The organism is Hyphomicrobium sp., from assembly GCF_035548195.1.
Lineage (GTDB): Bacteria > Pseudomonadota > Alphaproteobacteria > Rhizobiales > Hyphomicrobiaceae > Hyphomicrobium_B.
Map to the genome: position 1 here is coordinate 343,466 of NZ_DASZTY010000017.1, position 57,671 is coordinate 401,136.

General features: G+C 56.6%; 41 protein-coding genes and 1 tRNA gene (1 of these 42 cut by a window edge). 17 read left to right on the top strand and 25 right to left on the bottom strand.

The window, feature by feature from the left end; genetic code table 11:
- Positions 1–59 precede the first annotated feature (59 nt).
- The 3 genes from VHB22_RS06180 (at position 60) to VHB22_RS06190 (ending at position 1,739) form a co-directional block, all read left to right on the top strand.
- The gene (locus tag VHB22_RS06180) at positions 60–365 is read left to right on the top strand and encodes an integration host factor subunit alpha (RefSeq protein ID WP_325456077.1); all 306 of its coding nucleotides are present in this window, start codon (positions 60–62) and stop codon (positions 363–365) included.
- A gap of 76 nt (positions 366–441) precedes the next feature.
- Positions 442–981: a MerR family transcriptional regulator gene (locus tag VHB22_RS06185; RefSeq protein WP_325456078.1), complete on the top strand. Its 540-nt coding sequence runs from the start codon at positions 442–444 to the stop codon at positions 979–981.
- A complete protein-coding gene (locus tag VHB22_RS06190) occupies positions 978–1,739 on the top strand; it encodes a phosphopantetheinyl transferase (protein WP_325456079.1) in 762 nt (253 codons plus the stop codon). Before VHB22_RS06185 ends, VHB22_RS06190 begins: the two co-directional genes overlap by 4 nt.
- 36 nt (positions 1,740–1,775) lie before the next feature.
- Here the strand turns inward: VHB22_RS06190 and VHB22_RS06195 are convergent, their stop codons facing one another.
- Positions 1,776–3,044 (bottom strand): hypothetical protein, encoded by a 1,269-nt coding sequence (locus tag VHB22_RS06195; protein ID WP_325456080.1) that lies wholly within the window; start codon positions 3,042–3,044, stop codon positions 1,776–1,778.
- 12 nt (positions 3,045–3,056) lie between these two features.
- Positions 3,057–4,391: an APC family permease gene (locus VHB22_RS06200; protein WP_414652709.1), complete on the bottom strand. Its 1,335-nt coding sequence runs from the start codon at positions 4,389–4,391 to the stop codon at positions 3,057–3,059.
- Positions 4,392–4,724: 333 nt separating this feature from the next.
- On the opposite strand from VHB22_RS06200, the gene VHB22_RS06205 reads away from it, so the two are divergent.
- Both VHB22_RS06205 and VHB22_RS06210 read left to right on the top strand, forming a co-directional pair.
- On the top strand, positions 4,725–5,744 hold the full coding sequence (locus VHB22_RS06205; RefSeq protein WP_325456082.1) for an alpha/beta hydrolase: 1,020 nt from the start codon (positions 4,725–4,727) through the stop codon (positions 5,742–5,744).
- 167 nt (positions 5,745–5,911) lie between these two features.
- Positions 5,912–5,989: transfer RNA gene (locus tag VHB22_RS06210), tRNA-Pro, on the top strand.
- A 118-nt stretch (positions 5,990–6,107) separates the two neighbouring features.
- Here the strand turns inward: VHB22_RS06210 and VHB22_RS06215 are convergent.
- From VHB22_RS06215 to VHB22_RS06230, 4 genes are all read right to left on the bottom strand, one after another.
- Positions 6,108–6,566, bottom strand: a complete 459-nt coding sequence (locus VHB22_RS06215; protein ID WP_325456083.1) for a cupin domain-containing protein — start codon at positions 6,564–6,566, stop codon at positions 6,108–6,110.
- Positions 6,567–6,696: 130 nt separating this feature from the next.
- Entirely contained in the window at positions 6,697–7,833 is a 1,137-nt protein-coding gene (locus VHB22_RS06220; protein ID WP_325456084.1) for an NAD(P)/FAD-dependent oxidoreductase, read from the bottom strand.
- A 116-nt stretch (positions 7,834–7,949) separates the two neighbouring features.
- On the bottom strand, positions 7,950–9,146 hold the full coding sequence (locus VHB22_RS06225; RefSeq protein WP_325456085.1) for a glycosyltransferase family 2 protein: 1,197 nt from the start codon (positions 9,144–9,146) through the stop codon (positions 7,950–7,952).
- A gap of 2 nt (positions 9,147–9,148) precedes the next feature.
- A complete protein-coding gene (locus VHB22_RS06230) occupies positions 9,149–10,438 on the bottom strand; it encodes a glycosyltransferase family 4 protein (protein ID WP_325456086.1) in 1,290 nt (429 codons plus the stop codon).
- A gap of 683 nt (positions 10,439–11,121) precedes the next feature.
- Between VHB22_RS06230 and VHB22_RS06235 the strand changes: the two genes are divergently transcribed.
- The 7 genes from VHB22_RS06235 to VHB22_RS06265 all read left to right on the top strand — a co-directional run bounded on the left by VHB22_RS06235 (position 11,122) and on the right by VHB22_RS06265 (position 19,824).
- Complete coding sequence (locus VHB22_RS06235; RefSeq protein ID WP_325456087.1) at positions 11,122–13,185, top strand: GumC family protein; 2,064 nt, start codon at positions 11,122–11,124, stop codon at positions 13,183–13,185.
- 470 nt (positions 13,186–13,655) lie between these two features.
- Entirely contained in the window at positions 13,656–14,495 is an 840-nt protein-coding gene (locus tag VHB22_RS06240; RefSeq protein WP_325456088.1) for a sugar phosphate nucleotidyltransferase, read from the top strand.
- The gene (locus VHB22_RS06245; RefSeq protein WP_325456089.1) at positions 14,492–15,145 is read left to right on the top strand and encodes a PIG-L deacetylase family protein; all 654 of its coding nucleotides are present in this window, start codon (positions 14,492–14,494) and stop codon (positions 15,143–15,145) included. Before VHB22_RS06240 ends, VHB22_RS06245 begins: the two co-directional genes overlap by 4 nt.
- 64 nt (positions 15,146–15,209) lie before the next feature.
- Complete coding sequence (locus tag VHB22_RS06250; RefSeq protein WP_325456090.1) at positions 15,210–16,334, top strand: hypothetical protein; 1,125 nt, start codon at positions 15,210–15,212, stop codon at positions 16,332–16,334.
- Positions 16,335–16,341: 7 nt separating this feature from the next.
- Positions 16,342–17,826, top strand: a complete 1,485-nt coding sequence (locus tag VHB22_RS06255; RefSeq protein WP_325456091.1) for a lipopolysaccharide biosynthesis protein — start codon at positions 16,342–16,344, stop codon at positions 17,824–17,826.
- A gap of 3 nt (positions 17,827–17,829) precedes the next feature.
- A complete protein-coding gene (locus VHB22_RS06260; RefSeq protein WP_325456092.1) occupies positions 17,830–18,771 on the top strand; it encodes a glycosyltransferase family 2 protein in 942 nt (313 codons plus the stop codon).
- 12 nt (positions 18,772–18,783) lie between these two features.
- On the top strand, positions 18,784–19,824 hold the full coding sequence (locus VHB22_RS06265) for a glycosyltransferase family 2 protein (protein WP_325456093.1): 1,041 nt from the start codon (positions 18,784–18,786) through the stop codon (positions 19,822–19,824).
- A 98-nt stretch (positions 19,825–19,922) separates the two neighbouring features.
- Here the strand turns inward: VHB22_RS06265 and VHB22_RS06270 are convergent, their stop codons facing one another.
- The 9 genes from VHB22_RS06270 to VHB22_RS06310 form a co-directional block, all read right to left on the bottom strand.
- A complete protein-coding gene (locus VHB22_RS06270) occupies positions 19,923–21,296 on the bottom strand; it encodes an NAD(P)H-dependent oxidoreductase (protein WP_325456094.1) in 1,374 nt (457 codons plus the stop codon).
- On the bottom strand, positions 21,293–21,901 hold the full coding sequence (rfbC, locus tag VHB22_RS06275) for a dTDP-4-dehydrorhamnose 3,5-epimerase (protein ID WP_325456095.1): 609 nt from the start codon (positions 21,899–21,901) through the stop codon (positions 21,293–21,295). Before rfbC ends, VHB22_RS06270 begins: the two co-directional genes overlap by 4 nt.
- 195 nt (positions 21,902–22,096) lie before the next feature.
- The gene (locus tag VHB22_RS06280; RefSeq protein ID WP_325456096.1) at positions 22,097–24,145 is read right to left on the bottom strand and encodes a WD40/YVTN/BNR-like repeat-containing protein; all 2,049 of its coding nucleotides are present in this window, start codon (positions 24,143–24,145) and stop codon (positions 22,097–22,099) included.
- A 310-nt stretch (positions 24,146–24,455) separates the two neighbouring features.
- The gene (locus tag VHB22_RS06285) at positions 24,456–25,973 is read right to left on the bottom strand and encodes a polysaccharide biosynthesis/export family protein (RefSeq protein WP_325456097.1); all 1,518 of its coding nucleotides are present in this window, start codon (positions 25,971–25,973) and stop codon (positions 24,456–24,458) included.
- A 571-nt stretch (positions 25,974–26,544) separates the two neighbouring features.
- Positions 26,545–27,939: an O-antigen ligase family protein gene (locus tag VHB22_RS06290; protein WP_325456098.1), complete on the bottom strand. Its 1,395-nt coding sequence runs from the start codon at positions 27,937–27,939 to the stop codon at positions 26,545–26,547.
- Positions 27,940–27,999: 60 nt separating this feature from the next.
- Positions 28,000–28,491, bottom strand: coding sequence for a response regulator transcription factor (locus VHB22_RS06295; RefSeq protein WP_325456099.1), 492 nt, complete (start codon positions 28,489–28,491; stop codon positions 28,000–28,002).
- Between the two features lie 573 nt (positions 28,492–29,064).
- The gene (locus VHB22_RS06300; RefSeq protein ID WP_325456100.1) at positions 29,065–30,108 is read right to left on the bottom strand and encodes an NAD(P)-dependent oxidoreductase; all 1,044 of its coding nucleotides are present in this window, start codon (positions 30,106–30,108) and stop codon (positions 29,065–29,067) included.
- A 287-nt stretch (positions 30,109–30,395) separates the two neighbouring features.
- A complete protein-coding gene (locus tag VHB22_RS06305; RefSeq protein WP_325456101.1) occupies positions 30,396–31,172 on the bottom strand; it encodes a WecB/TagA/CpsF family glycosyltransferase in 777 nt (258 codons plus the stop codon).
- A gap of 279 nt (positions 31,173–31,451) precedes the next feature.
- Complete coding sequence (locus VHB22_RS06310; protein ID WP_325456102.1) at positions 31,452–32,900, bottom strand: exopolysaccharide biosynthesis polyprenyl glycosylphosphotransferase; 1,449 nt, start codon at positions 32,898–32,900, stop codon at positions 31,452–31,454.
- 1,258 nt (positions 32,901–34,158) lie between these two features.
- Here VHB22_RS06310 and VHB22_RS06315 point away from each other — a divergent pair.
- The 3 genes from VHB22_RS06315 to VHB22_RS06325 are packed head-to-tail and all read left to right on the top strand — an operon-like array spanning position 34,159 to position 38,766.
- Positions 34,159–35,997: a hypothetical protein gene (locus VHB22_RS06315; protein ID WP_325456103.1), complete on the top strand. Its 1,839-nt coding sequence runs from the start codon at positions 34,159–34,161 to the stop codon at positions 35,995–35,997.
- Positions 35,994–37,796 (top strand): type I secretion system permease/ATPase, encoded by a 1,803-nt coding sequence (locus tag VHB22_RS06320; protein ID WP_325456104.1) that lies wholly within the window; start codon positions 35,994–35,996, stop codon positions 37,794–37,796. The genes VHB22_RS06315 and VHB22_RS06320 overlap by 4 nt, the downstream gene beginning before the upstream one ends.
- Positions 37,762–38,766: an HlyD family efflux transporter periplasmic adaptor subunit gene (locus VHB22_RS06325; RefSeq protein WP_325456105.1), complete on the top strand. Its 1,005-nt coding sequence runs from the start codon at positions 37,762–37,764 to the stop codon at positions 38,764–38,766. The genes VHB22_RS06320 and VHB22_RS06325 overlap by 35 nt, the downstream gene beginning before the upstream one ends.
- 29 nt (positions 38,767–38,795) lie before the next feature.
- Here VHB22_RS06325 and otsB read toward each other — a convergent pair whose 3' ends face one another.
- From otsB to VHB22_RS06345, 4 genes are read right to left on the bottom strand one after another with little or no spacing between them, the layout of a single operon-like run.
- The gene (gene otsB, locus VHB22_RS06330; protein ID WP_325456106.1) at positions 38,796–39,611 is read right to left on the bottom strand and encodes a trehalose-phosphatase; all 816 of its coding nucleotides are present in this window, start codon (positions 39,609–39,611) and stop codon (positions 38,796–38,798) included.
- 15 nt (positions 39,612–39,626) lie between these two features.
- Positions 39,627–40,727, bottom strand: a complete 1,101-nt coding sequence (locus tag VHB22_RS06335) for a carbohydrate kinase family protein (RefSeq protein ID WP_325456107.1) — start codon at positions 40,725–40,727, stop codon at positions 39,627–39,629.
- Positions 40,724–41,527, bottom strand: a complete 804-nt coding sequence (locus VHB22_RS06340; RefSeq protein ID WP_325456108.1) for an ROK family protein — start codon at positions 41,525–41,527, stop codon at positions 40,724–40,726. Before VHB22_RS06340 ends, VHB22_RS06335 begins: the two co-directional genes overlap by 4 nt.
- Positions 41,527–43,005 (bottom strand): alpha,alpha-trehalose-phosphate synthase (UDP-forming), encoded by a 1,479-nt coding sequence (locus VHB22_RS06345; RefSeq protein WP_325456109.1) that lies wholly within the window; start codon positions 43,003–43,005, stop codon positions 41,527–41,529. The genes VHB22_RS06340 and VHB22_RS06345 overlap by 1 nt, the downstream gene beginning before the upstream one ends.
- A 323-nt stretch (positions 43,006–43,328) precedes the next feature.
- Here VHB22_RS06345 and VHB22_RS06350 point away from each other — a divergent pair, with 323 nt between their 5' ends.
- Positions 43,329–44,390 carry a sensor histidine kinase gene (locus VHB22_RS06350; protein WP_325456149.1) on the top strand — a complete coding sequence of 354 codons (1,062 nt, stop codon included), beginning with the start codon at positions 43,329–43,331 and terminating at the stop codon, positions 44,388–44,390.
- 10 nt (positions 44,391–44,400) lie between these two features.
- Here the strand turns inward: VHB22_RS06350 and VHB22_RS06355 are convergent, their stop codons facing one another.
- The 5 genes from VHB22_RS06355 to VHB22_RS06375 all read right to left on the bottom strand — a co-directional run bounded on the left by VHB22_RS06355 (position 44,401) and on the right by VHB22_RS06375 (position 55,519).
- The gene (locus VHB22_RS06355; protein WP_325456110.1) at positions 44,401–46,290 is read right to left on the bottom strand and encodes a glycoside hydrolase family 15 protein; all 1,890 of its coding nucleotides are present in this window, start codon (positions 46,288–46,290) and stop codon (positions 44,401–44,403) included.
- A gap of 269 nt (positions 46,291–46,559) precedes the next feature.
- Positions 46,560–48,479 carry a response regulator gene (locus VHB22_RS06360; RefSeq protein WP_325456111.1) on the bottom strand — a complete coding sequence of 640 codons (1,920 nt, stop codon included), beginning with the start codon at positions 48,477–48,479 and terminating at the stop codon, positions 46,560–46,562.
- 12 nt (positions 48,480–48,491) lie between these two features.
- A complete protein-coding gene (locus VHB22_RS06365) occupies positions 48,492–54,125 on the bottom strand; it encodes a HAMP domain-containing protein (RefSeq protein WP_325456150.1) in 5,634 nt (1,877 codons plus the stop codon).
- Positions 54,126–54,728: 603 nt separating this feature from the next.
- The gene (locus VHB22_RS06370) at positions 54,729–55,283 is read right to left on the bottom strand and encodes a sigma-70 family RNA polymerase sigma factor (RefSeq protein ID WP_325456112.1); all 555 of its coding nucleotides are present in this window, start codon (positions 55,281–55,283) and stop codon (positions 54,729–54,731) included.
- Positions 55,280–55,519: a NepR family anti-sigma factor gene (locus VHB22_RS06375; protein WP_325456113.1), complete on the bottom strand. Its 240-nt coding sequence runs from the start codon at positions 55,517–55,519 to the stop codon at positions 55,280–55,282. Before VHB22_RS06375 ends, VHB22_RS06370 begins: the two co-directional genes overlap by 4 nt.
- Positions 55,520–55,750: 231 nt before the next feature.
- On the opposite strand from VHB22_RS06375, the gene VHB22_RS06380 reads away from it, so the two are divergent.
- Positions 55,751–56,554 carry a response regulator gene (locus VHB22_RS06380; RefSeq protein WP_325456114.1) on the top strand — a complete coding sequence of 268 codons (804 nt, stop codon included), beginning with the start codon at positions 55,751–55,753 and terminating at the stop codon, positions 56,552–56,554.
- Between the two features lie 52 nt (positions 56,555–56,606).
- Here the strand turns inward: VHB22_RS06380 and VHB22_RS06385 are convergent, their stop codons facing one another.
- On the bottom strand, positions 56,607–57,671 hold the 3' portion of the coding sequence (locus tag VHB22_RS06385; protein ID WP_325456115.1) for an amylo-alpha-1,6-glucosidase. It continues 1,116 nt past the right edge of the window; only the last 1,065 of its 2,181 coding nucleotides appear in the window; the start codon falls outside the window, past its right edge; the stop codon is at positions 56,607–56,609.

Below are 57,671 nucleotides of genomic sequence, written 5' to 3' on the forward strand. Positions count from 1 at the left end.
CCGCGACCAACTGCCGCTACCATTCTCGGTCGACGTTATGCGGGATGGGAGGAAAAAAGATGGTCGGCAAGACGTTGACGAGGGCAGATCTCGCGGAAGCGGTCGTCGCGAAGGTTGGGTTGCCACGTAACGAGAGCCAGGACCTTGTCGAGCGCGTTCTCGACGAGATTTCCGGCAGCTTGGCAGAGGGAGATGCGGTCAAGCTTTCCTCGTTTGGATCCTTCGGCATCCGGCAGAAGGGCGAGCGTATCGGGCGGAATCCGAAGACTGGAGAGGAAGTCCCCATTACGCCGCGGCGCGTGCTTGTTTTCCGGCCGTCGAACATCATGAAGGATCGCATCAACAAGGGTCACCTGAAGCGCTAACGGCGTCGGTTCGGCACGTTCAGGCAGCGCAGCTTTCAGCCGCTGTAATATTCGGCACATTGGAAAGGTGAGGGCGATGAACAAGTCGGCGGAGGCATTTCGCACGATCGGAGAAGTCGCCGAGGAACTGAATATCCCCAAGCACGTCTTGCGGTTCTGGGAAGGACGTTTTCCGCAGATACGACCGATGAAGCGCGGCGGCGGCCGGCGCTATTACCGGCCCGAAGATATGGAGCTTCTGAGAGGCATTCGCGCGCTACTGCACGCTGAAGGTTACACCATCAGGGGCGTGCAGAAGATTTTGCGCGAGCATGGCGTCGATCAGGTGAAGGCGGCGGCCAAGCGTACACCGCGGACCCAAACAGCCGCAGAGGCGGCTTCGTCAACGAAGCGAAAGCGCGGCCGCAAGCCGCTTGCAAATGCGAACCAGAACACGCTACCGTCGCAGTCGGCACAATCGGCAGTGATTGGCGAGGACGGACGCGATAGTTCGAGCACCTATATCCTCGCGGCCATCCGAGAGTTGCAGATTGCGCGCACGATATTGCTAGGTCAGCCGATCAATCCCGTAAGCGTGGCATCGGAGCCGAAAAAGGCACGCGCGGGCAGGACGTGAACGTCTCGCCGGCGCTAACTCCGAGTGCTGCGCGGATGCCGTTTTCCGATTTTGAAATTGTGCTCGTCGATCTCGTCGCTTCGGCAGGGCTTATTGAAGCGGAAGAGGCGCGCACGCCGCGTCTCGGAGCTGCCGATGTCGTGCGCGCCGCCCGGCTCGGCGACGATCCGCAGGCGCAAGGCCTCTGGCGCGCGGCACGCATTGCGACGCGCATCGTGCTGGAACGCGCGGCCGGAGCGGGCATTCGGGGAATGGATTTTGCAATTGCCGCGGGCGGGCGTCCGTCGCTTGGCGCGGGGTTTCCTTCCTTCAATGTGTCCCACACGGGCGACGTTGCGTTGATCGCCGTGTCTTCTCAATCTTCTCTTGGCGCGGACATCGAGCAGCGGAAGTCTTTGTCGATGACGGCAGACCGGCGCGAGCGCATCGTTCGTGCCGCGGCGGCCATGGGCGGCGCTTCGCCGTTTGATTCCGATGATGACACCGACGTTCTCAGAGCTTGGGTTCGTTTGGAGGCCGTCGCCAAAGCACGTGGTACCGGCATCGGCGTCTTGCTGACAGAAGAAGGTGTGATCGGCGGTGTCGGCGGGCGGAGCGCGCAATCCCAGGTTCCATTGGCCGTTGCGGAACTCGATGTGGGGGCCGATTACGTGGCGGCTGTCGCTTCAACTGTGATGCCGGATCATCCTATCGTCAGACACTTCCCGACGCGCGTGGATGAGTTCGCAGCATTCATGGCAAATCCCCACCAGCGATAGCGTTCGCTCGGATGAGGTGCCGGACGTTCTTTTAGATTACGGCGAGTAGCCGAAGAGCTTGTACGGATAGAACACCGTCTCTTCCTTATGCTGGCGGCGTCGATAGATACGCCCTCGTCTGCGCGGAGCTTCCGACTTGGCTTCCTCGCGGCGAGACCTGTTGGCGTTTCCTTCGGGGCTCGGCGGCGGGAGTTCCATTGCCGTCGCCGTTTCGTCCTTTACGGCAAGAAGCATGTTCGATTCATTCGGCCGCCAGCGGTAGCCGATGCCAAAATCGATCGGGGTGGTTCCTTTGCGGAAAACCTGAGAGAGTTGCGACTGATATTGGCCGCCGAACAATGCAATCGGACCGACATACCGGCCATAGGGCTGGAGCCGCCAGCCGTGTGCGAAGTAGCGGATCGGGATTCCGGAATCGTCTTCGAGAATCGACGCGCTGTGTTTCAGAAGATAATCGCGGACCATCGAGAACTTATCCTGGTGCATCAGGTAGGACGCGCTCTTGATGAAGCTGTCGGGGTGCTGAAACGTGTCGCAGAATTGCGTGAAGCCGCTCGTCTTGATGCCGCCGTCTGAAAGATCGGTGCTGAAATAATAGAGGGTCTTCTTCTTACCAATGTTGTCGGAAAAGACGATCTTTGCGCCTTTGGCGGTGACGTCCGGCACTTTGTTTTCTGCCGGATGGATGGTTCCGTCTTTCTGAAGGTCGATCAACGTAACGTCGTCAATCGTTTTGCCCGAGCGCGCCAGGAAGGCCATCAGAACAGGCAGCGTTCCCTGAAGCTGTCCCCGGCCGAAGTCGAGGCGCATGAATTTGGTTTGGAAGAAGCTGTAGCTTAGTACCGAATTGAGGGACGATCGCAGTTCCCGAAGAGCGCCCGCGAGCTGAGGCCGAGAGAGCCTTGTCAGATCCGGAACCGGGCCGGGAGGTTCAAGGCCCGCCATGATGTAAGTGTCGGCAGACGGGAAGAACGTATCGGCGTAGAGGAAGTCTGGGCCGCTGAAGAAGTAGAACAGCACGGGCTGCGGATTTGTGAAATTCTTCGAGACAAACGCCCGGATCTTTGAGAGCTGGCGCTTTTCAAGGCCGTTCCAGGAGCCGTTGAAGCTTGCGGCGTGCTGTTTCCAGAAGGCATCTTTTGCGTAATTTGCAAGCGGCGAGCCGGCAGATGGCGGCATTCCTGCGAGGAAGCGTGCCGTATCGTCGGCGCTCGCGCTCGGCGCCGCGAATGCGGCGCTGGACGTCCATGACAATGCCGTGACGACGACACTGACAAGCGTTGCGATCAGTCGCGTTTTCAACATTGTCGTACCTGCTCAGATCCTCGCCGCAACCCGGCGCATTTGCGAATATGCATAGATCGCCAAACCTGCGAGCATAATGCCTAGCCCGGCGAGGGACTGCAGAGGCCGCTCGGCGATCAGGTGATACATCATGAACGCCGTGACCCCGAGAAAGATCAGGGGCGTTATCGGGTATCCCCACGTCCGGTACGGTCGTGCAAGGCCGGGTTCGGTCCAGCGTAGAACGATGACACCAAGCACCGCCAGGAACGAGCAGAGCGTCAGGCTGAACTGGATGACATCGAGCACGGCTTCGAAGCTTTGCGTCATCAGCAGCAGGCTGACGATGGCAAGCTGTAGGAGGATCGCCGTGGTCGGCACGCCGTCGGCGGTCGTTTGAGCCAACGGTGAAAGCAGCGGGTGGTCCTTGCCCATGGTCATCGTTACGCGCGGCCCGATCCAGGTCATGGCGCTAATCGAGGACACGAGGCCAATACAGATGAGGGCGCCGACGATACGCCCTCCAAAGTCGCCAAAAATGTGCTTCCCCGCAATCAATGCGACGTCCAGTTGTCCGGCCATTGCCGTGATCGGTGTTGTGTAGAGGAAGACGGCATTCAGGACGACATACAGCGCAATCACGATGACGGTTGCCGCAATGATGGCGCGCGGAAGAGCGACGGAGGGGTCTTGGATCTCACCCGCGATATAGGTCGCGGCGTTCCACCCCGAGTAGGCGTACATAACGAAGACCAAACTGACGGCGAACGGAGCGCTCGCGATGTACCCGATATCTCCGGCCGATGGCGTAAACGAGATCGGCTGCGGGGTACCGTAGGCGAAGCCGGCAACGATCAGTGCGACGATCAACGCCGCTTTGACGACGGTCGAGACGTTCTGAAACGTGGCCGAGTGCTTGACGCCGCTCAAGTGGATGAAGGTGATGATCCAGGCGACCGCGAGCGCAAGCAGCTGCGGTGACGAGCCGGGGACGACACCTTTGAAATAAACACCGAAGGCCATGGCAGCGAGCGCAATCGGTGCGGAAAAGCCGACGGTGGCTGATATCCATCCGGCTAGAAAGCCGAGGGCGGGATGATATATGCGCGAAAGGAAATTGTACTCGCCGCCGGAGCGCGGAAATGCGGCGGATAATTCCGCATAGGATAGCGCCCCGCAAAGCGCCGCAATGCCGCCAACAATCCAGAGCATCAGCACCGGAAATGCCGAGGGGATATCCTTGACTTGAAAGCCGAGGCTGGTGAAGACGCCAATGCCGATCATATCGGCAACGGCAAGGGCGATGGCCGTCATCGTCGACACCGTCCGGACGTCGAGCCGGGGTGCTATTGGAGACGGGACGCTCATGCTGGTCGCGCTTGTCATAAGAGACGCTTAGCCTTGGCCGACTCGCGGACAGTATTGACTCGCACGCCCGCCAACAACGGGAGCGGCGACATGTTCAATTAGAGTGGCGAAAATACATCTGGCGTGAACCGGTTGGCATTCTTTTGCCGGAAGGTCCGAAGATGCGCCAAATATCATTTACGTCTTCCACTCACGATATGGACAATTTTGGACTTTAGTGCGTTAGGCGGAATCAAGGCCAGACGTGAGTCGACTATTATTGGTGACGGTAAATCGGACTCTAACCAGGCCACGCACGCTTAGGACTATCGCAACGAAATTGCGCCCAGGACCATGAAATACGGACGACGGGGATTCCTCGCGGCGGCATTTAGTACAGGTTTGGCTTTAACTTTCGGTATTACGGGCGCTTGGGGTGCTCGCAAGATCGCAAGGCATCGCCAGATTGCGCCGTCGAAGACGCTTGTTCGGTCGCGCAGCGCGCCGCTGAAGTCCGCGCGGACTGCGCTTGTGCCCTTCCAGACGGCTCCCTTTCCCTACCATGGCATGATCCCAGGCACGCATACGCCATTCCTCAACGTCGATGAAAACGGCCGTAAAGGGCACCGGACGGGCTCCGGCCGAGTCTATTGGGAAGATCAGACGTACAACGATAATCGGGTACTGCTGCACATTCCGAAAGGCTTCGATATCCGACGCCCGGCGCTGATGCTCGTCTTCTTTCACGGTCATGGCGCAACTCTCGAACGTGACGTGCTGGATCGGCAGAAAGTTCCGGCGCAGATCTCGGCCTCGAATGCCAACGTCGTGCTCGTCGCTCCGCAACTGGCTGTCGATGCCCGGGATTCGAGCGCAGGGAAATTCTGGCAGCCTGGCGCCTTCGGCAGGTTCATCGGTGAAGCTGGCCAGCAGCTTGCGCGGCTGCAAGGCGATCGCAAGTCGCTTCGGACATTCGCCAGCATGCCGATCATCATCGTTGCGTATAGCGGCGGGTATGTCGCTGCGGCGTCCGCAATCGAGCGCGGCGGATTGAAGAAACGGGTTCGCGGGGTTGTGCTGCTCGACTCTCTCTACGGCGATCTCGACAAATTCGCGAACTGGATCGAGGGCGACCCTTCCGCTTTTTTCGTCAGCGCTTATCTCAATTCGACCCGAAATCAGAATGCACGTCTCGAAGACATTCTCGCGGCCCACGACGTGGATGTCAGCCCAGTGATCAATACCCGTCTAGCTTCCGGCGGTGCGACGGTCCTTCGGGGAGGGAGCGGGCGCCATCGTGATCTCGTGACCCATGCTTGGGTCGATTATCCGATCATAGATATTTTGAAGCGTCTTCCTGAATACCGGCGCTGATGCCCCTGCGGTTACGGAAGGTCATGTCCGGGCAGCCGCGAAGGGCGGCGCCTACAACGGACCTGCCGCCTTGACGCCAGGGAGCCGTTCCTTTACCCAACCCGGACGACCGCGATGGCGGCCGTGGGCCGGCCAAGCGGCCCTGCACGACATCGTCGAATGGCCAACGGAGCGTAGCGCAGCCTGGTTAGCGCACCAGTCTGGGGGACTGGGGGTCGGAGGTTCAAATCCTCTCGCTCCGACCAAATCTTTAAATCAGTGCAAGACTGACGTGGCGGGACGCTTCATCCGGCTGTGCTGCGAACCGCTTCTTAACGCGGGCGGTGTCGTGCCCCATCCGGTAGCGGGTAGCCCGCCTCGATTTCAATCCGTTTCCCGCGGCCGTTTCTCCTTTCTCAGTGACGCGATGGTTTGTTCCGCGAATTGTTCCAGCTCCGGCAAAAGTACGACGCTCTCTTGCTCATTAGGATCGGTGCGCGCGATCACGGCGGAGGCTGGTTTGTCACTCAAATTGATCGGCAGATGAGGGACACCGGCGGGAATATAGACGAGGTCTCCCGCCTGCGAGCGTATTGCATGCTCAAGGCGCTCGCCATAAAGGGTCACCGTTTCGCCATCGAGCACGTAGACGGCTGTTTCATGGCTTTCATGCAGATGCGCTTTGGCCCGCCCGCCGGGCGGAATGGTGAGCAGATGCATACATATGCCCTTCGATCCTACGGTCTCCGCGGCAATGCCGCAGAAATAGGTCAAGCCTTGTTTCCCGTCGTAGGTATCTGCGGCATGAATTACCCGACACGCCAAGCCTGAGGGGCTATTCATCGAATGGGTCCTCTCGATCGGCAACGACGTTCGCAACGTAGATTAGAAGCGGCTGTGAGCCAAATCGGGGCTGGCATGGCAGCCGGATTTTCGCGGCCCGCATTTCAGACGCTTGTGAAAACGGTGGAGTTCAACACTCGCGCGCGAGTGTCACGCAATATTTTGCGATCGCAAGGCACGATGTGAGACCTGGACTCTCGATCCCGTAGAGGGCGACGAGGCCCGGGATACCGTGGTCTTTAGGCCCGTGGATTTCGAAGTCTCGTGCCGGCTCGCCTTGTCGTGAGGTCTTGGGGCGGATGCCGGTATAATCGGGCGTCAATGCGCCATCAGGGAGACTGGGCCAGTATCGGCGGATGGATTGCTCGAATTGGCGAAGGCGAAGCCCATTATCTTCTTCGAAGGCATGGTCGACGCGGTCGATCCATTGCACGTCTGGTCCGAAGCGCACATTGCCTTCGAGGTCGAGAGTCAGGTGCGTGCCAAGTCCGCCCTCGACCGGCACCGGGTAGACGAGGCGTTTGAAAGGTCTTCCGCCGCGCAATGCAAAATAATGGCCTCTGGCGAAATAGAGCGGGGGCGGCGTGTAGGCTGCGGCTCGGGGGAGTCGCGGTCCAAGCTCGCCCATTCCGAGTCCGGCTGCCACGTAGAGATTGCGGGCAGTGACATTTGCAATTTCACAGCCGGTCGACATTTCGATTTCGAAAAGATCGTCTGGGCGGCGCCTGACGTGGCGGACTGCCGTTCCCAAGACAACCGTGCCGCGATGGTCGGTGACGTCCGTTTCCAGCGCCTGCATCAGTCCGTGGCTGTCGATGATGCCGGTTGAGGGAGAGAAGAGCCCTTTGACCGCGGCAATCTCGGGCTCAAGCGCATGGATATCGGCGGCGTCCATAAAGCGGATATCGTCGACGCCGTTGATTTTTGCTTTTTCGGCTATTTTATTGAGCGTCTCGGCTTCTGTCGGTGAGGTCGCGACGACCAGCTTGCCGAGTTTGCGAAACGCGACGTTTCGGTCTTTTGCGTAGGCGTAGAGCCTTTGCCTACCCTCGACACATAATCGCGCTTTGAGAGATTGCGCCGGATAGTAAAGACCGGCGTGGATGACTTCGCTCGATCGCGAGCTGATCTCCTGTCCGATCGCGTTGTTGCGTTCGATGACGTAAGTTTCTTGCCCTGCTATCGCACATTCGGCGGCGATGGCGAGGCCGACAACGCCTCCGCCGATGACGAGCGTTTCGGCGTCGGGTGCGAGGGATGAGGTCATGTCTTTGGAATTCGATCAGAGGGCTGCTGCACGCCGCGTGATTTTAGCGATCGCGCCAGGCGTATGATACGGGTCTGAATCGCGCGGTAACTTGTCGGGGGAATGTTGCCGCGCAGTCAATGACCGCGCTCCGAGCGTATCCATCGCGCACGCTGTCCCACGACATAATCTTTTATCACGACCAGCTGCCGCGCAGCGTGCCGCAAGATATCGGGAATTTCGCGGAGGCGAAGAAGATTGCGTCCAGTTTTTATCCATGCCGCGATCAGCGCCAGGGCGGCGATAACGAGGCTCGTAACGCTCAGCACCAGCGGCCATAAATGTCCGGTAGCAGCGAACCAGCAGAGCGTGGCGAGGTTCAACGTCGCAACGAAAATGAGCAAAAATCCGAGCGGGACGACAGAGGTATCTGCCGCAAGTGCCAGCAGCCGGGGATCTCGGCGGCGAAGGGCCGCCACGACAAGCAGCGGACCAAGCTCGAAAAGGGCCGAGAGCTGTCCGTGAATCCATCGCGACTTCTGTATTTCGCGCCCAGATTCCGTTGGTGCGAATTCGCTCGTGATGACCGCGTCCGGACAAAAAGCCGGAGGCTTTCCCATTAATGCGCATTTGAGGCCTATCACCGTATCCTCAGTGATGTGATCGGTGGCCAGACTGAGTCGGTCGAGAAGATGAATGGGCAGGGCCATTCCGGTTCCCATCAGAAGACAGGGCATTCCCAGTCTATAGTACCCGCGCGGCCGCAGGTCATTCTTAACACTCCATGCAAACGCGCTTATCCGTTGGCGGATATTGGCTTCTTCGGGGAGGGTCATCAAATAGAGACCCTGGATGGGCCGATCTTGCGTGGCGCAGGCATGTGCCAGCGAAGTGATGGCGTCCGGCGCCAATACGCAATCGGCATCGACGAATAAGACAATCTCAGGCGCGTCTGAGGACAGGAGATATTTCACCCCGGCGTCGAGCGCGTAGCCCTTTCCGATCTTGGTCCGATCCGCACGCACGACGACCTCGGCTCCGAGGCCACGTGCTACGTCCGCCGTGTCGTCGGTGCAATTGTCGGCAATGAGGATCATACGATCCGACGGTTTGAGCTGCTCACGGATGGAATTTATCGTTCGCGCGATCCCGGACTGCTCATTATGTGCTGGAATGATTACAGCAACGGGCGGTCTCTCCGTGCCAGAGGGTTTTCGGGTGCGAAGTGGGATACACGAGCAGGCGATCTGCAATCCGAGCGTCGCGACAGGCACGAGGGTCGCGGCGCCTGCGATCAGGAATGCTGCGTTTAGGATCGATAGCAGGGTGTCCATTCTTATGACGCCAAAGACGGTGATAACTTATTGAGTGATTGAGCACGTCGGCAGGAAGCGTGAAACAATGACGCGAGCGCTTCGGATTCGCTGTAAACATTGTGCGATCGCAAGACTTTGTCACGCGCCGCTCGGCCCATGCGCCGTAGCTGTTCCTCGGATGCCGAAAGACACGCGGTTAGTGCTCGGGTCAGGCGTTCGAGGTCGCCTGCAGGAAGGAGCCAGCCCGAAACGCCGTCCTCAACAAGCTCGGGTATGCCGCCAACGTAGGTTGTGATAACGGGGCGCTCGAGTGCCATCGCCTCCATCAGGACGACTGGAATTCCTTCGGCGAAGCTTGGCAACACCAGCGCCCGGGCCTCGGTAATTTCTCGGATGACTCGATCGTTATCGATCCAGCCGGTTATGGTGATGTGATCCTGAAGTCCCAACTCGGAAATGCGCTGCTCCACGTCGCTGCGCATTTCGCCGTCGCCGGCGAATACCAGTTCGGTGGTTCTGCCCTGCGCAATTAATTTTCCGATTGCCTCGACGAGAAGGAGTTGGCCCTTCTGCTCGCAGAGGCGGCCAACGCATACCAAGCGATTTCTTGGGTTCGTTGAAGGAGGTTCGGAGTGAACGAACTTATCGTCAACCCCACAATGAATTACGCGAACCTTGTCCCATTCCGAGTACGGGAGCGATCGCCAAATTTGGCTGCGGCCATACGAGCTTATGGCGCAGACGAATTCGGCTGCTCTGACTTTAACGGCAAGGCCGAGAGTATCGGCTTTGTCAAATTCTTCCGGACCGTGGGCGGTGAAGCTAAACGGAAGTCCGGTGAGGCAGTGGACGAGCATCGCGACCTCTGCGGAATTCGTTCCGAAATGGGCGTGCAGGTGTTCGACTTTGTCGTCGATGGCCCATTTGGCCAGCACGGTGGCTTCGGCAAGGTAGGCCAAGTGCACGAGTTTTCGATTGGTGGAGAGCCGCATCATGCCGAGTGCAGCTTTCGCGGCAGAAAAGAACGCGCGCGGACTGCGGATCAGAGTAGCGAGGAATATGCGGGCTAACGTGTAGACCGGCTGTTTAAGGACATAAACAGTCCGCCGCTGTTCTTCTTTGTCTGCCGAGTCTACGAGGCTTGTGTCGTCCCAACCTCTGATCGCGTATCGCGAGACGGATATTCCGCAGTCTTCTACGGCGCGGATTTCTCTCCTAATGAAAGAATGGCTAACCTTCGGGTATTGATTGACGATATAGCCGACGTTTGACGTAACTGCGGGCCTGATCCTGTGGGAATGATTTTGCATAAGGTCTAAAACCCAATCAGTGCATTCGACTGGATTGGAGACATGGCCCGTCATTACCCGCGATACTCACGATGCCTGCATTTTTCCGCACGGCGCTCCGATGCGCCGGTGCTTTTGGCGCCGCGAGATTGCGGCCCCGACGTCGTAGCAAACGCCATGCCCGGCCCGCTGTCGCGAGATCAGCTAATGCACAAACAGGCAGGCGCGGACGGGAAAGGTTTGGTCAACCTTAACAAATGTCCCGCAATGAACACGTATGTGAGACACCTTTTGTATTTCTGCCTACGTCGTTTGGACTCGCTGACGACCAAGTGGGCTACTCCCATTTGATAAACCGTCGAAATGAGTGCGATTGTCGATAGGATGTAAATTTGTCTCTATGCCTCCAATTATAATTCTGTCGCAAGATGGGACGATATCTTTCGACGGACAAAGACCGCCAACGTATTTTGCAGACAGCAGGATCTCAATTTTTTCGCAGGGTTAGGACTGGGCCCCCGAGACAGGACGGCTATTGTGGCTCGAAGCGCAGCCGGTCCATGGCGGACGCCCAAGAACACGTTCGTTAACGAAGAGCGACGGCGGACGTATCCGGCATTCGCGTTGGCATATTGCATGCAGGTAGCCGGGATAGTCGGTTAATTCGACTGCACGTACGAAGCAAGGCACGCGGAGCGTCTCATATGGGGTTCGAGCGACGGATTATCGAAGCAGATGAGGTTCCGGACGGCCGCGGCTTTGAGCCATATGCTAAATGGGGCGGTAATTTCGATCTGACGTTGCTTTGGGAAATCCTGCGGAGGAATGCACGCGAACTGGCCGGAATAGTCGCCCTTGGTGTCGGACTTATGGGCTTCTACCTGATCGTTGCGCCACGAGCATACACCGCGGCGGGCAGCGTGATCTTGGATTCCAGACAACCCAAGCTATTTAATATCGGTGGCGTGCTCGCGAGCGCTGACTCTGATCAAGATAATATAGACACTCAAATCGAATTGATGCGGTCGCCGCGCATTGCCGAACGTGCAATGGATTTGATGAAGTCGCGCAATATTCCGCTGCCCGTTGCCTCAGCTAATGAAGATTCTAAAAGCGATGCAGACAAAAGAAGCGCAAGCAAAGGCAAGGCGTCGGAGGACCCTGTGCTTCGTTATTCGCCGCGCAGCGTCGAACTGCTTCAACGCAACTTGAAAATAGAGCGCAAGGGGCGAAGCCTACTCGTCGACATTATGTACACCGACACCAGCGCAAAGCGCGCGGCTGGTATCGCCAATGCGTTCATGGATGGCTACATCGCCGACCAGTTGAGTGTGAAGTCGGACGCCACGCACGCTAATAGTCGTTTGCTCAAAGAACGCGTAGATGAGTTGAGGGACGAGCTTCTCGCCGCGGAAAGGAAGATTCAAAAATACAAGGCCGACAAAGATATCGTTGAAATTGGCGATGTCACTTTGACCCAAAAAGAAATTGGGGATCACGAGCAAGAGCTTGCGAAAGCTCGCGCGCGCGCTGCCGAGGCCGAAGCGCGCCTTAGCCAGGTAAACTCGATGGCGAACCAGGTCGAGAGGGACTCCGCGAAGGATCAGGTCAAGCTTCTCGAAAGCGGACTCGATACTCTCAAGCAGAAATTGCAACGGAGTCAGGAGGAGTTTCTCAAACTCAACGAATTGAGGCGCGATGCGGCTGCGTTGAAGACGATTTATTTGACACTTCTCAATCGATACCGCGAAGCGCAGGCGCAAGAAAATGCGGTTTCATCGGATGCGCAAATCGTCAACTATGCGGTGCCGCCAGCCGATGCGAGCTTCCCAAAAAAGAAGCTGATGCTCGCGGCAGCCTTGCTCGGCTCGCTCATTCTGGGAAGTGCGGGCATTCTTTTGCGCGAGTTAGCCCATCCGACGATTTATTCGGCCGCCGACGTCGAACGGGCGTTCGGGCTGCAGCCCGTTGCGGTCATCCCGCTCGTTCCTGAGCTCGAATCCGGTTTGCGGAATCATAAAGGAGAGACGGCTGCCGATCGTTTTTCCCCAAGCAGCGGGTACGATGGAACGTTCGAACGCGCGATCTTCAGTGTTAGAAAATGGATCGGCTCGACGTCCACGTCTAAGAACAACGTCGTCGTCATCGCGTCGGAAGACGACGGCGATGGGCGCAGCACGATCGCCGCTCAACTAGCTGCGGGGGCAGCGCGTGCAGGCAGAAAGGCACTATTAATCGATGCCGATCTTCGAAATCCGGGTCTTACTCGTGCTTTTGGAGATCGTACTGCAAATGGGCTGTGTCAGGTCGCCGGCGGGGATTTCTCGGACATCGTAGTCAGACGAGGTGATGCTCTGCCTGACTTCTGCGCGGCGGGGTCCATTGACACGGGTTCGCCTCTGGACATTCTCAGCTCTCCAGCTGTCGGAAAGTTTATCGAAGCAGCGCGGAGCAAGTACGATCTGACCGTGATTGATACCGCGGCTATGGGTCAGCACGTTGATGCTGGTGCGCTCATTGATATGGCGGACGTCGTGCTGGTCGTCGTCAAATCCGGTCGAACGGCACAATCCGCAGCCGAGGATCTGATGAGGCAAATTTCCACCATCAGTCCTAAGCCCTTTGGGGCGATTTTGAATATGGCGCAGCCTAAAGCGCGAGGGACATTCCGCGCTTCGAAAATTGCTGCGTCCCGCAGCATGTGGTCGGCATTGATGCGCTCGTGGCGATTGGCTGAAAAAAAACCGAAACCCTCGGGTCGTACTTGAGCGTTCGCCCGGGCGTATCGGGATCGAGAATAACGCGATGTCTTATTCGAATACCAAAAGAGATCGAGTCTTTCTAATAATTGACAGAAGGGCTTGGGCACATATTTCCGACGATTGGCGACCACCCGTCTGGTTAACTCTGATACGATCCATACGTCGTATCAACTTGATTCAATGTGTTAGCTTTTGTCGGGGCAGCCGGTTTTGGCGACGCATTCTCTGCTTTTCTCCATCATCCGGTGACGGAGGACGTCCCCATCGAGATGCGGTCGGTGCCGAATGAGTTTCGATGCAGCGAAGTTGGTGCTGCGGCGGCGGTCAAGAATGTTGTCCGCCAATGTGGAAGGCGTGTTCGAAACTTTCCATCGACAGCATTGGGCAATGTTTTGGGGCGGCTGTCGTCCGGCAATATCGTGAGCATGAGAAACTTTGGAATTCAACGAATTGACTCTCGTAACAGGTGATGCGTCATGAAAGTTGTTTTGTTCTGCGGCGGGCTAGGCACGCGCATTCGCGAATATTCCGAAAATATACCGAAGCCAATGATTCCCATCGGACACCAGCCCATCCTTTGGCATGTCATGAACTACTACAGTCAATTCGGGCATCGGGATTTCATTCTGTGTCTTGGCTACAAGGCAAGCGCCGTCAAGGAATTCTTCCTGAACATGAAACCCGAGTTGTTCGAGGACTGTGTAGTTTCCAGGGGCGGTACGAACGTAGAGCTTCTGAGTGAGTGTAATTACGACTGGCGTGTCACACTCATCGATACGGGCGTATGGCGGAATATCGGCCAGCGTCTTTGGTTTGTGCGCGATAAGCTCAAGGACGAAGAGATCTTTCTCGCCAATTACAGCGACGGCCTTGCGGATATCGATCTCAATGCAATGATCGAGGAGTTCAAGAAGTCAAATAAGGTCGGCTGCTTCGTCGCGGTTCGTCCGCCGTTGACGTACCATCTTGCTGACATCGCCGATGACGGACGAGTCAGGGATATTCGCTCGGTGCAAGCGTCGGACATTTGGATCAATGGTGGCTTTTTTATTTTTCGCCGTGAGATCTTCGACTACATGCGCGAAGGGGAGGAACTCGTCGTTGAGCCCTTCCGGCGGTTGCTCGAAGCCGACTTGTTGATGGCTCATAAGCACTCGGGTTTCTGGCGCTCGATGGACACCCTTCGCGACCGCCAAGCTCTTGTCGATATCGTTGAGCAGGGCAATGTGCCTTGGCAGATCGATGCCAGTCATCGTGCGGAGCAGCCTCAGCCCGATTCTGAAAAGCAAAGAGTTTTGAGCGGGCAGGACGCATGAGAGCTCTGACGCTCGGCCAGCCTGGCCAGAAACTTTCTGTTTTATGCTTCGGAGCTCATTCAGACGATATCGAGATCGGGGTGGGCGGCACGATCCTCGGCTGGATTGCAGCGGGTGTGGAAGTCGATGTGCACTGGTGTGTCCTAAGTGCTGTCGGTAAGCGTCGCGAGGAAGCAACCATGGGAGCGGCGAGTGTTCTTAAAGGGTGCGCCGGGCAGCGGATCGAGATCGGCGAGTTTCGTGATGGGCATTTCCCCTATCAGGGCGCCGAGGTGAAGGCCTGGATCGAAGACGTAAAGTCGCGATCGGCGCCCGACGTTGTCTTCACACATCGTCGGGATGACGCCCATCAGGATCACCGCGAAGTCTCTCGCCTGACTTGGAATGCGTTTCGTGATCATCTCGTGCTCGAATACGAAATTCCCAAGTGGGACGGCGATCTATGCCAACCCAATTTGTACGTAGCGATGTCGGAGAAGATCATGAACCGCAAGATCGAGGTGTTGGATGCATGCTTCGGGTCGCAGCGGTCCAAGGATTGGTTCGACGACGAGACGTTTCGCGGGCTTGCCCGCCTCAGAGGAATGGAATGCCGCGCGCCCGAGCGATACGCGGAGGCGTTCGTGGCGAGAAAATTGCAGATCGGGTGATCTACTGTCTGAGTCACATAAATGCGTCCGGTGTTGATGTTACGTCCGAGTAGGGTGTGATCCAATGACTTTCAGTGCGAGCGATTGGGTGGAAGTCAAGTCCAAAGAGGAAATATTGGCGACTCTCGACAAGCGCGGATGCCTTGATGAAATGCCATTCATGCCGGAGATGTTTCGCTACTGCGGACAGCGGTTTCGCGTCTACAAGCGGGCACACAAGACATGTGATCCGATCTTTACGCTGGCCGGCCGCAAGCTAAAAAATACCGTGCATCTCGATGTCCGATGCGACGGCAGCGCGCACGGCGGATGTCAGGCCGGCTGCCTAATCTTCTGGAAGGAAGCGTGGTTGAAGCCCGCAAGTTCCGGCACGGCGATTGTCTACTCTCCGAAGAAGGCAGGCGATGCGGCTGGGGCGGGTCACGGCAAGGGATGCAGCGAGCGCGACGTGATCGCCCAAGCGACCCAAGGTGGCCCGGAGACTGGGCCGGACGCGCGCTACATGTGCCAGATCACGCAATTGCCTAAGGCGACGAAGCCGCTTGCGTGGTGGAACCTCTTTCAATACGTCGAAGACTATACTTCGGGGAACACGCGGTTCGTCGATCTTCCACTGGGCTTGCTCTATGTCGTTTTGGGGCGGCGGCGTGGACGCAGATTTCCGATACTGAGGAAGACGTACAATAAGATCCAGGAGATGGTCGGCGGAATGGCCAGCCCTCACCGCGAGGGAACACTGCCAGATGGAACCGAATATCCTGTTTCTAGGCTCAATCTGAAGGCTGGAGATCTCGTTCGCGTCAAATCGCATGAGGAAATTCTGGCAACGCTCGATAGCCGAAATCTTAACCGGAATCTTTATTTCGACGTTGAACTCGTGCCCTATTGCGGGGGCACGTATCGTGTCAGATCACCGATTGAAAAATTCGTCGACGAGAAGACGGGAAAGATGCGGTCGCTCAAGACGCGCGCCGTCATCCTTGAAAATGTGTGGTGCCGGTCTCTCTACAGTACGCATCGCATGTTCTGTCCGCGCAGCATCTACTCGTGGTGGCGCGAAGTGTGGCTCGAACGCGTGGAAGAACCGGCATTGAAGGATGCCGGAGAAGGCAATGTGGTTGGCGCGACAGGCGCAGTGTGCGACCCTTCCCGAGCACCGGCTGGCCAGGCGCTTCATTGCTCACATTGAGGCGGATGTGGACGGGTTGAAGCAGAAGACTATTCGCGGCGGCGCTGCCAAGCTTGTGGGCCAAGTCGCGAGCATGGCGCTGCGTCTCGGCACACTGATGGTTCTGGCGCGGCTGCTGGAGCCGACTGACTTTGGCATCGTCGCCATGGTTACCGTGGTGACCGGCATATTCGACATCTTTGCAACCGGCGGGTTGTCGACGGCGACCGTGCAAAGGTTCGAAGTCTCGCACGAAGAGATTTCGACGCTCTTCTGGGTCAACATGGCGATCGGTGTCGCACTGGCGTTGCTTTGTCTTGCCGCGGCCCCTCTGCTGGCCAGCTTCTATCATGAACCGAAAACGGCGTACGTCATGATGCTGGTCTCGCCGGCCTTCGTGTTCAATGCCGCGGGGGTGCAGCACCTCGCACTACTTCAGCGCGATCTCAGATATCTTGCGCTTTCGCTGATAGAGTTTATCAGCCAGTTCACCTCGGCCATCATCAGCATCGGGATGGCGCTTTCCGGCTGGGGTTTCCTGGCGCTTGTCGGTGGCGTGGTTGCGGGACCTCTCGTCATGACGATCGGGGCTTGGCTGGCGACCGGTTGGGTCCCGGGGCGGCCGCGTCATGTTCGCAGCGTGGCGTCGTTCGTCCGCTTCGGCGGTGCGGTGACAATAAATAGTCTCGTTGTCTATTTTGCCTACAACGCCGATAAAATGCTTCTCGGCCGTTACTATGGCAGCAATGCACTCGGCCTCTATAGCCGCGCGTATCAGCTCATTAATATTCCGACGCAGACGCTCAACTTCGCGTTCGGCGGAGTGGCGTTTTCAGCCCTTTCCCGTCTGCAGTTCGAAAGGGACCGGTTCAAGAGCTACTTTCTCAAAGGCTACAAGCTGGTCCTTTCCACCACCATGCCAATCACGATATTCTGCGCGGTCTTCGCCGACGACATTATTCTGATTGCGCTTGGGCCGCGCTGGCACGATGCAGCGATGATTTTCCGAGCGCTTTCGCCGACGATCGTGATTTTGGGAATCATCAATCCGCTCGGCTGGGTAATGCAATCCGTCGGGCTGGTGAAAAGGAGCTTGGTGATTGCAATCGTGCTTTCGGCCGTCGTCATCTGCTCGTACCTCGCCGGGCTGCCCTATGGCCCGGTGGGCGTCGCATCGGCATTTTCGGCTGGAATGATGCTTTGGCTCGTGCCGCATGTTGCGTGGTGCATTCACGGCACTGGAATTACAATGCGCGAGATCTTCGCCGCTGCGGCTCGCCCGTTGGCCGCCGGAATTATCGGAGGCGGAGCCGCCGGCGTTGTTCAATACCTCGTTGCAGACTTGGCTCACCCGATCATCAGATTGGCGCTCGGCGGTACTGCGATGATGATCGTGTACGGTGGTGCACTGCTGTTTGTCTTCGGACAGAGGCATTTGTTTGCGGACGTGCTAGGCGGCCTCAGGGGAGCATCTTATCCGCCAGAGCGCATGGCAATAAAGCCGGTTGAGTAGATCATGATCCTTAGCGTCATCATCGCGACGATGAATCGATCTGCCGACCTCGAAAGGGCGCTTCTCTCGCTTGGCTCGCAGGCGCGTCTGCCCGATGAGGTCATCATTGTGGATCAAAGCCGCGATGATGCTACGCGTGTTCTTTGTGAACGTTTCAATGCCGGCGGCGCGCTTATGGGGCGTCTTCGCTATCTGCCCCAGAGTCAGCCGAGCCTCGTTGCGGCCCGTAACAGGGGCGTGTCGTCGGTCAAAGGCGAAATCGTCAGCTTTCTCGACGACGATGTGGTTCTTCTGCCGGACTATTATCAGCGTATTCTGGCGGCTCTTGAGGCCGATGCCCATCTCGGCGCGGTCGGCGGATGTGTACTCAACACGCCCTTCGGTGGTGTCCGGTGGAGGCTCCGGCAGGGGCTTGCTACAGCGTTTCTTCTGAACTTTTGGAATGGAAGAATGACGCCATCCGGTTTCGGTTATCCGATTTATCATCGTGCCATCACGCGGCCGACACGCGTCGACATGCTGCATGGATGCAATATGACCTTTCGGAGTCAGGCGCTTAGGGGGGAGGCGTTTGACACGTGGTTCAGCGGCTATTCGTATCGCGAAGATGCGGAATTCACGTATCGAATCTCGAAGCGCTGGAAAATTTTGATGATTCCGGAGGCGCGGCTCTATCATAACGAGTCAACTTCAAATCGACTTGACCGGCGCGAGCTTCGATCGATGAGAATGCGAAGCTACGAATATGTCTGGCGCAAGCATAAAGGCCCAGGGTCCATCAGCTCGCTGCTTTTCCGTTATTCCGTTTTTGGCTTGCATATGATCGAGCAGATCGAAGCCTATTTTCAGACGCGGAGCGGGCGGACGAGCGGGGAAGCACAGCCCGCCTCGCCAAAGGGCGCGCGCGCAGAAGCGAAGGAAATCTTAGGTTCTGACCAGCGTTAGACGAGGCGAGCAGTGCCCAGTATCGACGTCATAGTGCCGTGCTACCGATACGGCCGCTTTCTGCCCGACAGTCTCGGCAGCATTCTCAGCCAGAACGTCGATAACCTTCGGGTTGCTGTCATCGATAACGCATCGGGCGACGATAGCGTCGAGGTCGCGAAGGCAATCGCTAAGAACGATCCGCGCGTAACGGTCATCGCTCACGATAAGAACATCGGCCAGGTCGGAAACTACAATTCGGGGCTCGACTGGGTCGAGGCCGACTACCTCATTATCTCGGATGCCGACGACATTTTGCCGGCTGGCGCGCTGGAGCGTGGCATCTCGATCATGGAAAGAGATAAGAGCGTCGTGTTTTGTCACGGTACGGAGCTGCAAATCCCATTCGAAGCCGGTAAGATTCCGCCTGAAGCGAGCGAGCCGGGTGAAGACAGCTGGACCGTGGTACCGGGGATCGATTTCATCAGGGATGTGGCGGTCAATTATAAGTTTGTTGGCGCGACGACGGTGATAAGGCGGACGTCAGCGCAGCGCAGCGCCGGCCGCTATGTCGAAGGGCTCAAGTATGCATTCGATTCTAACATGTGGTTTCGGCTCGCGGCGCTCGGCAACGTCGCGGAAACGAAATCCGTGCAGGGCATCAGGCGCATTCATACCTCGCAAATCACTGAGCAATACCGCCGCGATCCGTCGCTCGACTGCATTGAGCGCTATAATAATATGGCGCACTTCTTTTTGCAAAACGAAGGCACGCTGCCGGAAGCAAGAGAGCTGCTCAAGGAAACCGAAAAGGCAATCGCAGTCAGCGCGTTCTGGTTGGGCATGGATCTTGAGCGGCTCGGCGAGGTAGACAAGGCAAATGCTTGCGTCGATGTCAGCATGGCGTTGTCGCGGCGAGCGATCATGCCGCGGATACTGAAGCAGGCGATGCTTGGGCGGATGCCTCTATCGAGCCTCGCCAGGTATCTTTCGTCGGCATCGCGTGAAAGGGGAGCGGAGGCGATCCGAAAGTCGCGCGAAGGGCTGACTTTCCCGATATTGCGGATGCGTTGAAAACCGCGAAGGCCGCGCTTTCGACGATGCATTGAATAAATAAAGGCGGGACGATTGCTCATCCCGCCTGTTTTAAATCAGCTCGCTCGATTTCGCTGTCAGGTTGACGCCAAAGAAACGTCGCGCGATCGCATTTCCCCTGTATTTTGGCTAGTCGCGCGCAAATGCTCGAGCAGCCATGTTTCGCCGCGGAAATTCTTATACTGCTCGGCACGAAGTTGATCGGCCAGTCGGCCTACGGGAAGCACAACGTCGTCGTAAGTCAGAACCTGATCGCGAGGGATATCGCGTTTCAAGCGGCAGCCAGCCACGAGGCCTTCGGGAAGATATCGGCTCGATGACATCTCCTCGGCGTTGGCGGCTTCGCCGTAGGTCATGTACATGCCATAGTCGTCTAGAGTCTCGCCTGCTTTCAGATCACGCTTCGCGACGGCGCAGACCTCGACGACGGGGCCGCCGAGCGGCTTTGCGAGATTGTCCTTAAAGATGACCGCGCGGGCGATGGCTCCCGGCACCTCGAAATGCACGAGATGATAAGGCATGAAGAAGGGATAGAGCGGCCCGTCACCCATCTTATAAAGACTGAGATAGTGTTGCTGTTTCGGGTCCGGATGTTCTGCGAGGCAGTAAATCTTCGTGTGTGGGGTGGCGACGACATAGTCGATTGCGCCGCCGAGGCTCCGCAGCTGATCGATATCGTAAATATCGCCGATCTTCATGACGTCGCCATCGTAGACACGTCCTCGGGACATGCCGCGCGACAGAACCTTGAAGCCGGTTGCATTGGCGACGATGGCCTGCTCAAAGCTGATTTTTGAGCCATCCGCGAAACTCGTGACCATAGCCGGGTTTTGACCCCAACGCTCGGCGAAGCCCTTCTGGGTTGTCGGATTGCGATAAGGATCTTGCAATCCTTTGACGTTGCCCACCAGGCGGGGCGTAAGTCCCAAACCTTTTACCCAGCGATAGAGATTTAGTTGTGCGCCAGGTTCATCGCCGTCGCAGGCCGTCAATATCACACCGTGCTTGTCGGCTTCGGCGTGCAGGATCGGCCCGATCGTCGCATCTAGTTCGGCGTTCATGAGCACGACGTGCGTGCCGTGGCGGAATGCTTCGAGCGCGAGATGTGCGCCAAACTCGACTGACCCTGTGGTGTCGACGATTACGTCGATCAAGTCGCTCCGCGCCAGCAGCATGCCGTCTTCGGTCGCGACGACCTTGCCGTTGGCGAGTGCGCTGTCGAGTTGCGTTTGACTAGCAGTCTGGACGACATCGTCGTGTCCAGCGTAGCGAAGCACGTCGAATGCGCGCTCGATGCGCCGGTTAGAGATTGCGCAGAGCCGCATGCCGGGTGTGCTGTTGACAATCTGGTTGGCGAGACCTTGAGCCATGAAGCCGGCACCAACTATGCCGACACGGATGGGCTCACCAGATTCTTCACGCGCTCTCAAAGCTGTGTCGATGATGATCATGCTGCGCTCGTTTGGCGGCGTTCTTGCCGCGAGTTGGATATATTGCTCGACATTTTCGCTTTCAATTCGGCCTCGATTTCATCGAAACTGCGAAAGGCCATGTCTTTAGGGGAAACAACTGTCGGTTCCAGAGGCCATATTAGCCCCAATCGCGGATCGTCATACTTCAGGCCGCCTTCGGCCGCAGGGGTGTAGAACTCGCCGACTTGATAGCTTGTATCGGTATTGTCTCTGAGCGCCTGATAACCGTGAGCGAAGCGCTCCGGAACATAAAGGGCGAGCATGTTGTCTTCATTGAGCTCGACCGAGAAGTGCTGCAGAAACGTTTTGCTTTCCGGGCGAAGATCCACGATGATGTCGATAATCGCGCCACGCGTACAGCGAACGAGCTTCGTCTCGGCTGCCGGCGGATATTGAAAATGCATTCCGCGGATCGTGCCCTTACGAATGTTGTGGGCGATATTTGCTTGGGCGATCGTCGGCTTCAATCCATGATCTTCAAATTCATTTTGACAAAAAGCACGAGCAAAAAATCCTCTCTCATCCGTACGCCGCTCAAGTTCGAGGACGAATGCGCCTTTGAGTTTGGTCTCAATAAATTTCACGATTATTCCTCCGTTCGCGCGCTACAAAAATCTCAAAGGTTGCGCGCACTTTCCCTATGCTGATTACGCGTATGTTTCACGCCGCAACAAGCGTGTCGCGTTAAGAGAGTTAACCACGCAAGTTGCGACGTTGCCCAGATCTTGATCACTCAAAAAGTTGTTTACTTGCTTTCAAACACAAGCCGTGACGATGGTTTAGTTAGACAGTGCGCCGACGGGGAGTCTGTAGATCCCGCCCCCCGATCGAGACATGTAAATGTAATTCCCGTCGGGACTGAATTTCATTGCCGCAGCACCGCTTCCTGGCGGGAGATCGCCTGTGACGTCTCTCCAGGTGGCTCCGCCGTTCCGGCTTAAATAAATCTGCTCGGGCGCGTTACCTGACCAATTCACCGTGCCGACGGCGAGCGTCTTAGTGTCCACCGGGCTGAGCGCGATGGGTTTGGCGCTCTCTGAACCGAATACCTTTAACGTTTTCCAGGTTGTGCCGTGATCGCGGGAAACAAAGAGCGCCCCGCCGCCCATAGATCCGGAGGCGTAAATTGCACCATCTCTTGCCACGTCAATCTCGAAGATCGCTCGGCTTCCTTGAAACACGATCTTCCAGCTTTTGCCTCCATCGGTGGAACGATAGATTCCTCCCGCATCGCCGACAGCACCCCAATAGATCGTATTCGGATCAGCAAGATCGACGGCGAGACCACTGTATATCCGCAGTGACGGCGGTTGGCCGGGCGACCGTGACCAGGTTTCGCCGGCATCGTGCGAAATGAACAGTCCCCCACCGTCATCGCCATCTATGCCAAGATAGACCGTGCGCTTGTCGTGAGGACTGACGGCTAGGGCGCGCGGGTAGCCTTTGTCCCAGAGGGTATTTTTTCGCGGTGGCCGGGAAGGCAGTCCGGTCCGGATTTTGCGAAACGAACCGCCACCATCGTCGCTCAGGAGGACTTGATTGATGTCCCTGTTCCAAGGAGACGACGTAGCGAGAAGGCGACCTTTATCTAAGCTCATCACTCTCCATACGTGTCCGCTCTCGTCGGATTTATAACTGCTGCTTGGAAAAATAGGAGTGTAGGTTTTTCCGTGGTCGCTGCTCTTCAGTAATCCGTCGTCCATGCTTGCAGCATAGAGCTCGCCGGCCGGTGTGATTGCGAGGTCTGTGCCGACGGTATTTGGTGCGCCGGTAATTACTTCCGAAAAATTTACGCCTTGATCGGTGCTTCGCCAAATGCCCCACCAATCCGTTTGGAAGATCGTATTTGGATCAAACGGATCGATTTTTAGGCTCGTTTTCTTCGAGTCTGAAGCAGCCCATCTGCGTGTGGGGTTGCCGCGATCGTCTGGATTGACTGTCTGTCCAATCACCTGCCAGCTTGCGCCGCTGTCTGCGGAGATAAGAAGTCCGCCGGTCCAGTCCCGGGTGAAAGCTGCGTACGTGATGCTGTCCTTGTCGTCATACGCCACTCTGAAAACTTTGCCAGGATGGCGGCCTATTGCCCGCTGCCATTTCAGCCCCGTGTTGTCCGACGTCCAAAGCTCTCCACCTGCGGCAGCGATATAGCCTGAAGCGGAGCGGGTCATGTCGGTGATGTCGGCGGTGCCGATCTCGGCATTCTTCCAAGAGTGGCCCGCAAAATCGTATCGAAGGATTTCTTTGCTCTTCGCGACTATCAGACCCGAACCGTCTCGCAAGTAGTCGAGCGATACAACTGGCGAAGACGCAGTTGCAGAATGCGGGGCGGAAAGATCGCTCCAAGTTGCGCCGTCATTATCCGAGCAGAACACGTTGCCATCGAATGTGCCGACGCAAACGGAATGGGCCTTCGCCGGATGGGGTGCGATTGCCCGATAGCTTTCGGGCCGGCCGAATTTGATGCGGCCGCCGAGATCGTTTGTCTTATTCCATTTGTCCCCAGAATTTCGGGAGTAATAGAGCCCTGCTGCTGTACCGGCATAAAGCGTACCCGCGGTCACGTGCGATGCGGCGACCTGTGAGACGTTCAGATTTGTAAGCCCGTCAGTGATGAAATGCCACGTGCTTCCCCCGTCTTTGCTGCGCCAAATCCCGGCGACATCAGAAGTCACGTATAACTGGTTGCGTATGAAGGGATCGAATTCCACATTCGGATAGCAGCCGCCGCCGTACCAGCCGGCAAATTTCCAATTCTCGTCGGCGACAGAAGCACTACTCCCAGCGGCCGCGAATATTAAAGCCCATAAGCACGCGGCAGCGAACTTCATGATTGAGCTTTTTGTTCTTGTAAGCTGCATGGCATTGGCGTCCGAACGCGCGCATTGACTTAAAGCCGTGCTGCTATGGTTCCTCTATCCGTCGGTAAGAACGGTGGCCACAGGTTTCAAGTCTTAGGCTGAGTGATGTTGAGTGTCGAGACGTTGCTCATATCTTGGCAAAAACCGCGGTTAAATGCCTGATCTGTCGTCCGCCACAGGCGGGGATGGAGATGCGCTTCCACAAAGGAAGCGCGTGCATGAAAAAAGGCGGCACCATATTCGATGGCGCCGCCCGATAATCGGAATGCCTAGACGCGCCCTAATCTCTCAGATTGAAAGAGCCGAGCCGACTGGAAATCGTTGTTATATGATTGGGGCTGTTGACGACATTGTTGTCGACGTCGAGGTTGTTGCTCTTCTTCTTGGACTGCCCAACCGAAACACGAACAACATCGCCCGGCAGAAGCCTTGTTGACTCATCGCCGCTGATCGACACAAGTCCGCTCCCGCCAACGCTTTTGCGCAGGATCTCATAACGATAATGGGGCGACCCGTCGCGGGACATCGTATCGTCGGTCAGGCCGACCTGATGAATGATCTTCGATGAGCCCTGTATTGTCGTTTCGAGGCTTGCGAGCTGGTCGTCGACGGCCTGTAGCTGTTTATCAATCTCCTGCCGGCGATCGAGAGTAAGAACCGCGAGTTCGCGCTGCAGGCGAGCGACATTTTGCCGGCTACGAGCAATATTTGCGGCCGTCTCCCGCTGATCCCTTTCAACCATCGCGACTAGGATCTCCGAATCCGTCAAGCGCTGTTGTGTCGTCAATCCTGATTTTGCGAGCCTGCGGATGGCTTCCAGCATCGTCTTTCGCGTCGTGAGCTGTTTGCCAATGCTTTCCTGTTCTCTGACATAGGAGTCGACCTCGAGCTTTGCCTGCTTAATCGAGTCCTCAAGCGAGCTTATCTGGTTCTTTCGACTTTCGCGTTGGTTATCGTAATAGCGCTGCTCATCAGCAATGAGCCGCGTTGCTTCGAGAGGTCCCGCTACTTCGACAAGCAGTTGCGGCATATCAATTTGATTGTGGCCTGTCTGGTCCGCGATAAGGCGAGCCTGTCGCGCCACCAGTCGCCGATATTCTATGTCGGAAGCGCGCAATCGCGCCATTTCACGCAAAGCTTCGGTCGGGAGATAGGAAGATCCGCCGGCCAACGAGGTTCCCCCTGCCAGCGCCATAGCCTGGATAACGGTCATATCCCGAATGTAGGGATAGGAGCCCGGCTTGGCCACGAGCCCAGTGACAAATACCGGGCGCCGTTCGATAACATCGACAGTCACATCGGCCTTGCGGTGGGTGGTGTTCTCTACAGCGACGCCGATTTGGCTCTCCAATGTCATCGGGCTTTGGCCGGCAGCATCGAATGCGCCGAGCGTCGGAACGCGGATCTTTCCCATTTCGTTGACACTATACTGGCCGGACAAGTCGACGCGGCCGTATACCGACACTTTTATTCGGTCGCCGATTTCAAGGGAGTATGTCTGATCGACGCCGTTGCTGTCCGCGTCCTGCTGATCGGCGTCCGAGAGGGGAGCGGCGCCCAACGAATCTGTTGTCGCGGTCGACTGTGATTCATGTACCGGAGAGTCTGCGACCGCTGCAGGCCCGATAGGCAAGCCCATACCTATGAGCAGGGCGATCGATGCGATGAGGCCGTGTGCCCTTGGACCTTTGGAGATGATGTTGTCGCTCGAAGCGGCTCCTTGAGAAAAACGCTTCGGCGAATCAGATCGGCCCGCCGATACTCCGCGAGCGGAGTTCTCGTACCTGATTGCGTGCATCTTAGTTCTCCCAAATTGGCATTAGTTGAATGCCGTGTGCCGTATTGCGAACGTGCTTTCATTGCAGTCTGACCGGAGCATCCGCCGTTCATTCCGGATCATCGCATTCCTTTTCGATATACCGATCGGAGCCGCGTTACTCGATAATCGCTTTGTAGCGTTTTCTGCGGCACCAGTCCGATCGTCATTGCGGATCAGTAAATCCGCGTTTGCGTGCGCACCAAGCACATCTAGCGTCCACGGAGCGCGGGCTAAATCACGATGCCCAATTTGATATTGCGAGCCGAACGTCGCAAACAGGCCGACATATCCGTTCGCAACGCGCCGCTTTCTTGCAAATTCCGTGCTCTCATACGTCCGAATAGACACGATAAAAACGCCCGCGAGAACGCTGAAATAGATAACCAAAACCGGCAGCTCGCAGCTGCTTGTAACGGCAGTGATAGTTATGCGCGAGAATGGACTTTGGCGGATGTATTCGCAAGCTGTACGGTATGACAGTTCTTGTTTTCCGGATTAGGTCCGATGGTTACATCGAATACGCCAATAGGCGTAGGTTGCTCCGGTGCTATTATCCACGCGAGCGCCTCGCTTGGTGTGTGAGCATCGCATGCGGTGCGCCGAAGGCGAGAACTTTCGAATTTCTAATTTTCCAGTCGGCCGTCGATATGCGCGTTGGATATCTCAGCGGCCTATGATGGCTGCTGGCCACATGACGCCGATAAGGAAGTTCGTCGTAGACCCTGAGCGAAGCGAGGAGCACGCCCAGCAACATGTAAAGGTACCAATTGAACGCCAGATAATCCAAAACGTTATCCGAGTAGTCGACGGCAAGATAGAAAATGCAGCATGTTATTCCGATCAACACGGTATGACGTTCATACTTGTAGTACGACCAGAAGCTGAAGGAGATCGCGATAAATATGGCGCAAAATAGAATTGGCCCGATAATTCCGACTTCGAACGCAAGTTGAATAAACACGCTATGCGCGAATACGCCGTTGGTTTCGAGCGTAAAGAATTTTGCCGAGTTCTGGATGAAACTTCCGAGTCCGCCGTGGCCGGAAAGGGGACTCTGCCAAATCCAGGTGATTGCATCCTGCCATAGTTCGCGCCGCCACTCGTAGGAATTCAGGATTACGCCGTTGCCGATATACTCGGCAGGCGCGGTAGCGTCGAGCAGTCGCTGGCGTATCTCTGGCGTTGCAATAGCGACAGCCGGCAATGCCAGCAGCACTGGCAGTGCGCGCCAATTGACGAAAAGCGCATACACGAAGATCAGCAGCGTAGCGCCGAACCAGGCGCTGCGTGTTTTGGTATAAAATAAGAAGATGCCCAGCAATGCGCTGTAGCCGATTAATAGCAGGCGCTTGAATGCCGAATCCCGAAAATCGGGGGAGGCGAGGCGGTAGCAGATGATGGCGCCGATGACGAGCAGATAGAACGCGAAGATGTTCGGATGCGTAAACGTCGATTCTAAGCGGAAATCAGGATCGCTTTTTGCGTAGACAAGAATTTGTCCGATGGCCGCGAGGGAAGGGATAAAAGACGAATAGAGAATGATAGCGAGAAACGGCTTGGCGTCTTTGAACGATCGGACGAAGAAAAACGGCAGCATGAATGCGCACTGGTACGAGACGAGCACGAGCAGAAGTCGCGTTGCGCCGAAGAGGTCGGGCGAGGAGAGCGACATTATTGCGCAAAAGGCGAGGAAAGCGATGCCAAATATCTGATTGTGCCAGCTTATTCTGTTCGCGTGCTTTAAAACCAAAAAAAGCGCGATGCCGATTATGAGCAGGTTGAGGCCGGCGCCGAGTGTTATGCCGCGCCCCGAACCTACATTGAATTGCAATTTTTCAAGAAGATTATCGAGCGACGAGCGGAAAAGGAAAATTGCCAGAATTAAATAATAGAGCGCCGCGGGTGGAGCGTCCGGTTGCTGCCTGAGTGATCTCGATCGTGCCATTGGCATTCGGGACTTGAGTTTTTGATGGGCGAACGTCGCAGGATGGAGCGCCCGATGCGTCTAGCGATTAAGTCTACTTGCCAGAAAAGCGACCTCTGTGCGATTTTTGGCATTGAGCTTTTTCATGATATTCCGCACGTGAACTTTCACTGTGCTTTCGCACATGGAGAGTTCGTATGCGATGAGCTTGTTCGACTTCCCTATTCTGAGCTTTTCGATTATCGCGGCCTGCCGCGGCGTGAAGCCCTCCACCGTGAGCTGGTTATTGGCGGTTTTGAACCCGTCTGTCGTTCGCTGGGCGGCAATGATGCTACTTGCCGGTACGAACGTTCCACCTGCAATCACCAACCTGATTGCTTCGACGACGACATCCAGAGGGGTGGTCGACGCGATATAACCGCGTGCACCGCGTTCAAGCGCGCTCACAATGTGTTCAATGTTCTCGTCGTCGGAAAAAACGATGAATGGCGGCGGATCCGATTTTGGAAGTGTCTCAAGTGTGCGAGTAATTTGAGATTCGATCGATAGTCCTGATACAAATAGTAAGACCATCGCGGGTGCGGTCGTCGGGGATATTTTTGCCCAATCACCGATATCGCCGACGGAAATCACATTCAGCCCATATCCCGAAATAAGGGCTTTACTGATGCAATCTCTATTGAGTGCACGCTTTTCGATCAGAACAATAGGGCGACCGCGTCCGGGATGCCGAGTGGCTCTTGGCTCAATAACTGGAGACGGAGAATGCGCCGCCGGCTCAGGAGAAGGGTGTACTATGTCCCCGTGCTCGATAGTCACGATGGTTACTCACACAAATACGATTTACTCAAATTTTACGCCAATTGGACTGCCCGACCTACATTTCCACACTATGATGTGGAGACGATATGCGAAAGGAGGATAATTCAAATTTGTATCAAAAGCTAGCGGACTGGTTAATAATTGTATCGGTAAGTCGTTCTCATTACGGCGAGGACTGACGCGAATGGAAATTGCATAGAAATCGCCCCGCCAAACAAAAGCGGCAAATTGTGTCCGCCCATCGAGCGAAATGACCGGCACGATATCGAGCTGCTTTCCAACAACTTGGCGTCGCGCCGATCTGGCGGCCGATGGCTGGAATGCTTACGCCCCAACGCTATCTGTGTGGCGGAGGTTGTAGTCCAGGATTTGATCTGCCAGCAGCTTTTTGATGTGACTGATGCGCTGATAATGGGGACCTTCGAATTCTTCGAGGGTTAAACCGGAATTCCTATAGGCTTCATATATTTGCGCGGCGCCTTTGCGTGCCGTCCATTGGGGTTTGAACGCGGGCATGAGGCGGGAGATTTTGCTGAAATCCACGCGGTAGCAGCGCTTGTCAGGGCCTGCGTCGGCCGCATATTCGACTCGGCAGCCCGGAACGGTTTCGGCGACGATATTTGCGATCTCGCTGATCCGATAATTTTCGTCCGTGCTGCCGACATTGAATGCCTGGCCAGCGACATTTTCCCGTGGAGCCGAAAGAGCCGCGATAAATGCGCGGGAAATATCTTCGATGTGTACGATTGGCCGCCAGGGCGATCCGTCCGATTTCAGGTAAATGAGCTGAGTGGTAACGGCCCATGCGACGAGGTTATTGAGAACGATGTCAAAGCGCATACGAGGAGACACGCCATAAGCCGTAGCAGGTCGCATGAATACCGGGCAGAAGTTTTCGTCGGTGAGGCGTGAGATATCTCGTTCGGCGAAGACCTTAGATTCGCCGTAGGGCGTAACCGGATTGAGCTCGCCGGTCTCGTCCATCAGCTTATCGTCGGCCATCCCGTAGTTGCTGCATGACGACGCGAAGATAAATCGCTGGACGCCGGCTTTCTTCGCGAGTTCTGCGAGCCGCACGCTTGCTCTATAATTGATCGCATACGTCAGGTCGGGATTGAGGTTACCTAGCGGGTCGTTTGAGAGTGCCGCTAGGTGAATAATCGCTTCACAGCCTTTTAAGTCCTCCTGAGATAGATCCCGAACGTCTTTGCGAATGTGGGGAACATCGATAATTTTGCCACCTGAAGCAAATGTGCAGCGTTCATAAAGATTGCTGTCACATCCAGTCACTTCATGCCCGGCAGCAACCAGCGCTGGCGTCATGACCGTGCCAATATAGCCTAGGTGCCCCGTAACGAGCAGTTTCATGGTGAGTCTTTCCTTCGGAATGCGAACTGGGCGACGTATTGCATATTCTGCGCCAGCCGGATGATCTCTAAGTCCGCGACAAAAAATATTGATCGGAAGCTCTGTCGTGGTGGGTAGCAGTTAATGTGGCTGTTTACATTGTGCCGCCGCCGACGATGTCCAACCCAAGAAATTGGTTCAAAAAACTTCATCTCTCACCGCCGCTTTTTCGATTCCGACAGCGTTAGTTTCTTGCTCTTTTGATATCTAAAACTCGTACGCTCGAGTAATTCCATGTCGGAAGAATGCTAGCTTTCAGAAACCCTGAGAATGCGTTCAGTAAACATAAGGCGTACGAGCAACAACGCGCACTGGAAGTAGCGGAATGCAAAGCGTTTCGGATTACTGCCTAGTCGCCAAAGCCACTCAATGCCCATTTTCTGAAACGACTTAGGAGCCCGGATTTGGGCGCTAGCTAGGAAGTCCAATCCCGCACCAATGCAGATGAATCCGGCGTTGACCCCCTGAGAGACGGCGCGGGCTGCAAAAATTTCTTGTTTCGGCGCGCCGAGCGCGACGAAGCATATCCGCGCTCCTGAGCTCTTGATCTGCTCAATTGCTTCGTCAGCGGCTTTTCCCAGAGGATCGAAATCTTGTGGGGGGGACATGCGTCCGACGATTTTGAGTTCGCCGTTTGTATGATTTGATAAGCGCTCGCCAGCACTCGCCAGAACGGACGGTGAAGTGCCAAACAGAAAAATCGGAAAGTTTGCGTTCGCGCACATTGCGGCGAGAGGTAAAACCAGGTCGGCTCCAGTTGTCCGAGTAAAATTGGGGTATCGAAATCTAATAATGCGTGCGACTGGTGCGCCGTCTGCGGTGACAAACGTGGCGTTTCGGTAGGCCTCACGAAATGACGCGTTCGTCCGGAGTTTAACCAAGTGATCGAGATTGAGTGTGAAAACGCTAAACCCCGCTCCGGATTCTGCTGATGTTTCAATTGCCTCTAAGGCGGCTTTTTGGTCTGGAAGATTTACTGTCCAACCGCCTACGGACGCGCACCACGCTGCAACCGCATTTGTCATAATGACTGCGTCTACTGTATCCCGCTATTACTTCAGAATTTATAACTTGACCGGCGCGGGTTTGCGCTTACCGCTTTCGTCTGAGATGCTACTAAAAAAGTGTTCGATAATATCTCTTTGGATGTAAATCAAAGCGTCGAGTGGGCGAGTGCTTATTGTCAAAGCATTTTTCGCGGATTCATCCGGATGGTTTCTGTTTCGTCGGGTATTTAATATGGGGCATTGCGCCATTTATTTAATTCGACATGCTGCATCTATTTGAGGCGCAACGCCGCGTGATTAGTAGGCGTTATTTTGTGTTGCCCAGACGCCAAGCGTCCGAATTAGAATTTTTATGTCGCCCAATAAAGACCAGTTTCGAGTGTACTCATTATCGAGCTGCGAGCGCATCATGAGCTGGTGCGGATCCTTTGTCTCGCCACGATAGCCGTTGACTTGTGCGAGTCCGGTAATTCCCGGTTTGACGCGATGGCGGATTTCGTAATCGTCCAGCATCTTCGCATAGATCTCGTCATGAATAAGAGCGTGCGGGCGCGGCCCGACGAGGCTCATATCGCCTGCTAAGACATTTATTAGCTGCGGGAGTTCGTCCAGGCTTGAAGACCTTAAAAATTTTCCGACGCGTGTAACCCGACTATCATTGCGAATGGCTTGGACCACATCGGGACCGTCCTCAAGGACGGTCATTGTCCGAAATTTCCAAATCCGGAAAATTTCATTGTTGTATCCCGTCCGGCGCTGTCGGAAAAAGATTGGTCCTCGGCTATCTATTGCGATGGCTGCCGCGATAACGAGGAAGACGGGACTAAGGAGTAACAGGGCGATGCCTGAAAGAACGCGATCAAATGCGTTCTTTAGAAGACGTTGGCGAGCGGAAAGCGGTGCGCGCTGAACCTCTATCGCAGAAAGGCCTCGGAATTCGATGAATTTAAATTTGGATGCCTCAAGTTTCTGAAGCTCGGGCATGATCGGGATCACGATGATGTCGACCGGAAGCGCAGCCAGCCTTCGAATGCTACGCAAGAACAGAGTCTGATCTTCAATTCTGGTTATCAATATTATTTTGCTGTATCCGCCGTGGCGGCCCAGCTTTATCAGATCCAATGCCTTTCGTTTGACATCTTCGGGATCGGCGGCTTCGGCGAGATGATAACTTACGATCGCATCTGCTTCGTAGTCCCAAAAGCTCTGATCAAGTGCGTCGATCGATTCCCGAGTGCCGAATATGACGCTTCGTCTGCTTGCCAGCCCTCTTTCCATCAGCGAGTTCACGCAGAGACGAAATGTCATTCGCCAAAATGCGACTCCGCAAATAGAAAAAAACATCCATAGGGTCAAAAAGCTGCGGCTGGGAATGAATTTTATGCCTCCGGCAATGAATAAAATTACTACTAGTGCGCAGAACGCAAAAACATGAGCAGCCATTAAGCGGGGTATCAGTCGCGAGATTTTTGGAACTTCTGTAGAGTAGAGGCCCGCTGCATAGGTACTAGCAGACGCAGTCACCGCGCCTAGAAGGGCGATGCCAATGTCGTACATGCTTGCGACGTGTGTCTGAGTTCCAAGGAAATGTACGCAGACGGTTGCCGCGAGCCAAGCGGCGCCGAATGTTGTCGCCAATTCGAATAGCAATAGGCAAAAAACCGCGACTTTGGGTGGCATAGACCTTGCCGCAGGTTTGTTGAGCTTTGCTAATGAACGTGTACTGCTAACGATAGTCTGAGTCACGACTATCGACCTCCGCTATGCCGCTACGAAGGGCGGCCTCGCCGCAATTCTTGATGACGAATTCGTATAATTATACTTTTACATTGTATTATTTCAATACGAGATAAGATTAGATGCTTAATGCATTCGGGTTCGACCTCGGCGCTCGAAGTGAAGTCTGTCGGCGCGCATGCAAAACTAAATGATATGAGTGAATGGGGAACGTAGTAAAAAGGCGTATATCGTCGTTTACGAAGTCAACTCCTGGGGGGTGAGAAAATTGCTTGCTATACCACGGATTGCGCTATTCTTGGTGTCATCGCTCGATTGTCTTCCGTAACAAGACGGTTGCAGCGCGGTTCGCCAATGGCATGCTTGGACGATAGCCAGCGGGCCACCGCAGTCGCGATGTAAAGCTCGACCGCAGCTTGCAGCAAATCCGTCGCTCGTGGACGGCGAGGGTCTCACAAGCAAGCTGCAATTTCGGGCATCCCCGTTATCGGTGAGAACTCGGCAGCGAATTTCGCAACCAACGGCGCCGCTAGCGCTGTGAAGCTCTGTTGTCGCCAACGGACAAAGACCAAGTCCGTGCACTCGAAGATACGTGTCGGCACTTCGCGCGGAAATCTTTTGGCACTCATCAGTGCCCGGCCTTCGATCGCGGTGAGCAGTGTGTTTCGTCGAAATAAAATGCCGCGGGGCATGTGGGCGCACGGCATTCGGATAGAGAAAACAGCGGTTGCCACGTCCATTGGAGGCCGGTGCTTCTCTCCAATTTTTTTCCCTTAGTCCTTCATCACGCTTGGGAATTATGGGCATTGCGGATAGTCAGTATAAAGAAATAGGAACCTACGCTGCATGCTGAGCATATCGCGAGCATGTGATTTATGCGGGTCTATTTCACGTAAATAGCCGCATCGATGCCCCATTCTCGTCAGTTTGGCGGGTCCAATATCCCCGCGGGGAGATCGTGATTGGCGATGCATTGCGGTACGTCGCCTCTCGACCTGGAGTGTCAGTAATGTGCGTGGCTCAAGCGATGCGATCTGCCGTCGGTCGATGCAACGACCGAAGGTAACATTCCTCATTTTCAGATTCTGAAACCGCGTTACCCGAAGCGATAGTCTTTGAGTAGATCAATTGCGTTGTGTGGTCGGCTGACCGCGAACGCCGATGTGCCAAAGCGATCGGTCAACGGGAGATCAGAGATCTTGAACGAGGATTTTTCTTGTGGGCTCGCGATCTCATCTGACACCCGTTAGAAGCAAAGGAACTCGATATGCCGACTACAGCCTACACAGTGCCGTTTTCGTCGTCGTCATCTTGGAATACCCCGATTGGGGATTCGGCGACTTATAGCGACATCAAGTGGCCTGCCTTTACCGGCTATAATTACAGCGTTGCGCCGGAAGCGTACTATACGGCGAAGCCTACCGATCCCGTGGTCGCCGTTAAAGTTCCCGCGGGATGGGGATATCCCGGCGGAACCGTAAACGTGCATATTCCTGCTGGCGCCACCGGAACAGCCGACAATCCAGATCATTCGATTGTGATCGTCGATGGCACCACAGCATATAACTTCTGGCAATTCGATCGGACCAGCGCGACTACAGCTACTGCCGAAGCCATGGGTAAGGCTGATATCGTAACCGGCACCGGTTGGGGTTCAAGCAGCCCATTCCTGAGCGCCGGTATAAGTGCGGCGGGGTCAAACCAGCTCGCCGGTCTGGTGACGGCAGCCGATATTAACGCCGGTACGATCAATCATGCGCTGGCATTGCAGGTCGAATTTTCGCTTGCGAAGGCCGGCCATATTGGTCAGGCGATTTCCGGAGACGGAAGCTCATCAAGTGGGCTTTTCCAAGAAGGACAGCACTTGGCCATTCCAAAGGATGTTGTCATGCCGGCTGGGCTTTCTCCCATCGGCCAGGAGATTTTTCATGCCCTGCAAAACTACGGCGCCTTCGTAGTAGATGTTGCTGGGGGAACCACCAATATTCTCGCTCAGGAAAACGCGCTCACCGATGCGCAATCGAATGCTCTTTGGCAGCACGACCTCGGTGCGATCACTCCGCTTCTTGAAATCCTAAAATCGGCTGGCGCGGCTACCGCGTCGGGTGGCACCGGCGGCACTACCTCGCCGGCCTCATCTGGCTCCGCATCGTCTGGAAGTACTTCGGGTAACGCGACGTCGGACGGTACGGTCGCAAACGGTACCGGTAGTACGGGCGGAACGACCGCAGCTCCCACGAACAACGATACGCATCGTACTGGCGGCACTTCAGGCGGCACGACGACCGGCGGAGCTGTCGCAAGCGATAACGGGAGCTCAGGTGGTACGACGACGGGAAGCGGTACGACTTCTCCGACCCACACTGGCAGCGCACCAGATGGATCAACCGGCGGCACAACGAGCGGTTCGACTTCGTCCGCGGCGCATCATTATCTCGGCAACAAATACGCCAATACCATTTCAGGCAGTTCCGGTAACGATTTCATGCACGGACAAGGCGGAAACGACCATCTCCATGGTGGCGCCGGAAACGACTGGATCTTTGGCGGCTCTGGCAACGATACGATGTCCGGAGGCGGCGGCCGTGATTTCATGTTTGGTGGCTCTGGCCGGGATGTCTTTACCAATTCCGTCGGTGCAACCATAGATGGAGGCAGCGGGACGGACAGGCTGGTCATTGATGGGCAGTTCCAGGATTACAAGGTCCAGAACTCCCACGGCGCGACGAAGCTCACGAACGCAGCAGGTGATGCGACGACGATCAAAAACGTCGAGCAGGTTACGTTTTCGGGTGATAACAGCACGTACAACGTCAAACAACATGGCCTGCAACCGACTGATCTCGCGCATGGCATCCAGAAGCTAATGGCGAATCTCCACTCATCGGGAAGCAGTCACGCATTCACGCCTGCAACCGGAACCAGCGATACGCATTTGACGGAACTTCAAGAACTTGCTCTGTCGTCGCAATCTAGCCATGGCTCGATTTCGCACGTTTCTTCGTTTGGTCAGCCAGCGCTGGCGACTGTCGATGCTCATTTTGGGCACCAACAGTTCCATTGGAACGTATCCGACCACAGCCACCACGATAGCTTGATCGGATGACGGCACATTTCGCCCAACTGTTGCAAGCGCCGCGCGTCGTCGAAAGGTTTTCGACGCCTCCGCCGCTTGCGGCAGAGACCTCAGAAGCTCCGACCGTGGCAGGCGCGTTTCGCGCCTGCCGTGGGGCGCTGTGGGGTGTCTTCGCCATCAGCTTTGTCACCAACCTGTTGATGCTGACCGGTCCTCTCTTCATGCTCCAGGTCTACGACCGGGTGCTTTCGAGCGGCAGCATGGAAACGCTTGTCGCGTTGGTGCTGCTTGTGACCGGCCTCTTCACGTTTATGGGCCTTCTAGAGCTGATTAGATCACGTATCCTGACCCTTATTGGTCTTCGTATCGACCGGCTGCTCGGCAAAGCACTTTTCGACAGCGTGCTGAAAGTCAAATCTGCCGTTTCCGGCAGCAGTCAGACACAGGCGTTAAGGGATCTCGAACAGATACGTCATTTCGCGGGCGGTGGCATTTTGCCGGCGGCATTCGATGCGCCGTGGGCACCATTCTATTTCGCGATCATCTTCCTGTTCCATTATGTGCTCGGCTTCGTGGCACTTGGCGGTGCTCTGCTGCTGGTGATACTCTCCGCGCTCAATGAGTTCATGACTCGGCGACCCGTCGCCGAAGCCGCAAAGCTTTCGTTGAAAACGCTAGATCTTGCGGAAGCCGGCCGCCGCAATGCCGAGACGCTGCATGCGATGGGTATGGCAGAGGATTATAGCCGCCGCTGGCTTCAGCAGCATCGCAAATCGCTCGCAGCGCAGCTTGGTGCCACGCAGGCTTCGATTGCACTTGTGGTGACTACTAAGATCTTTCGTCTTTTTCTTCAGTCGTTCATTCTCGCAGCGGGTGCGTATCTTGCGATTTTGCACGAAGTCACGCCGGGCGTGATGGTGGCGGCATCTATCATCATGTCGCGTGCGCTGTCTCCGATCGAGCAATTGACCAGCCAGTGGCGGAGTATTCTTTCCGTTAGGCAGGCCATTCCGCGAATCGAGCAACAGCTCAAACAGGAAGGCACGAAATCGGGGCGTATTATGTTACCGAACCCTCGGGGACATCTGAGCCTGTCGGGTGTTTACGCTTCGCCGCTTGGCTCGACGGAGATCATTCTCAAGAATCTCAATTTCAGTTTGCAGCCGGGGCAGGCGATTGCGGTCGTTGGGCCGAGTGCATCCGGAAAATCGACCTTGGCGCGCGTGCTTGTTGGCGTCTGGCCAATCAGACAAGGAGAGGTAAGGCTCGACGGAGCTTCGCTCGATCACTGGGACGCCGAGCAATTCGGGCGGCATATCGGCTATCTGCCACAAGATATCGAACTGTTCGATGGCACGGTCGCCGAAAACATCTCGCGTTTCGATCCGAGATGTACCGAAAGGGGCATTCTCACTGCGGCGATGCGGGCGAATGTTCACGAACTCATCCTGCGCCTTCCCGACGGTTATGCGACTAGGGTTGGTGAAGGCGGAGCAGTTTTGTCGGGTGGGCAGCGACAGCGGATTGCTCTCGCGCGTGCACTCTACGGAGATCCGCGGCTGATCGTACTCGATGAACCGAACGCCAATCTCGACCTTGAGGGCGAGCAGGCGCTTTGCCGATCGATCATGCAGCTGCGCAGGGATGGACGAACCGTCGTGGTGATCGCGCATCGTCCCAGCGTCATCGGCGCTGTCGATCAGCTCCTTGTCATGCGGGATGGCCGACAGATCGGCTTCGGTCCGCGCGATCAGGTCCTGCGGGAAGTTCTCAACTACGACGTGAGTGAGCAAAATGGCCAAAACGTCCCTTCGGCTTATAACGCCTGACGGCGCGCCGGGTATTTTGCCGGCCCCGGCTCCGGCATTTCCCGATCAGCAGATCACGCGACAGCTCGGCAAGGCGTGGATACTTATAGCGTTGCTCATCGGGGGCTTCGGTGGGTGGGGCGTCGTCGCGTCGATCCATGGCGCTGTCGTCGCGCAAGCGACCATTGCGGGCCAGACTGCGACCAATGCCGTCCAGCACTTGGACGGCGGCCTTGTGGCCGAGATCTACGTCAAGGAGGGAGATTTCGTCTCTGCGGGTCAGCGGCTGATACGACTTGATGGGAGAGATATCGCTGAGGATTTGAAGGGCACGGAAGCGGAGCTGCAGGCGAAGAAAAACCAGCTCGACCTCGACAAGAGGGAACTCGCGTCGCTCAACGGCCTTTATCAGAAAGGTCTCGTGCCACGTACAAGAATCCTTAGCATTCAACGGGACGCATCGGCCTTGTCGGGCGATGTCGGGCGGCTTGAATCGCAGAAGGTGAGGGCGGCGGAACGTGTCAAGCGATTGATTATCAAAGCGCCGGTTTCCGGACAGGTGATGAACCTTTCGGTTCATACGGTCGGTGGCGTTATAGCTCCGGGCAAAGAGCTGATGCGGATCGTGCCGACGGGTGATCGGCTCGTTCTCGATGCAAAGCTGGATCCCAAAGATATTGAACAGGTTCACCGTGGACAGCCGGTGGTCATTCGCCTGACCGGACTCAATCAACGCGTTACGCCGGAGCTAAAAGGAAAGGTCGTTTTTGTTTCTCAAGACAGCGTCCAGCAGGAGGATCCGCGCAATGGCGGACCTTATTATGAGGCGCGTATCGCCTTTGGGGAGCATCAGCTCGAACGATTAGAGGGTGTTCAGTTGCAGCCCGGGATGCCGGCTCAAGTCATGATCCAGACGGGCGCGCGTTCGCCGATCAGCTACCTTATCAAACCGCTGCGGGATCAGATTGCTAGGGCTTTCCGAGAAGAGTAGCGCCACGAGATAGTATCGAGGCCGCGTCGTCATTGATCGACCGGCAGACGTCTCAGCCAATTCAGAACGTCGGCAGGGCCGCTGAACGAGGCTTCGGCTTTGGTGAAGTTTTCGCCCGCAACTTTCATTCCGCAACCGCCGAGGGATTCAGCGGCGCGGAAGGCTTCCATATCGGCGATGTCATCGCCTATCATGACGGGAATACGGTTGGCGAAAGTCGGAAGCGCGGCGAAGTTGCGAAGCGCCTGCCCTTTCGTGAATCCCACCGGCAGGATCTCCACAACCTTTCGTCCTTCACATAATGTGAAGTGGCTTGGGTACTTGGGAACGAGCGCTTCAAGCGTTGCCAAGAGAGAATCGCGCAACTCTGGCACGACGCGATAGTGCATCGCGATTCCGGCTCCCTTATCTTCCATGACGATACCGGGAAGGTCAGCGGCGATCGATTTGAGATCGTCGTGAAGCCCCGGCTCCAACGCGGGCGTGAGCCGTTCCACGCTGCCGGCGGGAGATACCCGCATTTCGGCGCCGTGCACGCCTGCGGCAGCAAACTTCAGCGGTTTGAGCAGATGATCGGCTTCAGCGATCGGGCGTCCGGTGATGATTGCCAGCGCTCCGGCGAGATGTTCCGATAGCGCTCCGAGCAGTTCCGCAAGGTTGGGCGGTACGTGAACGGCCGATGGCGTTAGGGCGACATCGAGAAGCGTGCCGTCTATGTCCAGAAAAAGGGCGATCGGTTTTTTTTCAGCAACGAGTTGTTCGACCTTACTTCGAAGTTCGATAGCGCACTCTCGCCGGACGCGTTCCGTTCCGTGAAAAATTTCGTTCTTCTTCAACTGCTGCATTGCGTCGAGCGGCTCCTAGATCGACCAGTTGTAAAGCGACTGCGGTTGCGCAGCTGCATTTTCCAATTCCTTTTCCAATCCCGCATGGGTGAGTAATCCGGACTGGGTATCGACGAATTTGACGACACTCGCCGCGTTCAGGACAGCAGCGCTTAAAGCTCTGCCTATGTCTTTCGTTTTCGTCTGATAGCACGCGAACGTTGCCGAAAACGCATCTCCTGCTCCTGTCGTGGCCGCGGCTACCACATGCGATGCTTCGCGGAAATAGAGATCTTGGCCCTTGGCTATGAACGCACCATTAGCGCCGTCGGTTAAAACGACGACGCCGACGCCGACTTCAATGAGAGCGCCCAAGAACTTCACGAGGCTCATTTCATAACCGCCGTTGCGAAGCCCGCGCTTGGCGAGCGGTGGAATAGGCTCGCCGCTTCTGACCGACAGAGGTGCTCCGCCTTCTCCGAATGATTGTAAGAGACGTGGCATCAGTGCTTGAGCTTCTGAGCGATTGACGCACAGAATATCAATGTGTTTGAGGCTCGCCCAGAAATCGTCGTAGCGCGCGGTAAGCTGACGCACGCCGGGATTGACCGCTAACTCTGCCTTCGCGGCCTTTGCACGTTCCACGATCAGAGGGTAGCAGTCGGCCGATTGGTTGCTGAGATTTGCAACGTAGACGAGATCCTTGCCTTCGAAGGCCACAGCCGGCAAATCGTCGGGCCCAAGGCGCGTGTTGGCTCCGCGATAAGTGAATACAGCGGCGTTACGATCATGCGAAGAAATGATAACTGATGCGCCTGTCGGTTCTTCTTCGTCCATCGCAACCCAGCGGAGATCGACCCCTTCCCCGGTAAGTCGGTCAAGGATGGTTCGTGCTTTTGCATCTTTGCCGAGTTTGACGACCGTCGATGTTGCATTTCCGAGGCGCGCTGCGGCGACGGCAGCATTTACGGCTCCCCCGCCCGTGCTCGTCGCAATCTGTTCGGCTTCTGTCTTCAATCCCGCTTCAAGCAGCAGGTAAGAACTCTCGGCATTGAGCATTTTCATCTGCTCAATTTTATCGCTTGCGATGGTGACGATTGTGTCGACCATCGCGCCTCCGATCGTAAGGACGTTCATCTCCGGGCCTGCGATGGGATCGTCGTTTGTCTGGCGGTAAACCAACGATCGAGGTCCGGATGCCAGAGACGGGCACCGCCGGCGACGCCCGATGATGGTGCAACGACTGCCGCCCAAGACGGGAGAGCAAAGGTGATGCGCCGTGAATTGCCGCCGCCAAGGTAGACCCGGTCGCTGTTCGTCAATGCATGCACCGCCGATATGACGCGTTCGGCGCGTTTGTTCCAGGCTTCGAGGCCAATTTCGAGGTAGGCGGCATGCCCGACGTATTGATCGTAGCTGCAGTCATCGCATGCGTAGTGTTGGCCAAGTTCGAGGCCGAAGAACGTTACGCCGTCAATGAAAAGGGCGCAGCCCATTCCTGTGCCAAATGTCAGGACACATTCGCGACCTGGTCCCTTTGCGACTCCTAATCCATAGACGATAGCATCATTGAGAATTCGCACAGGTGTGCCAAACGTGCCGTGAAGCGCGCCTTCCAGATCGAAATTTTTCCAGTGCTGCGTTCCGAGGTTGGGCGCCGTCGAGATGCAATCGTGATCGACGACGCCTGGAAATCCGACCGATATGCATCCGAACTCAGGCAACGGTTCGGCAATGCGCGTAATGAGTGCGATGACGGCTTCCGGCGTTGCCGGGCGCGGTGTCGGCGTTGTCACGAATTCGGAAACCAGCGAACCTGTCTCATCGACAACCGCAGCCTTGATCAACGTGCCGCCAATATCTACCGACAAAACGTTGGGGTTACCGGCTTTGCGCTCCCGTTGGAGGGTGCGCTCGCTGTCGATAGTTGCGGGCATTAACCCCCCACATGCGCTACGATCGGTTTAGTGTCCGCCTTTTTTTTAGGAGCGGCCGCCAGGCGCCGCATCGCATCTGCGACCCTCGCCGGGGGCTGCGATCTGTGCAAACGCCGTTTGCCGGCTTTCACAAGCGCGGAAAAGTAAGTCTTGGCCCACTTTCCGCAATCGCTTTCGCGCACGATGCGTGCAAGTTTTTCGTGACGTTCGATCCGTTCGTCGAGCGGCATTTTCAATGCGATATGCAGGCTCTGTACCATATCGTTGACGTCGTACGGATTGACGAGCACCGCATTTTCAAGCTGCGATGCGGACCCCGCGAATTTTGACAAAATAAGTACGCCGGGATCGGTGGGATCTTGCGAGGCAATGTACTCTTTCGAGACCAAGTTCATCCCGTCCATCAACGGCGTCACCCAGCAGATGCGTGATGATCGATACACATCGCGCAATTCCTGCCGCGGCATCGGCCGGTGGATGTAGTTGATCGGAACCCAGTCGAGCTCGCCGTATCGGCCATTGATGGCGCCTGAGAGAGATTCCAACTCGGCTCGGATGTCGGCATATGCTTCGACGCTTTCGCGAGTCGGAGGTGCGAACTGCGAAAGCACAATGCGCCGCCGGTGCTCCGGAAAGTCTTCCAGGAATTTGCCATAGGCGCGGAATTTTTGCGGTAGGCCCTTCGTGTAGTCCAGGCGGTCGATGCCGATGATGCGGTCTATCTCGGGACTTTCTTTTTCGCGCACGATCGGAGAGCCAGCAAAGTCGGCCGGATTTATTCCGACGGGGAAGCATCCGACATCCAATTCGGAATCGAGTGCCCGAATGCGGCCCGAAGGCAGAAGTCGTCCGAAAACACTCTGCTGCAGGAAGTCTATAAGGTTCCTCACGTCACGGTGCGTTTGAAGTCCGACGAGGTCATAGGCGCTGAGTGCGCGGGCAAGTTCGCGATGTTCGGGAATTGCGAGTAGGGCTTGAGCTGGTCCGACGGGAATGTGGAGGAAAAAGCCAATTGGATTTTGAATGCCGAGTTTTCGCAGCTCCAATGCAAGTGGAAAAAGATGATAGTCGTGAACCCAAAGGATGTCGTCGGGTTCGATCAGAGGCGCGAGGTGCGCGGCAAATTTTTGATTTACGGCTACGTACCGTGCATAATATCCGGCCTCAAACTGCGCGAGATCGAGACGGTTATGGAAGACCGGCCATAGAACGGAATTGGAATAGCCGAGGTAGTAATCGTTATAGTCCGCCGCCGTCAGCGGCAATGTTGCGGTTGTGTGACCGTCGTTGCTGACGAGCGATGTTTCAGGGCTTTCGGTTTCGTCGATCTGCCCATTCCAACCGAACCAAAAGCCCTTATGCCGCGCCAGGGTATCGAAAATTGCAACTGTTACGCCTCCTGCCTGGGTCGCGGCGCCGAAATCAATGACGCGGTTGGAAATCATGACAAGGCGGGTCAAAAGAAACTGTCCTTTCATCTCTCTGGGATCGTCGGATTGTCTTGGTAAACGGCCATTTCGCCGCGCAATCCTCGTTGATCAGTAAACGTCCGGGATTACTGGGAGTTCCCCCATTTTTTGCATTGCGATGTCGCAGCCGAAATAGGCTTGTATGGCTCGTCAGCCGCAGCAATCTAAGTGCATCTTGTGCGATGCGCTTTTGTAAGCAATAACAGTAATTAACCTGCGGCGTTCGGGCTCGCAAGGGCCGTTTATCCGTGGTATTTCCGCGTTCTGCGTCGCGTCCACCGGTCGGGGCGCCATAATCTCGCAGCGAAGGCAGGGGGCCGTTCGTGAGACGGATGGTTCAGCTCGTCGACAGGTTGGTCGAGCGTGTGTTGCCACGTATCAGGCGACGTCGCCTGCTCGCGTACCCCGTCGCGGCAGGGATTTTTCTGGCGGCGGTTGGCGTGCGCATTTTTCTGGCGGACTGGTTGCCGTCTAGGCAACCGTTTGCAACATTTTTTTTCGCCGTTCTTTTCGCCAGTCTCATAGCCGGCACAGGGCCCGGGCTGTTGGTGATCGCGGCTTCGCTTCTTTTCACTTGGGTCTTTTATTTCTCGCCACCTCACCACGTCGAGGGAATCAATGCAGGTTTTGCGCTTTTGGCGTTCGCAGTATTTGCCGGTTTGATCGTCGGCATCGTGCACTTACTCAATCGCAAGGTTGAAAGCCTTTTGGATGAACGCGATCGCAACGAGGCCTTGTTGCAGGATAGCGCTTTGGGGGAACTGCAACTCGAACAGTTGAATGTGGAGTTGCGCCATCGGTTGAAAAATACGTTTGCGGTTATTGCGGGACTCGTCAGCCAATCCGCGCGCTACAATTCCGATGTGCAGAGTTTTGCTACATCGCTTTCCGGTCGCCTGTCGGCGATGGGGACGGCGATGGATCTGGTAGCGACCCAGAGCTTCGTCGGGGCGTCGCTTGCCGAATTAATCGCCTACACGCTGAAGCCGCTGGTGCCGCCGGGCTCCTCTCGTTTTGCCGTGAAAGGGCCAGAGTTGATCGTGCCGGCAGACATCGCCAATGCGCTCGCGTTGACGCTGCACGAACTCGGAACGAATGCTATCAAATACGGTGCATGGTCCAATGAGACCGGCATCGTTCGCATTTCATGGAAACTGGAGCAGTTGGACGATACCGAGGCCAACCTAGAACTCGTTTGGGATGAACGTGGTGGGCCGTCAGTCGCTCCACCGGAGCGGCGTGGATTGGGTTCGATGTTAATCGACGGCGGATTTCCCAATGCCAAGGTGGAGAGAACCTTCACGCCGGATGGTGTGCAATGCCGTATCTTAGCCGTCGTCAAGCAGACAACGACGCGGAGAACGCGTGGGCGGCGCAGTCTGCAATCCAGCTGATGGCTGTCTTCTACGCCCGGCGCTGTCGCGTAGTCTCAACTGGCGCAGCGTCGAGTTCGGTCATCTCCGGCGTGCGTACGTGTTCGGGATCCGCATGTGGCAACGGAGCCCATGCATCGTCCCAACGGCGGGAAAGCCGCATCGCGGAGTTGATAAGCCCAGCCATCGAATATGTCTGCGGAATATTTCCCCAGAGCTGGCCGGTCGCCGGATGCAGATCCTCGCTCAACATACCGAATGCGTTGCGATGGCCGAGCAGCTCGCTGAAAAGCTCGCGGGCCTGACCGGTGCGTCCGATAGAGGCCAGGGCATCGATATACCAGAACTGGCAAGCGAGAAATGCCGACTCGGGCAAACCGAAGTCATCCTCCGCCGCGTAACGCAGCATCAGGCCATTGCGCATCAGTTCGCGGCCGATGGTATCGCATGTCTGGATGAAGCGCGGGTCATCGGGCGCGACAAGACCAAGCTCGGGTAACAGAAGAACGCTTGCGTCGAGTTCTGTATTGTCGAATGCACCTGTGAATGCGCCGCGCTTGGCGCTCCAGGCGCGCGTCAATATCTCAGAGCGGATGCGGTCTGCCGATTGCCGCCAATAGTCGGCGCGATCCGGCAGATTCAAGAGAATTGCGATCCTCGCCAAGCGATCGCAGGCGACCCAACACATCGTGGCGGAATGCGTATGAATGCGCTCGCGGCCGCGATATTCCCAGATCCCAGCATCGGGTTCCAGGTAGCGGCGGCGCGCCTGCTGTCCGAGGTGTTCCAGTTCGCGGAAGAGACTGACGTCGCCCATGCGCGGCAATCGCTGGTCGATAAACATCTGAGACGCGCCAAGAATAACACTGCCATAGGCGTCATGCTGAAGTTGCTTCGATGCCAGATTTCCGACGCGCACAGGTCCCATACCAAGAAACCCTTGCAGATCCGGCGCGATGCGTTCTTCCGTCGTGTCATTGTGAACAATGCCGTAAACCGGCTTCAGGGGGCTTTCGGTATCGGCGACTATGGTCGTGATGTAGTCGAGGTAGTGTTCCATCGATTGCGTGGCGCCAAGGCGATTGAGCGCCTGAATGACGAAATAGGCGTCGCGCAACCAGCAGAAACGATAATCCCACGTTCGCGGCGTGTTCGGTGCTTCCGGTATCGACGTCGTAAGCGCGGCGGTGATGGCGCCGGTTTCTTCGAAGGTACAAAGCTTCAACGAGATGGCGGCGCGGATGACGTCCGGCTGCCATTCATAGCTGATGGCGAGCCCGCGTACCCAGTTGACCCAATATTCGCGAGTTTGTTCGAGAAACTCGCGCGACATGGGATCGACGGCGCTTTCGATGGGTTCGTCGCTGCCGAGCACGAGGGTGATCGGACGGCTCAGTATAAATGGTGTCTCATGGACAATGTAGGAGACGGCGAGATCGGTCGTTACGCGAATGGGTGTTCCGCTGCCAGCGTAGCGAATGTGGTTTGAGCCTTGAGAGGGGATTGCTGCCGTCTGACCGTAGTCGAAGGTCGGCCGCACGCGGCAGGTGATACGCGGAAGGCCGTTCAGCGGTTCGATGCGGCGGATCAGTTGCGTCGGATGAAAAGAACGGCCGTAGCGCGGGAAACGCGGTGCGAAGTCAGTGATTTTAATGCGGGCGCCATTGCCGTCGACCAGGACTGTTTCCAAGATACCGGTATTGCGGACATAACTCGATGTCGCTGACACCTGTCCTTCCAGGATGACGTCGCAGAAGCCTTTGTCTTCGGGTCCAGCAAGAAGGCGACAGAATACGGGATCGCCGTCGAGCCTGGGGAAGCACCACCAGACCATACGGCCGCCGGGATCGATGAGCGCCGCGACGCGGCCATTGCCGATGGCGGCAACGTCGAGCGAAGAACGATAAGAATTGGCAGTCATCGAGTCCCCCGAAGGAAGGCGCTGTTTGCGGCCCGGATTAACTCTCGATTCAACGTCTGACTTTCGTGCAACGAATTCATCGGGATGAGAGCGGCATTTTTAGAGGATTGCCGCGATCGGGCCGAGACATTCGCGGCGTGAAACATTGGTTGAGCGCGTCGCGGGCGCATCAACTGCTTTCGAACGGGTACAAAGTCGGAGATTATGTGCCAATTCAAGAGCAAAACTCTATTTCAAGGCAATCCGCTGTCAATGGTCGATTGAGGTTGTCAGGCGACTTGGTTTGATTCGTCACGTGTTACGGTCCGTTTTTCGGATGCTTGTCGTTGGAGTTTGAGCACCAGCTCTTTCACATCGGCAGGATTGTACGGCTTTGTCAGGTGCGGGTATTCGCGCAGCGGCGGCGGCAGGAAGACCAGATCATTGTAACCTGTCGTGAATGCGAATGGCACTTCGCGGCGGTCGAGAATTTCGGCAATGGGGGCGCTATTGTCGGCGCCAAGATTGATGTCGATCAGCGCGATGTCGAATTCCGTGTCGGCGGCCGTATGCAGAGCTTCCGAAAGCCGTGCGACGGGACCGATGACGGTATGGCCCTCGGCTTCGAGGTCGAACTTCAATTGAAGAGCGATGAGGGCTTCGTCTTCTATCAGAAGGATCCGGCACCCTCGCGGCGTCGGAACATTGACCGCAGGTAATGGCTGGCTCGATTTCGGAAGAATGGCGATATGGCGCGGGCTCACCATTTGCGTGCGGGTCGAAAGGTCGCCCTGGAAACTGAACTCAAAGCCTTCGGGCGCCAACTGCATCTCGGCTTGTCCGCCGCATTCGCAAGCTGCGCTGCGGATCACGGTCAGGCCGAAGCCGTTTTTGATCGGTTTCGTGCATGAAGGGCCGCCGCGCTCCTTCCAGGCAAAGCGAATCTTGTCGCCGGCCGGCGAGACCAGCCGGGACCAGCTGACCGAAACGGTGCCGCCGGGTTTTGAAAGCGCGCCGTGTTTGACCGCATTGGTGACAAGTTCATGCAGGACGAGCGCCATCGATTGCGCGAATTTTGAGGTGAGGCGAACTTGGTCGCCTTCGACCAAGATGTCGTTGTCGGTGCGTGATCGGAACGGTTCGATCGCTCCGGTTACCAATTCATGCAGATCCACGCCTGTCCAGCTGCTTTGACGCAAGAGGTCGTGGGCCGCGGACATCGCGTGGATGCGGCCGTCAAGCGCGGATGCGAAAGCTCCGATCGAAATCGCGTTCGAACTCGACAGGCGGGCAATGGCCGCGACGTTGGCGAGAATGTTTTTCACGCGATGATCGAGTTCGGCCATCAGCAACTGTTGATGGCTGTCGGCCGATTTTCGCTCGGTGACATCGAGAATCGTTCCAAGGACGCGCGCAGCGCCGCCTTCGCCGATCTTGAATGCGCGCGCCCGCGCGAGCACCCAGGCCACGCCGCGTGCTCCGTTAACGCGGAACTCCAGCTCGGCCGTGGTGTCGGCAAAGTTCGCCGCCCTGAAATAGCTTCGCACCGCCTCGCGATCGTCGGCGTGAACAATATCTATGAATGCATCGAAGCGCTGCGGTGACGGAACGCCAACATGCAAGACCTCGGCGGCGTTCGGTGACCATTCGAGGGTTTGTTCCGTCTGCTCATATTCGAATGTGCCGAGCCGAGCCGCTTCGCTGGCGAGGCGCAGACGTTCTTCGCTCTGCTGCAGCATCGCGTGAGAGTGTTCGAGCTGTTCCGTGCGCTGTCTGACGCGTTCTTCGAGTTCGGCATTGAGGGCGTCGAGCTGCCGGCTTTTGCGGTACAACTCTACAAAAATCTGCACCTTGGCTTTGAGAATTTCCGGCACCACCGGAACCGGAACGTAGTCGACTGCTCCTGTGCGATATCCCTTTAGAAGATCGTCGGTATCCAGTCGCACGGCCGAGATGAATATGACGGCGGTTTTCTCGTGGCGCGGGTGGTCTCGGATCATGGATGCGAGCTCGAAGCCATCGAGATCGGGCATGCAGACATCCATCAGGATGACGGCGATTTCGGTCTTCAGGAGCGCTGCCAGCGCTTCTTCGGCGGTGGTCGCCTTGATGAGCCGGGCATTCAGTCCATCGAGGATCGCTTCGTAAGCGAGGAGTTTTCCCGGCTGGTCATCGACAAGCAAAATGTTGACCGTGTCGTCTGAAATCACATCCGTCCCCCTTCAGCGATGCAGCCACATGCGAAGCGCCGATAGCAGTTGCTCGGTATCGACCGGCTTGGCAAGATAATCCGAAGCGCCGGCCTCCAAGCATTTTTCGCGGTCTCCTTTCATTGCTTTCGCGGTCAGAGCAACGATCGGCAGCCGCTGGTGCCGTTCACTACCACGAATACGTTGCATCGTCTGATATCCGTCCATATCGGGCATCATGATGTCCATCAGTACGATGGAGACGTCGGTCGAATTCAGTATTTCTATGGCTTCGAGGCCCGTGGTCGCTGTCAAAACATGCATGCCGCGGCGTTCGAGCAAGCTGCTTAGGGCAAATATGTTGCGGGCGTCGTCGTCAACGAGCAGGACTTTGCGTCCGATAAGACAATCGTCGGTTCCATGCAGCCGCGACAGGAGCTTCTGCTTCTCATCGGGCAGGTCCGAAATGACACGGTGGAGAAACAGCGCCGTTTCATCGAGCAGCCGTTCCGGCGATTCAACTCCCTTGACGACGACTGTACGGGCCAGCTGCCGGATCTTCAATTCCTCGTCGTTTGACAGCTCGCGGCCCGTGAAGACGATGACGGGAATATCGCGCATCGAGGGCGCGCATCGCATTTGCTCAAGGATTTCGAAGCCTGACATATCGGGCAGCTTTAGATCCAACACAACGCAATCAATCGATCGAGACTTGAGCGTCTCCATGGCTTTTGCGCCGTCGTTCGCCGTCAGGATCTCGATGTCGTCGTTTCTCAAAAGTTCGGAGACGCTCATGCATTCTGCCGGGTCGTCTTCGACAATCAGGAGGCGTTTACGTGGCGACTTGGAGAATTCCGCAATGCGCTGCAACGCCGATTTGAGATCGTCCGGCTGAAGCGGCTTCGTCAAATATGTAAAAGCACCTCTCGACAAGCCGTGCTGGCGGTCGTCATCGAGCGTCACGACTTGAACGGGAATATGGCGCGTTAGCGGATTGTGTTTGAGTTGGCTCAATACCGACCAGCCGAGGACGTCAGGCAGATGGATGTCGAGAGAGATTGCCGTTGGATTGTACTCCGTGGCGAGCGACAGCGCTTGCGCTCCGCGTCGGCAGATAATTCCCTTGAATCCCGTTTCGCGTGCGGCATCCAGAAGAATACCGGCGTAGCGTAAATCGTCTTCGACGATAAGCAAGACTTCGTCGCCTGCCTCTATACTGTTGCGGTCATCGTCGATTGGTTCCGGCGCCGTGACGGCGGCAACGAGCGGCTGCGGCGATGCGCTCAATGCTAATGGTTTCACACCTGGCCGGACCTCGGCCGGGGGCGCATACTTTATTGGCAGGTACAGCGTGAACGTGCTGCCCTTTCCCGGCTCGCTGGTGAGTTGAATTTCGCCGCCGAGCAGATGCGCGAGTTCGCGGCTGATGGCAAGACCAAGCCCCGTTCCCCCGTATTTGCGGCTCGTGCTCGCGTCGGCCTGCTGAAACGCTTCGAAAATGAGTTTCTGCTTGTCGGGGGAAATGCCTATACCCGAATCTTCAACTTCGAATGCGACGACCGTGGAAGCCGCCGCGAGCGTTGGATTGTCAGGTCCCCATTTGATGGCCGTCGGTTTGACTTTGAAGCGTACAAACCCTTCTTGAGTAAACTTGAAAGCGTTGGAGAGCAGATTTTTCAGAACTTGTTGCAGACGTTTGGAGTCCGTATGCAGCGTGCGTCCGAGATCAGCGTCGAAGGTCATTTCAAAATTCAATCCACGGCGCTCGGCTTCGTGACGGAACGGCCGGGCGATTGTTTCGAGCAGGCCGTTGAACATGATCTCTTCGGCCTCGACGGAGACGGTGCCGGATTCAATTTTTGAAAGATCGAGGATGTCGCTGATGAGGTTCAGTAAGTCTGTTCCGGCGGCGTGAATGGTGCGAGCGAACTCAACCTGCTTTTCGGTCAGGTTATGGTCGGGGTTATCGCTCAGCTGCTGACCGAGAATGAGGATGCTATTGAGCGGGGTGCGAAGCTCATGGGACATATTCGCAAGAAACTCTGACTTATAACGCGAGGTGAGCGCAAGTTCCGCGGCCTTTTCTTCAACCGCGCGCCGAGCTTGATCGATTTCCTGGTTCTTGCGTTCCACCTCGACGTTTCGTTCGGCGAGTTGCTGCGCTTTCTGTGCCAGCTCCTCATTGGTTTTTTGCAGGGCTTTCTGCTGATCCTGGAGCTCGGAAGCGAGTTCTTGCGATTGGGCCAGCAATTCTTCGGTCTGCATCGTCGCTTCGATGCTGTTTAGGACAATGCCGATACCGACCGTCAACTGTTCGAGGAATGTCAGATGTGCGGATTCGAAATCGTGAAGCGAGCTAAGCGAAATGACGGCTTTGATATTATCTTCAAAGGTGATCGGCAAAACGACGACACTGCGCGGCATGGCTTTGAATACGACAGCATCGATCGGAGCGGAGGACGTGGGGATGTCGGTCAGCAGGCGGCGCTGTTTTTCGAGCGCGCATTGTCCGATCAGTCCGGTGCCGAACTCAAGCCGTTCCGGATAGCCGTTGCCGGTATCGTCGGCATATTTCGCAAGTAGCTTGAGCTGGTTTTCCGTAGAGTTGTCGAACTGATAAATCACGCCTTGATGCGCGTTGACGAGCGGAACGAGCTCGGAAAGCAACTTCCTGCCGACGGTCGTCAGGTCGCGCTGTCCCTGAAGCATGTTGGTGAAGCGCGCGAGATTCGTTTTTAGCCAGTCCTGCTCGGTGTTGCGCTCGGTCGTGAGGCGAAGATTGTCGATCATCGTATTGATGTAGTCTTTGAGTTCGGCGACTTCGCCGCGAGCCTCGACCTGAATCGATCGTGTCAGATCGCCTTTCGTGACCGCAGTCGCGACCTCCGCGATGGCGCGCACCTGACTCGTAAGGTTCTCTGCGAGCAGATTGACGTTGCCTGTCAGATCTTTCCACGTTCCTGACGCGCCGGGCACGTTCGCTTGTCCACCGAGACGGCCTTCGACGCCGACTTCGCGCGCCACCGTCGTGACCTGATCGGCAAAGATGGCGAGGGTGTCAGTCATGGCGTTGATCGTCTCTGCGAGGGCCGCGACTTCGCCTTTCGATTTTACGGTCAATTTCGGTTTGAGATCGCCCTCGGCGACGGCGGTCACGACCTTGACGATGCCGCGCACCTGCTCGGTGAGATTGGCAGCCATGACGTTGACGGTATCTGTCAAATCCTTCCATGTGCCGCCCGCCCCGGGGACTGTCGCCTGACCGCCGAGGCGGCCTTCGGTGCCGACCTCGCGGGCAACGCGTGTTACTTCGGAAGCGAAGCCGTTCAGCTGATCGACCATCGTGTTGATGGTATTTTTCAGTTCCAGGATTTCGCCTTTGACGTCGACGGTGATCTTGCGCGAGAGGTCGCCGCGCGCGACGGCGGTGGTCACTTCGGCAATGTTTCGAACCTGTGTCGTCAGGTTGGCGGCGAGCAGGTTGACGTTATCGGTCAGATCTTTCCATGTGCCGCCGACGCCGGGCACGACGGCCTGGCCACCGAGGCGGCCTTCGGTGCCGACTTCGCGGGCGACGCGCGTCACTTCGGCGGCAAACGAGCGAAGCTGCTCCACCATCGTGTTCAGCGTTTCTTTCAGCAGCAGAATCTCGCCGCGCACGTCGACCGTGATCTTTTTCGACAGGTCGCCAGAGGCAATGGCGGTCGCGACCTCGGCGATGTTACGAACCTGGGCCGTCAAATTGCCGGCCATGAAGTTTACGTTGTCGGTCAGATCCTTCCATGTTCCTGCAACGCCTGACACCTGTGCCTGTCCGCCGAGCTTGCCTTCTGTGCCGACCTCACGCGCAACACGCGTCACTTCCGAAGCAAAAGCGTTGAGCTGATCGACCATCGTGTTGATGGTATTTTTCAGTTCGAGGATTTCGCCTTTGACGTCGACGGTGATCTTGCGCGAGAGGTCGCCGCGGGCGACGGCGGTCGTGACCTCGGCAATGTTACGAACCTGAGCCGTCAGGTTCGACGCCATCGAGTTGACGTTGTCCGTCAGGTCTTTCCACGTTCCTGCGACGCCGGGGACCTGCGCTTGGCCGCCGAGCTTACCGTCGGTGCCGACCTCGCGGGCGACGCGCGTAACCTCTCCGGCGAAAGCGTTGAGCTGATCGACCATCGTGTTGATGGTCTCCTTGAGTTCCAGAACCTCGCCGCGAACGTCGACTTCGATTTTTTTCGATAAATCGCCCGACGCAATAGCGGTCGAGACTTCGGCGATGTTGCGGACCTGGGTCGTGAGATTGGAGGCCATCGAGTTGACGCTGTCGGTCAGATCTTTCCAGGTTCCAGCCACTCCACGCACGTCGGCTTGGCCGCCGAGCTTGCCTTCTGTGCCGACCTCACGTGCGACGCGGGTCACCTCTGATGCGAAGCCGTTCAGCTGATCGACCATGGTGTTGATCGTTTCTTTCAGCTGCAGGATTTCGCCGGAGACGTTGACCGTGATCTTTTTTGAGAGGTCGCCGCGGGCGATGGCGGTCGAAACTTCGGCGATGTTGCGAACCTGGGCCGTCAGATTGCCGGCCATGGAGTTGACGTTGTCCGTCAGATCTTTCCATGTGCCCGCAACGCCTGGGACTGTCGCCTGGCCTCCAAGACGTCCTTCGGTGCCGACCTCGCGGGCAACGCGTGTTACTTCGGAGGCGAAACCGTTCAGCTGATCGACCATCGTGTTGATGGTATTTTTCAGTTCCAGGATTTCGCCTTTGACGTCGACGGTGATCTTGCGCGAGAGGTCGCCGCGGGCGACGGCGGTGGTCACTTCGGCAATGTTTCGAACCTGTGTCGTCAGGTTGGCGGCGAGCAGGTTGACGTTATCGGTCAGATCTTTCCATGTGCCGCCGACGCCGGGCACGACGGCCTGACCGCCGAGCCGGCCTTCGGTGCCGACTTCGCGGGCCACGCGTGTCACTTCGGCGGCAAACGAGCGAAGCTGCTCCACCATCGTATTGATGGCTTCCTTCAGTTGCAGAATTTCGCCACGCACGTCGACGGTGATTTTTTTCGACAGGTCACCATTTGCGACGGCGATCGTCACTTCGGCGATGTTGCGGACCTGTGCCGTCAGGTTCGAGGCCATCGAGTTGACGCTGTCGGTCAAATCTTTCCAGACGCCCGTCACCTCTCGGATTTGTGCCTGTCCGCCGAGCTTACCTTCGGTGCCGACCTCGCGGGCGACACGCGTGACTTCGGACGTGAAGATCGACAGCTGCTTAATCATCGTGTTGACGATCGTTGCAGAACGCAGGAATTCTCCTTTCAGGGGGCGGCCGTCTACCTCCAGCCGCATCGGCTGCAGCAAATCGCCTTGAGCGACGGCGGCGATTGTGCGCGTTGCTTCGGCTGTCGGTCGTAGCAGGTCGTCGATGAGTGAATTGACGGATTCTTCCATTTCTCCCCACGCCCCGTGAGGAGAACCGAGATTAACGCGAAGGTTCGTCATGCCGTCCTTGCCGACGACCTCTCCGACGCGGCGCAGCTGGCCCGCCATTCGTTCGTTGGCGGACACTATGTCGTTGAAGGTATCGGCGATTTTTCCGGGAAGGTCGTCCCAGTCGCTCGGCATGCGAACCGAGAAATCTCCGCCCTTCACGGCCTTCAGGGCTCGAAGCATTTCGACGAGCACGGCATCGGAGCTGTTCTTCAAGCGCTCGGCTTTAACCGCGCCTATATGCTCCGACATCGAGTTCTCCCCTCACACCCAAAGTAAACACCCGTAAACTCCGGAACAGCCGATCCTGTTCCGCGAAAACATCCAATGGAAACTCAAATTCCGAGCCGATTATCGCCGCGCCACGCCCTGTGTGGCTGAAACCAACAGAGGACGTCCCGTTACTTGCCAAAGCGATCGTTCGTATGGCGCATAAAGCTCAAGGAAGGTGGCTAGAAATTGGCTTTTTTCAATGACATCGGACCCTCGATGAGCTTTTCGCGCACATGCTGCGTGACATTTGCTATGCGGAAATCAGATCGTTAAATCGTTGCGCACCGAGGATCGAAAAGGCCGTCGACCCGTGTCTCAAACCGGGCTTTGAATAACATTAAGAGGAAACTCGGAATCTCGGAGAGGAGCAGGCGACGGATACCAAACTCAAAGATCTCGCGGAGCCGCGCCCCACCAGAAGTCGGGATAAATTCAAAGCCATTGGCGGCTCCAACGGACCGGCCATTCTTTTGCTATCCGATTTCGATTTGGACTGGAGTTTTGTGGGGCCGTCTAGCGGCTCGAACTTTTGATGGGCGGGGTCTCTTCCGCGGGCCGATGGTGGTCTCCCTCGCTTTTCGGCGGTTGCCCCGAGGTTTCGTCGACCAATCGGCTCCGTGCCCGATTGACCCGGCTCTTCATCGTCCCGACGGCGCAGCCGCAAACCCGGGCGGCGTCTTCATAAGAAAATCCTTCGGCGGTGATCAGGAGCAGCGCTTCGCGATGGTCGGGAGAGAGGCGCATGAGCGCTTTTCGCATGTCCTCGAATTCAAGCTGGGTTAGCTGCGTTGGCGGAACGCAGGCATTCATGGCGGCATGGTCTTCATCCAGCTCTTCGCGCTGGGATTTCCGGTAATGCGTGAAATAGGTATTGCGCAGGATCGTGAATAGCCATGCTTTAAGGTTCGAATCTGGGACGAAAGAGTCCTTGTGAGCCCAAGCCTTCAATAGTGTTTCCTGGACGAGGTCATTCGACAGTTGCCCGTCGCCGCTGAGCGAATGTGCAAACGCCCGCAGGTTTGGTATCGCAGCGATCAAGGCGTCCGCGAAACTTGGCGTTTCGGTCAATCCGATCCCTCCTTGGATTCGAGCTTGCGAATGAGGTTCAGGAGTTCGTCGGGGACCGGCTCACTGACCATCGTCGAATACATGACACGCATGCGTTCACCGATGAGCTGAGTTGCAATTCCCGGAAGACGAGCCACCGCAGCGCGGTCCGCTTCGGCTTCCGGATGCCGTTCACCGCCGGTAATTTTCGCGTCGCTGCGCGAGTGCTCCTCCGGTTCATCAAAGCGATGGTGCATAATGAAAACCTGGATGAAAAACCTGCTCGTAGCGATGACCCGATTGGCCTCGTTTGAAACAAACTTTTCGAAGATGTTGCGAGGCGAGCCATCCTGTTCCGAGCCAACGTCGGGACAGAGAATTCGTTCCGCACTGGAACCAACGCGTTTGTCTTGCGTTGGCGTGCCGGTGCAGCTTGACTGCAGGGATGCTAGAGCGCCCGCAGTCGGCCCGGGAGGTGCAGAAAGTTCATGTCGATCGCCCAGACAATTCGTCCCCATCTGCCGTACCTGCGGCGATTTGCTCGTACGCTGACGGGAGCTCAAGAGGCGGGCGACGCGTATGTCGCTACCTTGCTCGAAAGCCTCGTTTCCACGCCGTCCGATTTTCCGACGGACGTGCCGGCGCGGGTGGCGCTCTATCACTCGTTCCTTCGCGTGTGGAATTCCGTGCGGCTCTCATCGTCCGGGGGCGAAGACACCGCAGGATCGATCGGGACCGCGCAACGGCGGATCAATTCCATAAGCTCGCTTCCTCGTCAGGCATTCCTGCTTGTCGCGGTGGAAGGTTTCACAGCAGGAGAAGCTGCGGCCATTCTTGAAGTCGGCGAAAAAGACATAGAAAGCCTGCTTGATGTCGCCGGTCAGGAGATTGCGCACCAAGTTGCGACCAACGTTCTCATCATCGAGGATGAACTTCTGATCGCGATGGATCTGGAGACGATCGTCACCAGTCTCGGTCACACCGTTCAAGACGTGGCGACGACCAAGACCGAAGCATTGGCGGCGGTCAAACGTCAGAAGCCGGGGTTGATCCTTGCGGACGTCAAGCTTGCTGACGGCAGCAGCGGCCTCGACGCGGTGAGAGAAATCGTAGCCGGAGGCGAGTTGCCCATTATCTTCATCACCGCGTACCCGGAAAAGGTTCTGACGGGGGAACGGCCCGAGCCGACATTCCTTATCTCGAAACCGTTTCAGCGAGAAACCGTCATGGCGATCATCAGCCAGGCATTATTCTTCGATACGAAGGCACATCCGCGTCCTGCTGCTGCATAAGGCAGGGCTGCATAAGGCAGGGCGAGACGTCCAGGCGGCTTACGGCTTTTTATCAAGTCATGATGACTTTGGCGCCGCCACGGGAATTCGTGACGTTAGCAATGACTGTGCCGCCGTTGTTGGTCAGCACGAAATCTGCCGCGCCGCCACCGACTCGCAGGTCACGGATGGTCACCTTGCCGACGCTTTCAGGAAGCCGCGGGGAGTTGAGGGTGATCGTCCGCGATGCCGCGTCGACCTTGAGACCAAGTAGAGCACTCAGCATATGGAGCATCGCGCCACTCGCCCAAGCCTGTGGTGCGCATGCGACAGGATAAAGGATCGGTGCTCTGCCGGCGCGCCGTCGAAATCCGCAGAAAAGCTCGGGCAGGCGTCGTTGATCCATCTGCAGAGCGGCGTCGAGAAGTCCGTCGAATATTGGCGGAATATTATCGCGCAGCCCATAACGAGCGAATCCAGCGGTTATCATCGCGTTGTCGTGCGGCCAAACGGACCCGTTGTGATAAGACATCGGATTGTAGCGGGCTTCCGAAGCCGCAATGGTGCGAACACCCCAGCCGGAGAAGAAATTCGCCGATACGATCTGGGTTGCGATGCGGGAGGCGCGTTCCGGCGATGCAATGCCCGTGAAGAGGACGTGCGCCGCGTTGCTCGACCGGACTTCGACGGGCCGCTTCTTGCCATCCAAAGCGAGCGCATAACAATCGATGTCCTTCGACCAGAAGGCCCGTTCGAAATTCGTGCGCAGCTTTTCCGCTTGATCGAGGAGCTCTTTGGCGCAATCGCGCTCGCCGAACGCCCGCGCCATGTTAGCTGCTGCGATTTTTGCAGCATAGACGTAGCCTTGAACCTCCACGATTGCGATCGGACCATGGGCTAGGATACCGTCGCGGTGAAAAACCGCGTCGTGGCTGTCTTTCCAAGCCTGGTTCGCGAGCCCGTTTTCCGTTTCGCGTGCGTATTCGACGAAGCCATCTCCGTCAGGGTCACCGGGGCCGTCGATCCACGCGAGTGCACGAAGGATGGCGGGCCAGATCTCTCGCAGGAATTCATTGTCGCCTGTCGCTTCAAAATATGCTCCTGCCACGACGATGAAGAGCGGCGTGGAGTCGACACT

What these genes read in the sequence shown, in the direction of transcription:
- VHB22_RS06180 (WP_325456077.1), top strand. Translation starts at nt 60, where the DNA reads ATGGTCGGCAAGACGTTGACGAGGGCAGATCTCGCGGAAGCGGTCGTC.
- VHB22_RS06185 (WP_325456078.1), top strand. Translation starts at nt 442, where the DNA reads ATGAACAAGTCGGCGGAGGCATTTCGCACGATCGGAGAAGTCGCCGAG.
- VHB22_RS06195 (WP_325456080.1), bottom strand. Translation starts at nt 3,044, where the DNA reads ATGTTGAAAACGCGACTGATCGCAACGCTTGTCAGTGTCGTCGTCACG.
- VHB22_RS06200 (WP_414652709.1), bottom strand. Translation starts at nt 4,391, where the DNA reads ATGAGCGTCCCGTCTCCAATAGCACCCCGGCTCGACGTCCGGACGGTG.
- VHB22_RS06205 (WP_325456082.1), top strand. Translation starts at nt 4,725, where the DNA reads ATGAAATACGGACGACGGGGATTCCTCGCGGCGGCATTTAGTACAGGT.
- VHB22_RS06215 (WP_325456083.1), bottom strand. Translation starts at nt 6,566, where the DNA reads ATGAATAGCCCCTCAGGCTTGGCGTGTCGGGTAATTCATGCCGCAGAT.
- VHB22_RS06220 (WP_325456084.1), bottom strand. Translation starts at nt 7,833, where the DNA reads ATGACCTCATCCCTCGCACCCGACGCCGAAACGCTCGTCATCGGCGGA.
- VHB22_RS06225 (WP_325456085.1), bottom strand. Translation starts at nt 9,146, where the DNA reads ATGGACACCCTGCTATCGATCCTAAACGCAGCATTCCTGATCGCAGGC.
- VHB22_RS06230 (WP_325456086.1), bottom strand. Translation starts at nt 10,438, where the DNA reads ATGCAAAATCATTCCCACAGGATCAGGCCCGCAGTTACGTCAAACGTC.
- VHB22_RS06235 (WP_325456087.1), top strand. Translation starts at nt 11,122, where the DNA reads ATGGGGTTCGAGCGACGGATTATCGAAGCAGATGAGGTTCCGGACGGC.
- VHB22_RS06240 (WP_325456088.1), top strand. Translation starts at nt 13,656, where the DNA reads ATGAAAGTTGTTTTGTTCTGCGGCGGGCTAGGCACGCGCATTCGCGAA.
- VHB22_RS06245 (WP_325456089.1), top strand. Translation starts at nt 14,492, where the DNA reads ATGAGAGCTCTGACGCTCGGCCAGCCTGGCCAGAAACTTTCTGTTTTA.
- VHB22_RS06250 (WP_325456090.1), top strand. Translation starts at nt 15,210, where the DNA reads ATGACTTTCAGTGCGAGCGATTGGGTGGAAGTCAAGTCCAAAGAGGAA.
- VHB22_RS06260 (WP_325456092.1), top strand. Translation starts at nt 17,830, where the DNA reads ATGATCCTTAGCGTCATCATCGCGACGATGAATCGATCTGCCGACCTC.
- VHB22_RS06270 (WP_325456094.1), bottom strand. Translation starts at nt 21,296, where the DNA reads ATGATCATCATCGACACAGCTTTGAGAGCGCGTGAAGAATCTGGTGAG.
- VHB22_RS06280 (WP_325456096.1), bottom strand. Translation starts at nt 24,145, where the DNA reads ATGAAGTTCGCTGCCGCGTGCTTATGGGCTTTAATATTCGCGGCCGCT.
- VHB22_RS06285 (WP_325456097.1), bottom strand. Translation starts at nt 25,973, where the DNA reads ATGCACGCAATCAGGTACGAGAACTCCGCTCGCGGAGTATCGGCGGGC.
- VHB22_RS06290 (WP_325456098.1), bottom strand. Translation starts at nt 27,939, where the DNA reads ATGGCACGATCGAGATCACTCAGGCAGCAACCGGACGCTCCACCCGCG.
- VHB22_RS06295 (WP_325456099.1), bottom strand. Translation starts at nt 28,491, where the DNA reads ATGGTCTTACTATTTGTATCAGGACTATCGATCGAATCTCAAATTACT.
- VHB22_RS06300 (WP_325456100.1), bottom strand. Translation starts at nt 30,108, where the DNA reads ATGAAACTGCTCGTTACGGGGCACCTAGGCTATATTGGCACGGTCATG.
- VHB22_RS06305 (WP_325456101.1), bottom strand. Translation starts at nt 31,172, where the DNA reads ATGACAAATGCGGTTGCAGCGTGGTGCGCGTCCGTAGGCGGTTGGACA.
- VHB22_RS06315 (WP_325456103.1), top strand. Translation starts at nt 34,159, where the DNA reads ATGCCGACTACAGCCTACACAGTGCCGTTTTCGTCGTCGTCATCTTGG.
- VHB22_RS06320 (WP_325456104.1), top strand. Translation starts at nt 35,994, where the DNA reads ATGACGGCACATTTCGCCCAACTGTTGCAAGCGCCGCGCGTCGTCGAA.
- VHB22_RS06325 (WP_325456105.1), top strand. Translation starts at nt 37,762, where the DNA reads ATGGCCAAAACGTCCCTTCGGCTTATAACGCCTGACGGCGCGCCGGGT.
- otsB (WP_325456106.1), bottom strand. Translation starts at nt 39,611, where the DNA reads ATGCAGCAGTTGAAGAAGAACGAAATTTTTCACGGAACGGAACGCGTC.
- VHB22_RS06335 (WP_325456107.1), bottom strand. Translation starts at nt 40,727, where the DNA reads ATGAACGTCCTTACGATCGGAGGCGCGATGGTCGACACAATCGTCACC.
- VHB22_RS06340 (WP_325456108.1), bottom strand. Translation starts at nt 41,527, where the DNA reads ATGCCCGCAACTATCGACAGCGAGCGCACCCTCCAACGGGAGCGCAAA.
- VHB22_RS06345 (WP_325456109.1), bottom strand. Translation starts at nt 43,005, where the DNA reads ATGAAAGGACAGTTTCTTTTGACCCGCCTTGTCATGATTTCCAACCGC.
- VHB22_RS06350 (WP_325456149.1), top strand. Translation starts at nt 43,329, where the DNA reads ATGGTTCAGCTCGTCGACAGGTTGGTCGAGCGTGTGTTGCCACGTATC.
- VHB22_RS06355 (WP_325456110.1), bottom strand. Translation starts at nt 46,290, where the DNA reads ATGACTGCCAATTCTTATCGTTCTTCGCTCGACGTTGCCGCCATCGGC.
- VHB22_RS06365 (WP_325456150.1), bottom strand. Translation starts at nt 54,125, where the DNA reads ATGCTTCGAGCCCTGAAGGCCGTGAAGGGCGGAGATTTCTCGGTTCGC.
- VHB22_RS06375 (WP_325456113.1), bottom strand. Translation starts at nt 55,519, where the DNA reads ATGCACCATCGCTTTGATGAACCGGAGGAGCACTCGCGCAGCGACGCG.
- VHB22_RS06380 (WP_325456114.1), top strand. Translation starts at nt 55,751, where the DNA reads ATGTCGATCGCCCAGACAATTCGTCCCCATCTGCCGTACCTGCGGCGA.